Raw genomic sequence first — 41,340 nt, forward strand, 5'->3', positions numbered from 1 at the left:
AGCATGCGACCTCGGGAGAACGAGCGACGCGCGCCGCCCGGCGAACCGGACGACGCGCGTCGTGAGAGAGGGAGTGTCAGGAGACGAGCGAAGCGTGACCGGCGACGATCGTCAGCTCGTCGTCCGCCATCGACAGGAACCCGTCCTCGGCACTGGCGATGGTCTTGGTTCCATCGACGCCCGTGATGCGGACCTCGCCCTGGGCGAGGATGGCGAGCACGGGCTCGTGACCCTGCATGAAACCGATCTCGCCCTCGACCGTCTTGGCCACGACGAGCGTCGCCTCACCGGTCCAGACCTCGGCTTCGGCCGAGACGAGGTTCACGCGCAGCGGCATCTCAGCCGTTCTCCTTCTGGATCTGCGCCCACTTGGCCTCGACGTCCGCGATACCACCGACGTTGAAGAACGCCTGCTCGGCGACGTGGTCGAAGTCACCCTTGACGATGGCGTCGAACGACTCGATCGTCTCCTTGATCGGGACCGTGGAGCCCTCGACGCCGGTGAACTTCTTCGCCATGTAGGTGTTCTGCGAGAGGAACTGCTGGATGCGGCGCGCACGCGACACGACGATCTTGTCTTCCTCGGACAGCTCGTCGACACCGAGGATCGCGATGATCTCCTGCAGTTCCTTGTTCTTCTGGAGGATCTGCTTGACCGCCGTGGCCACGCGGTAGTGGTCGGCGCCGATGTACCGCGGGTCGAGGATGCGGCTCGTCGAGGTCAGCGGGTCGATGGCCGGGTACAGACCCTTCGACGCGATCTCACGCGAGAGCTCGGTCGTGGCATCCAGGTGCGCGAACGTGGTCGCGGGGGCCGGGTCGGTGTAGTCGTCGGCCGGGACGTAGATCGCCTGGAGCGACGTGATGGAGTGGCCGCGCGTCGACGTGATGCGCTCCTGGAGAACGCCCATCTCGTCGGCGAGGTTCGGCTGGTACCCCACGGCGGAGGGCATACGACCGAGCAGCGTCGACACCTCGGAACCGGCCTGCGTGAAGCGGAAGATGTTGTCGATGAACAACAGCACGTCCTGCTTCTGCACGTCGCGGAAGTACTCCGCCATCGTCAGCGCGGACAGCGCGACGCGCAGGCGCGTCCCCGGCGGCTCGTCCATCTGGCCGAAGACGAGCGCGGTCTTGTCGAAGACGCCCGCCTCCTCCATCTCACCGATGAGGTCGTTGCCCTCGCGGGTGCGCTCGCCGACACCGGCGAACACCGACACACCGCCGTGGTCCTGCGCGACGCGCTGGATCATCTCCTGGATGAGGACGGTCTTGCCGACACCGGCACCACCGAAGAGGCCGATCTTTCCACCCTGCACGTAGGGGGTCAGGAGGTCGATCGACTTGATGCCCGTCTCGAACATCTCGGTCTTCGACTCGAGCTGGTCGAAGCTCGGCGCCTTGCGGTGGATGCCCCAGCGCTCGGTGACCTCGATGGTCTCACCGGGAGCGGCGTTGAGCACCTCGCCGGTGACGTCGAACACCTTGCCCTTGGTGACGTCGCCGACCGGCACCGAGATGGGGCCGCGGGTGTCACGAACTTCCTGTCCGCGGACGATGCCGTCGGTGGGCTTCAGTGCGATGGCGCGCACGAGGTCGTCGCCGAGGTGCTGCGCGACCTCGAGCGTGATCTCGGTGGAGTCGTCACCGATGGTGATGGTGGTCTTCAGCGCGTTGTAGATCTCGGGGATCGCGTCGTGCGGGAACTCGATGTCGACGACGGGCCCGGTGACACGCGCGACGCGGCCGACGACAGCCGCGTCGGTCTTCTCGGCGGTGAGGCTCATGGCTTCTTCTCTCCTTGGGGACTTACTTGCCGGATGCCAGAGCATCGGCGCCGCCGACGATCTCGGCGATCTGCTGCGTGATCTCCGCCTGACGCGCGTTGTTGCGCAGGCGGGTGTAGTCGGTGATGAGCTTGTCGGCGTTGTCACTGGCCGACTTCATCGCCTTCTGCGTCGCGGCGTGCTTGGCGGCCGAGGACTGCAGAAGGGCATTGAAGATGCGGCTCTGGATGTAGACCGGCAGGAGCGCGTCGAGAACGGTCTCGGCGTCCGGCTCGAACTCGTAGAGCGGGTAGGTCTCCGACTGCGCCGGGGCCTCGTGCGCCTCCAGCACCTCGAGCGGCAGCAGCCGGACGGACTCCGGCGACTGCGTCATCATGCTGACGAAGCGGTTGTACACGAGGTGGATCTCGTCGACGCCCTCGTTCTCGCCGCCCGCGCGGTAGGCCTCCAGGACGGCATCCGAGATCGCCTCCGCCGTGGAGAACTGCGGGGTGTCGGTGTCGCCGACCCACTGCGCGACGCTCGGCATGCGCCGGAACTGGAAGTATCCGACGGCCTTTCGCCCCACGAGGTAGAAGACGACCTCTTTGCCCTGCGAGCGGAGGAGCTCGGCCAGCTCGAGACCCTCGCGGAGGATCTGCGAGTTGAATGCGCCGGCGAGGCCGCGGTCAGAGGTGAAGATCACCACGGCGGAGCGGCGGATGTTCTCGCGCTCGGTCGTCAACGGGTGGTCGATCGAGGAGTGCGTGGCCACCGCGGAGACAGCGCTCGTCACGGCTCGCGCGAAGGGCGACGCCGCGCGCACACGCGTCATCGCCTTCTGGATGCGCGAAGCCGCGATGAGCTCCATCGCCTTCGTGATCTTCTTGGTCGTCTGAGCAGAACTGATCTTCTGCTTGTAGACCCGCAGTTGTGCGCCCATGATTCCGTTCTCGTGTCGCCGCTATCAGCGACGGCCCTTGACGATCCGCTCCTGGTTGACGTCCTCGGCCTCGGCCGCCTCGACCTGTTCGGCGCCCACGACGCCCTGGTCGGTGCCCGGCTGGAACTCGAGGATGAACTCGTCGATCTTCTTCTCGAGCTCGGCGACCGTGTCGTCACCCAGCGCGTTGGTCTCGCGCAGCGTGTCGAGGACCGTCGAGTTACGACGCAGGTAGTCCAGCAGCTCGCTCTCGAAGCGCAGCACGTCGGACACCTCGATGGTGTCGAGCTTGCCGTTGGTTCCGGCCCAGATCGAGACGACCTGCTCCTCGACCGGGTACGGCGAGTACTGCGGCTGCTTCAGCAGCTCGGTCAGACGCGCACCACGAGCCAGCTGGCGACGCGAGGCCGCGTCGAGGTCGCTCGCGAACATCGCGAACGCCTCGAGCGAGCGGTACTGCGCCAACTCGAGCTTCAGCGTTCCGGAAACCTTCTTGATCGACTTCACCTGGGCGTCACCGCCGACGCGCGACACCGAGATGCCGACATCGACCGCGGGGCGCTGGTTCGCGTTGAAGAGGTCGGACTGAAGGAAGATCTGGCCGTCGGTGATCGAGATCACGTTGGTCGGAATGTACGCCGAGACGTCGTTGGCCTTGGTCTCGATGATGGGCAGACCCGTCATCGAACCCGCGCCGAGCTCGTCGGACAGCTTGGCGCAACGCTCGAGCAGACGCGAGTGCAGGTAGAACACGTCGCCGGGGTACGCCTCACGGCCCGGCGGGCGACGGAGGAGCAGCGAAACGGCACGGTAGGCCTCGGCCTGCTTCGACAGGTCGTCGAAGATGATGAGGACGTGCTTGCCGCCGTACATCCAGTGCTGCCCGATGGCAGAGCCCGTGTACGGAGCGAGGTACTTGAAGCCGGCGGGGTCGGACGCGGGGGCGGCGACGATGGTGGTGTACTCCATCGCTCCGGCGTCTTCGAGCGCTCCCTTGACGGAGGCGATCGTCGAACCCTTCTGACCGATGGCGACGTAGATGCAGCGGACCTGCTTGTTGACGTCGCCCGACTCCCAGTTGGCCTTCTGGTTGATGATCGTGTCGATCGCGATGGCCGTCTTGCCGGTCTGGCGGTCGCCGATGATGAGCTGGCGCTGGCCACGACCGACGGGGATCATCGCGTCGATCGCCTTGATGCCGGTCTGAAGGGGCTCGTGAACGCTCTTGCGCTGCATGACGCCCGGCGCCTGCAGCTCGAGGGCGCGGCGGCCCTCGGTCGCGATCTCGCCGAGACCGTCGATCGGGTTGCCCAGCGGGTCGACGACACGACCCAGGTAGCCGTCGCCGACGCCGACCGAGAGGACCTCGCCGGTGCGGGTGACGCTCTGGCCTTCCTCGATGCCGGAGAACTCGCCGAGGACGACGACACCGATCTCGTGCTCGTCCAGGTTCTGCGCGAGACCCAGCGTGCCGTCACCGAAGCGGATGAGTTCGTTCGCCATGACGCCGGGCAGTCCCTCGACGTGAGCGATGCCGTCGGCCGCGTCGACGACGGTGCCGACCTCGGTCGCACCCGCGCCCGTCGGCTCGTAGGCGTTGACGAAGTCCTTCAGCGCGTCACGGATGACGTCGGGGCTGATAGAGAGTTCTGCCATTGTCTTCCTTCGTTCGTGGGGCGCGAGCCCCCAGATCTCCACCCGCTCGGGCGGGAAAGTCTTAGCCGGCGATGCGCTGGCGAAGGTCGGCGAGTCGTGCGGACACGCTCGCGTCGATGACGTCGTCGGCGATCTGCACGCGCAGGCCGCCTACCACCGTCGGGTCGATCACAGTGTTCAGGCTGACCGCTGCGCCGTACCGCGCGCGCAACGCGTTCTGCAGACGGGTCTGCTGCTCAGCGCTCAGGGGGGCCGCAGCGGAGACCGTCGCGACGATGCTCGAGCGCTGATCGGCCACGATGGCCTCCGCGCGCCGCAGGAGCGCACGGATACGACGACCGCGGGCCTGCTGCACGAGGGACGAGACGATGAGGGTCGTCGCGGCGCTCGCGCGTCCCTCGAGGAGGGTCGACACGAGCGAGACCTTCGCCGAAGAGTCGCCCATACGACCACCCAGCGCGAGTTCGAGCTCGCCGTTCGACGACACCGTGCGGGAGAACTGGAAGAGCTCGCCCTCGATGTCGACGGACCGATCGGCCACCGCGGCCGCTCGGACGGCGAGTTCTTCCAACCCGTCCACGAACTCGGCGGCGTTCGACCACCGCTGCTCCGCAGCGCGACGCAGGAGCGAGACGGTCGGCTCGCGGAACGTCGAACCGAAGACCGCGGTCACCAGTCCCTCGCGAGCGGCAGCCGGTGCTGTCGGGTCGGACAGCGCGCCGCTCAACTGCGCCGACCCGCTCACGGCGCCGACGACCGCGAAGAGCTCGCGGGCGACGTCGAGGTCGACGCCCGGGGTCGCCGTCAGCGCCTCGGTGGTCGCGGTCCGCGCCTGAGTGGTCGCGCTGCCCATTACTGGGCCGCCTTCTCGGAGGCTTCGAGCTCGGCGAGGAAGCGGTCGACCACGGCCTGCGCACGGGCGTCGTCGGAGAGCGTCTCACCGATGACGTTTCCGGCGAGGTCGACGGCCAGCGTGCCCACCTCGGCGCGCAGCGAGACGAGGGTCGACTGACGCTCGGCTTCGATCTGCGCGTGCGCAGCAGCGGTGAGGCGTGCGGCCTCGCTGGACGCGGTTTCCTTCGCCTCGGCGACGATCTTCTTGCCGTCCTCACGGGCGGCCTCGCGGATCTCACCGGCTTCCTTGCGCGCCGCGGCGAGCTGAGCGGTGTACTGCTCGAGCGCGGCCTCGGCCTCGCGCTGCGCCTCATCGGCCTTGGCGATGTTGCCCTCGATGGCGGCGCTGCGCGCGTCGAGAACCTTCGCCATCCGCGGCAGCGCGATGCGCCAGACCACGAAGCCGATGATGACGAAGCAGACCAGCGACCAGGTGATGTCGTAGACCGCGGGCAGAAGCGGATTACCGCCGCTGTGACCCTCTTCGGCTGCGACCGTGACAAGAGCCTGAAGCATCCTGTCTCCTTACTCGTGGATCGGGCGGTCAGAGCGCGCCGAAGATGAAGGGCGTGGCGATGCCGATCAGCGCGAGGATCTCGATGAAGGCGACACCGATGAACATGGTGGTCTGCAGGCGACCGGCGAGCTCGGGCTGACGGGCGGTCGACTCGATGGTCTTGCCGATCATGATGCCGAGACCGATGGCCGGGCCGATGGCAGCGAGACCGTAGCCCACGGTCGCGATGTTGCCCGTGACCTGAGCGAGAATCGTCGTTGCGTCCACTGAGGGTTTCCTTTCGTAGGGCGATCAGCCAGGCGGCAGATCGTCAGTGCTCTTCCGCCACCGCGAGCTGGATGTAGACCGCGGTGAGGATCGTGAAGACGTAGGCCTGCAGGAGAGCCACGAACACCTCGAAGAGAGTGAACGCGAGCCCCAGCGTGAGCGTTCCTGCCGCCAGCGGGGTCAGCCAGTTGAAGCTGAAGAAGAAGAAGTTGGTCGCCGAGAAGAACAGCACCAGCATGAGGTGGCCGACGATCATGTTCAGCAGCAGTCGGAGGAAGAGCGAGACCGGCCGGGCGATGAACACCGAGATCAGCTCGACGACGGCGATGATCGGGATGAGCGCCTTCGGAACGCCGCTGGGCACGAGCGAGTTCTTCAGGAAGTGGCCCACGCCGTGACGGCGGATACCGGCGTAGACGAAGGCCACGTAGGCCGTGAGCGCGAACACCAACGGCGCACCGGCGACCGAGGTGCCAGGGATGTTCAGGAAGGGGATCACGCCGGTGAGGTTCAGCGCCATGATCGTGAAGAACATCGCGGTCAGAAGCGGCAGGAACCGCTTGCCGTCCTTCTCGCCGAGGACCTGGTAGGCGATCTGCTCGCGGATGAATCCGAAACCGAGCTCCATGACGCTCTGCAGGCGGCCGGGAACGACGCGCATGCGGCGCGTTCCCAGCACGATCAGGGCGACGATCAGCGCCGTCGCGAGCAGCTGCACCAGCGTGATGCGCGTGATCGCGAAGGGCGTGCCGGCGAACAGCAACTCGGGCGGGAAGAAGTCCGAGATGGAGGGCGGGGAGAAGTAAGGCGCGTCAGCAGCGTGCGCGATCGAATTCGCCTGAGTCAACGGGGTGGCTCCAGCTTCTCGAACCGGGTTGAAGTGGTTCGGGGAGGGTGGGAAACGGCTCTCCCCGGGGCCTCGGCGTCACCGCCGCACACCGGCCGAGGTGCGTAGGAACACAGTATCAAAGATCGCCGGATTTGCGGCATCCCGATGTGGTCAGACCTCATCGGGGTCGCTCCGCTGCGGCAGAACGGTCTCGGAAACCGCCGGAAGGCGCATGCGGGAGATGACCACGAGGTCGACCACGAGCGAACTCACGGCCGTCGCCAGGAGGGCGAAGAAGAACACCGGCGGCACGATCCATTCCACCCGGAGCAGGAGGAAGAACGCGACGATCACCAGGACGAACTTCAGGAGCCATCCGCCGAGGACGACGCCGAAGAAGATCTGCAACCAGGCGGGATGACCGTAGAAGCGGTTGGCGATGAGGATGCTCACCGCCGTCAGAGCCGGGAAGATCGCCCCGACTCCCGCTCCGATGCCGCCGCTCGCCGCCCCTGCCCCGCCGGCGACGAGGGTGCCGATGACGACGGCGAGGACGAGCACGACGCCGGTCACCACCGCCGACCACAACAGGGTGGCACGCAGGACGGGGGTGCTGGAGAGGGGGGCGGTCATCGAGACTCCTCACGGATGGGTCGGCGCGCGAGGCGCCCGGACGGGAGAACGGTGAGCACTGCGCAGGCGACGACGCCGACGAGCCCGAAGGCGATGCCGATGAGGTAGTCGCCGGGCCAGCTCTGCTGCGTGCCGATGTACATGAGCAGGAACGACAGGCTCACCACGGCGGTCCACGCGTAGAAGATCAGGACGGCATCACGGTCGCTGTGGCCCATGTCGAGCATGCGGTGGTGCAGGTGCTTGCGATCCGGCGAGAACGGCGAGCGGCCGGCCCACTGGCGTCGGATGACGGCGAGTCCGAAGTCCACCAGGGGCAGCAGCACGATGACCACCGGTAGCAGGATCGGGATGAAGGCACCGAGGAGCTGCGAGCGACCGAGCTGTTCGGGGTCGAGTACGGCGGGGTCGAGCTGCCCCGTGATCGCGACCGCCGAACTGGCCATCAGCAAGCCCAGCATGAGCGCCCCGGAGTCGCCCATGAACAGCTTCGCGGGCGTCCAGTTCATCGGCAGGAAGCCCAGGCACGCACCGATGAGGACGGCGGCGATGAAGGATGCCAGATTGAAGTACGTGCTCGCACCGGTGTCGCGCACGAGAAGGTACGAGTAGGCGAAGAACACGCCGTTGGCGATGAGGCAGACGCCCGCGACCAGACCGTTCAAGCCGTCGATGAAATTGACCGCGTTCATGACCACGACCAGAGCGAACACCGTCAGCAGGAAGCTCACCCAGCTCGACCCCACCGTCAGCGCCCCGATGGGGAGCGACAGGATCTGCAGCTGTCCGAACCAGGCGATGATGCCGGCCGCGACGAACTGCGCCCCGAGCTTGATCATCCAGTCGAGATCCCAGAGGTCGTCGGCCACGCCGACGAGCACGATGAGGAGCACCGCGCCCAACAGGGAGAGCACGGGAACCGGGTCGGTCCAGAAGATGGCGAAATAGGGGTTGCGGCTGGAGAGCGCGAACGCGGCGACGACGCCGAGGAACATCGCGACCCCGCCGAGTCGCGGCGTCGGCGTCGTGTGGACGTCACGATCCCGGATGCCGGGATACAGCTTGAAGCGCAGAGCGAGCTTCCACACCACCCACGACAGCGCCAGAGTCACCGCCGCCGTGAACAGGATGGTGAGGAGGTACTGGGTCACGGACCCGGCGCCTCGGAATCCGAGGCCGCTACCGGGTCGGAAGCCCCCGCGGTACCCGTCTCAGGGTCGGGCTCCAACAGGTCGCCGAGGACCTCGCGCAGCCGCGTCCGCGAGACGGTTCCCTCGCGGAGGACGCGGACCCGCGGCTCGGCACCGCCGACGAGGGTCGTGGCATCCACGATGGTCGAGGCGAAGCCCCACTCACTGGGACCGGCGTCGAGGTAGGCGGCGACGCTGTCACCGAGCATGTCGCGAGCCTCGTCGATGCTCACAGCCGCCGGCATGCCCGTGCGGTTGGCGCTCGACACCGCGAGCGGCCCCGTCTCTTCGAGCAGCTCCAGCGTCAGGTTCTGCGCGGGCATGCGGACGGCGACCGTCCCGTTGGTGTCGCCGAGGTCCCACGACAGCGACGGCTGCGCGGGCAGGACGATCGTCAGCCCACCCGGCCAGAAGGCGTGAACGAGATCGTCGACCGCGGCGGGCACGTCGGCGACGAGGGCGCGGAGCGTCCCGACACCGGGCACGAGGACGGGCGGCGGCTGCTGACGGCCGCGTCCCTTCGCCTCGAGCAGGCCCGCGACGGCGCGCGCGTTGAAGGCGTCTGCGGCGATTCCGTAGACGGTGTCGGTGGGGAGCACGACGAGTTCGCCTCGACCGATCGCCTGACGCGCGTGGCGCATCCCGGAGAGCAGCTGCGACTCGTCACGGCAGTCGTAGACGGGTGACATGTCGCGCACAGTCTACCGACGTGCAGCCGCGCGCGCGGTCAGGGGCGGATCGCCGTTGTGGCGCGGTCGCGCGTGGTCAGATCCGGGTGCGTCGCCGCCGCCAGCCACCCGTCGGCGGCGAGGATCGCGCGGATGGCCGCGCCCTGCCACTCGCCGTGCTCGATGACGATGGTGCCGCCGGCGTGCGCCAGCCGCAGGCCGACGCGGCTGAGCACGCGCACGGCATCCAGTCCGTCCGGGCCGCCGTACAGTGCCGCCGGAGGGTCGTACAGACGCACCTCGGGATCGCGCGGGATCGCGTCGTCGGGAACGTATGGAGGGTTGGATGCCACCACCGACACCGTTCCATCGAGGTCAGGGAAGGCCTCGGCGAGGTCGATGAACGCGAGCGTCACGTTCGTCGCGCCGATGCGGGCGACGTTCTCCCTCGTCCAGATGAAGGCGTCGACGGAGTTCTCGGCCGCGAACACGCGGGCATGCGGGACCTCGGTCGCCATCGCGAGCGCGATCGCGCCGCTTCCCGTGCCGAGATCGACCGCGATCGGGGAGGGGGATGCCGCAGACCGGAGCGCGTCGATCGCCAGCTGCGCCACCATCTCGGTCTCGGGGCGCGGGACGAACACCCCCGGCCCGACGGCCAGTTCCATCGAGCGGAAGGGCGCCACGCCGGTGAGGTGCTGCAGGGGTTCCCGGGCCGAGCGCCGATCCACGAGCGGCGCGAGCGCGGCCGCGGCGGTCTCGGGGAGCCGGTCACCGCGGATGGCAGCGGCCTGCACTCCCCCGCGCGAGGTCGAGAGGACATGGGCGAGGAGGAGTTCGGCATCCACCCGGGGGTCGGGGATGCCGGCCGACGCGAAGCGCGCGGCCGTGGCGTGGAGGACGTCACCGACGGACGGCGTGGAGGACGAGACGGTTTCGGGCATGACGGGTCCCGAGCCTAGTCGCGCGTCGTCACACACGGACCCGCGGCCGGCGCCTCACCTAGGATTGTCGCGATCCGACCGACGGCGAAAGGCGAGCCATGCCCGGCATCCACACCGACATCACCTCAGCGTTCGGCGACACCCCTCTGGTGCGCCTGAACCGTGTCGCGGAAGGCGCCGGGGGCCAGATCCTGGCCAAGCTCGAGTTCTACAACCCCGCCTCCAGCGTCAAGGACCGCCTGGGGATCGCGATCGTCGACGCGGCCGAAGCCTCCGGCGAGTTGAAGCCCGGCGGCACGCTCGTCGAGTCGACGAGCGGCAACACCGGCATCGCGCTGGCGATGGTCGGCGCCGCACGCGGGTACAAGGTCATCCTGACGATGCCGGCGTCCATGTCGAAGGAGCGTCGCGTCCTGCTCCGGGCGTTCGGCGCGGAGCTCGTGCTCACCGACCCCACCAAGGGGATGTCGTTCGCGGTCGAGGAGGCCAAGCGCATCGTCTCCGAGACCCCAGGTGCCGTGTGGGCGCGCCAGTTCGAGAACGAGGCGAACCCCGAGATCCACCGCAAGACCACTGCCGAGGAGATCCTCCGCGACACCGACGGCAAGGTCGACTACTTCGTCGCCGGGATCGGCACGGGCGGCACCATCACCGGCGTCGGCCAGGTGTTGAAGGAGCGCATCCCGGGCGTCAAGGTCGTCGCCGTGGAGCCCGCCGACTCGCCCATCCTCACGAAGGGACACCCCGGCCCGCACAAGATCCAGGGCATCGGGCCGAACTTCGTGCCGGCGATCCTCGACCGCGACATCATCGACGAGGTCATCGACGTCGAGTTCGACGACGCCATCCGCCTGGCGCGCGAGACCGCGGCCAAGGACGGCATCCTCGTCGGCATGTCCTCCGGCGCGGCGATCTGGGCCGCACTCGAGATCGCGCGACGCCCCGAGGCCGAGGGGAAGAACATCGTCGTCATCATCCCGTCGTACGGCGAGCGCTACCTCTCCACCGCCCTCTACGAAGACCTGCGCGACAACTGACGTGGGGGTTCTCTCCCGCATCCGCGAGGACGTCGCCGCGGCCAAACTGCGCGACCCCGCGGCGCGCGGTGGCGTCGAGATCGCGTTGTTGTACCCCGGCCTCCACGCCGTGTGGGCGTACCGGGTGGCGCACCGTTTGTGGCTGCGCGGCCTGCGCTTCCCCGCGCGAGCGCTGTCGCAGGTGGCGCGCTGGCTGACCGGAGTCGAGATCCACCCCGGCGCCGTCATCGGCCGGCGCTTCTTCATCGATCACGGCATGGGGGTCGTGATCGGAGAGACGGCCGAAGTGGGCGACGACGTCATGCTCTACCACGGCGTCACCCTCGGCGGCCGCCAGCGCGAGGGCGGCAAGCGGCACCCGACGCTGCACGATGGAGTCGCGGTCGGCGCCGGGGCGAAGATCCTCGGTCCGATCACGATCGGCGCGCACAGTCTGGTCGGCGCGAACGCCGTCGTCACCCGCGATGCGCCGGCCGAGAGCGTGCTCGTGGGCGTACCCGCCAAGCCGCGCGCGCGTCGTCCGAGCGAAGACACTCGGGCTCTGCTCACGGCACCCGAGTACTGGATCTGACCGGCGTTCAGCGCTTCGCCGTGACCGATGCCCGCGCGGGCCGGTCGATCAGAAGCACGGTCAGCACCCCCGTCACGACCGCCGATACGATCCAGACGACCAGCGGCGCCAAGAACCAGGCGCCGACCGTCGTGATCCGCACCCCCGCGGACGGCAGCAGCACGACGACCAGCAGCGACACGAACGTCGCGATGATGCCGATGCCGCCGAGGAGCAGCGGCGCGCGCTTGCGCGCGAGACGGGTCACGAGTGGCGTCGCAAGGCTCTGCACGACGGCGAAGACCACGATCGCCACCAGGAAGCCCCACACGTCGAGCCACGAGATGCGGAAGCCGTCGACGAACAGGTCGGCGAGGACGAGACCCGCCGCCGCCGAGGCGAGGTAGATCACGACGCGGAACAACCAGGTCTTCATGCTGTGAGGCTAGCGGAGCGTCGGCCGTAGGCTCGGAGGATGACGCGCCCGCACGATCTGTCGCTCGCCGCCCAGATCGCCGCCCTGCGAGCCGGGGAGATCGGACCGGTCGAACTGGCCGCGCACTACCTCGATCGCATCCGGCGCTTCGCCGACCTCGGTGCGTTCGCGGAGATCACCGGTGAGGCCGCCCTCGCGCGCGCTGCCGCCCTGGAGGAGATGTCCCCGGATGGCCCCCTCTGGGGCGTGCCCTCGGCCGAGAAGGACCTCGTCGCGCGCGCCGGCGTTCCCACCCGATACGGCTCCCGTTCCCGCCTCGCCCACGTCCCCTCGGTCTCGGACGCCCTCGCCGAGGCGATGGATGCCGCGGGCGCGGTGAGCCTCGGGAAGACCAGCACGTCGGAGTTCGGCCTCACCGGCTTCACCGAACCGCTCATCCATGCCCCGGCCCGGAATCCCTGGGCCCCCGATACCGGCGCCGGTGGATCCAGCGGCGGCGCGGCCGTCGCTGTCGCCGCGGGGCTCCTCCCCGCCGCGGTCGGTTCGGACGGCGGCGGATCGATCCGCATCCCGTCCGCTACCGTCGGAGTCGTCGGCCTGAAGCCCTCGCGCGGACGCCTCCCCATCGGTTCGGGATTCGACTCCCCCGACGGCCTCGCCGTGGCCGGGCCGATCGCGCGCGCCGTCGAGGACGCGGCACTCCTCCTGGACGCGCTGGTCGGGCTCGCGCCGTTCTCGTACGCGACCGCGGCTCCCGGGCGCGGTCCCTTCGTCGAGGCCGCTCGCCGCGCGACGCCCGGCCTTCGCATCGGCGTCACGACCGTCTCGCCGTGGGACGACGACGAGAACATCGTGCTCGACCCCGCCGCCCGCGCGGCGTTCGATACGGCCACCGCCTGGCTGAGCGACGCCGGTCATGCCGTGGCCGACGCGGACTGGCATCCGGTGGGCTATCCCGCCCTGTTCCGGGTGCTGTGGCGGGCGAGCGCCGCCCGTGTCCCGTTGAGCGACGACGACATGACCGCCGTCGAACCGCTCACCGCATGGCTCGTTCGCGAAGGACGGTCGCTGTCGGCTCCCGATCTCCTCGGCGGACTGACCGAGGCCCGCGCCTTCGAACGCCGGACGGTCGCCGACTTCGCGGCGTTCGACGCCGTGCTGACGCCTGCGCTGGCGCAGTCGCCACGGCCGGTCGGGTGGTACGCCGGGCACGACCCCGAGCGGACGTTCGCGATGCAGGTCGAGTACGCGCCGTACTCCAGCTTCGTCAACGTCGCGGGCCTTCCGGCCCTGACGCTGCCGGTGGCGACGGATGCCGCGGGACACCCCGTCTCGGTGCAGCTCATCGGCCGACCGGGCGGCGAGGCGGCACTGCTCGCGCTCGCGACGCAGCTCGAGGGACGCCGCGGCCCCCTCCCCCGCCCGCCCTTCTGGGACGCCTGAGGTTCCTCGGCCGAGGAGGACCGCCGCGCCCGGGTCGGGGCGGTGTACCGCACAACTCCTGCGGTCTGCGGGCTCTCGCGGCCGCAGCAGCGGCTCGCGGCTGATCTGCCGGAGTTGTGCGGCCGAGGCAGCCCGGAAGAAGCGAGCGGGCTCAGCCCTCGGAGAGGGCGGCGAGCCGGGCCTCTTCGTCGGCGGTGATCGCCGACTCGATGATCGGGCCGAGCGCGCCGTCCATGACCTGATCGAGGTTGTAGGACTTGTACCCCGTGCGGTGATCGGCGATCCGGTTCTCGGGGAAGTTGTAGGTGCGGATGCGCTCGGAACGGTCCATGCCGCGGATCTGCGAACGGCGGGCGTCGGCGGCCTGCGCGTCGCGCTCCTCCTGCTGCTTGGCGAGAAGGCGGGCGCGCAGCACGCGCATGCCGGCCTCGCGGTTCTGCAGCTGCGACTTCTCGTTCTGCATCGACACGACGATCCCGGTCGGGACGTGCGTGATGCGCACCGCGGAGTCGGTCGTGTTGACCGACTGACCGCCCGGACCCGACGAACGGAACACGTCGATCTTCAGGTCGTTGGGGTCGATCGCGACCTCTTCGGGCTCGTCGACCTCGGGGAAGACGAGTACGCCGGTCGTCGATGTGTGGATGCGCCCCTGCGACTCGGTCGCCGGCACGCGCTGCACCCGGTGCACGCCCCCCTCGTACTTGAGGTGCGCCCACACGCCCTGCGCGGGATCGCTCGACGAGCCCTTGATCGCGACCTGGACGTCCTTGTAGCCGCCGAGGTCGGACTCGTTGCGCTCGAGTAGTTCCGTCTTCCACCCCATGGATGCCGCGTACTGCAGGTACATCCGGAGGAGGTCGGCCGCGAACAGTGCGCTCTCCGCGCCACCCTCGCCCGCCTTGATCTCCATGATCACGTCACGGGCGTCGTCGGGGTCGCGCGGGATGAGGAGCCGCCGCAGCCGCTCCTGGCTCTCGTCCCGTCGCTGCTCGAGCGCGGGCACCTCCTCGGCGAAGGCCTCGTCCTCGCGGGCGAGTTCGCGCGCGGCATCCAGGTCGTCCGACGCGGACTGCCACGCCTCGTAGGCGTGAACGATCCGGTTCAGCTCGGCGTAGCGCCGATTGACCCGCTTCGAGCGCGCCGCGTCGGCGTGCACGGCCGGGTCGTTCAGCTCGAGCTCGACCTGCCGGTGCTCATCGAGCAGTCCGCGAACGGACTCGAGGATGCCGGAATCGGACACGGCTCAGCGGATGCCGTTGTCGTGCCCGTTGTCTCCACGCGCGGGAGCCGGGATCGACTTCTGCATCTGGACGAGGAACTCGACGTTGGACTGCGTCTCCTTGAGCTTGCCGAGCACGACCTCGAGGGCCTGCTGCGGGTCGAGACCCGCGAGCGCGCGACGCAGCTTCCAGGTGATCTTGACCTCGTCGGGCGACAGCAGCATCTCTTCGCGACGGGTCGAGGACGCGTTGACGTCGACCGCCGGGAAGATGCGCTTGTCGGCGAGCTGGCGGTTCAGGCGCAGTTCGCTGTTGCCGGTGCCCTTGAACTCCTCGAAGATCACGTCGTCCATCTTCGACCCGGTCTCGACCAGCGCCGTCGCCAGGATCGTGAGCGACCCGCCGTTCTCGATGTTGCGTGCGGCGCCGAAGAAACGCTTGGGCGGGTACAGCGCCGAGGCGTCCACGCCACCGGTCAGGACGCGACCCGAGGTCGGTGCCGACAGGTTGTAGGCCCGGCCGAGGCGGGTGATCGAGTCCAGCAGCACGACGACGTCGCGACCGAGCTCGACGAGACGCTTGGCCCGCTCGATGGCGAGTTCGGCGACCGTGGTGTGATCTTCGGCGGGACGGTCGAACGTCGAGGCGATGACCTCGCCCTTGACCGTGCGCTGCATGTCGGTGACCTCTTCGGGGCGCTCGTCCACGAGCACGACCATGAGGTGGACCTCGGGGTTGTTCTGCGCGATCGCGTTCGCGATCTGCTGCAGCACGATCGTCTTGCCCGCCTTGGGGGGCGCGACGATGAGACCGCGCTGGCCCTTGCCGACCGGTGCGACCAGGTCGATGAGGCGCTGCGTGAGCTTCTCGGGCGCGGTCTCCATGCGCAGACGCTCCTGCGGGTACAGCGGGGTGAGCTTGCCGAACTCGACGCGGGCGGCGGCATCCTCGACCGACAGACCGTTGATCGAGTCGACCTTCACGAGCGCGTTGTACTTCTGGCGGCTCGACTGCTCGTTCTCGCGCGGCTGCTTGATCGAACCGACCACCGCGTCGCCCTTGCGCAGGTTGTACTTCTTGACCTGACCGAGCGAGACGTAGACGTCGCTGGGGCCGGGCAGGTAGCCCGTGGTGCGTACGAACGCGTAGTTGTCGAGCACGTCGAGGACGCCCGCGATGGGGATCAGGACGTCGTCCTCGCCGACCTCGCTCTCGAACTCGTCACCGGTGGCGGCCTGTCCGCGACGCTTGTTGCGCTGACGGTTGCGACCGTTCGCCTGGTTCTGCTGCTGGGCCTGCTGACCGTTCTGCGCGGGGGCCTCGGCCTCGTCGGCGGCGGGCGCGGCGGCGTTCGCCGCGGGCGCGGGCGCGTCGGCGTTCTCGGCCTTGTTGCGGTTGCGGTTGCGCGACCGGCTGCGGCTGCGGCTGCGCGACGGCGTGTCGGCGGACTCCTCGGCGCTGTCGCCGTCGGTGGCGTCGGCCTGGGCGGTGTCGCCCTCGGTGGCGTCGGCCTGGGCGTCGACCGCGTCGGTCGGGGAGGCCACGGTCTCGGTGTTCGCGTCGGCCTCGGCGGACTGCCCCGCGGCCTCGGGAGCCTCGGCGGGGGTCTCGGTGGGGGTCTCGGTGACCTCGGCGGCGATGGGCGTTTCCGCCGGCGCCGCGTCGACGGGAGCCTCGGCCGCGGTCTCGTCCGCGGGCGCGCTCTTCGCTCGGCGCGGGGCGCGCTTGCGGGGCGCGCGGGCGGGCTTGGCGGGCGCCTCCCCGGCGGCGGGCTCCTCGGCCGAAGGAGCGGGCTCTTCGACCGGAGCACCCGGCTCCGCGGCGGGGGCTGCGACGGCCTCTTCGGCGGCCGGCTCCACGGCGGGGGCCACCTCGTCGGTGGCGGGCGCCGCGTCGGCGGGCGACTCCTCAGCGGCGGGCACCTCGACGGGGGCTTCTTCCCCCGCGGGCTCCTCGGCGGCGGCGGGCTCGGCCTGCTGCTCGTCGGCGGCCGGTGCCTCCTCCGCGGTCGGGTCCTCGGCCGCGGGGGCGTCGTCGCCCTCCGCATCGACGGGCGCGTCGAACAGCGTCTCGTCGGCGGGAGCGGCGGACTGCTCCTCGGTCGGGATGTCGGCACCCTCGGGCGCGTCAACGGGCTGGGTCTCGGAGATGGACTCCACGAGTGCTCCTCAGAAATGAAACATGGTCAGATCGCGGGGTATCGCTGCAGAGCGCAGACGAGAACTCACACCAGCGGTTCGGGAGACTGCAGCCGAGACCGGGTTCGCGATTTGTTGCGGATTTCGCAGGTGGTGCAGAGGCTCAGATTCGCGTGCTAAGCGGAACCCTCTGCGGGCTTCACTGTACCACCCTTGACGTCGACGGCGAGCATGAGCGCCTGCCACGGGGTGTCGACGACCGACGAGGTGAGCTCCGCCGCCGCCACACGCTGTCCGGGCCCGTCGGCGAGCACGAGCACGCTCGGACCCGCTCCGGAGACGACGGCCGCGTACCCCTCCGCCCGCAGCGCCCGGACGAGGCGGTCGGTCTCGGGCATGGCCTGGGCACGGTAGTTCTGGTGCAGTTTGTCCTCGGTCGCGGCCATCAGCAGCTCGGGGCTCTGGGTCATCGCCGCGATGAGCAGCGCCGAACGCGACACGTTGAACACCGCGTCCTCGCGCGGCACCTGCAGGGGCTGCAGGCTGCGCGCCACCGCCGTCGACATGGTGAAGCTCGGGACGAGCACGAGCGGCGCGACGCCGCGGTGCACGATGAGCTGCTTGTGCTGGGGACCGGTGGCATCCATCCACGCGATCGTGAGCCCGCCGAACAGGCCGGGAGCGACGTTGTCGGGGTGGCCCTCCATCTCGGTCGCGAGGCGCAGCAGCTCGACGTCAGAGAAATCGACCTCGCCCTCCAGCAGGCCTTTCGCGGCCAGGATGCCGGCGACCACCGCCGCACCGGAGGAGCCCATCCCGCGCCCGTGGGGGATGACGTTGTGCGCCACGAGACGCAGTCCCGGAAGCTCCCGTCCGACCGACGCGAACGTGTGCGCGATCGCGCGCACCACCAGGTGGGACGCGTCGCGGGGTACGTCGATCGTCCCCTCGCCGGTGATCTCGATCTCGAGCCGACCGGACTCGAGCGCCTCTACCGTCAGCTCGTCGTACACGCTCAGCGCGAGCCCGAGGGTGTCGAAGCCCGGGCCGAGGTTCGCGCTCGTCGCCGGGACGCGGACCGCGACGCGGCGCCCGAGGGCTGCGGTCACTCGGCCACCGGCTTCAGGTCGAGGACCGAGGCGACCTCCGACGTGGTGGCGTCGACGACCGTCGGCTTGACCTCGGAACCGTCGGACTTGCGGAGCGCCCACTGCGGGTCCTTCAGGCCGTGACCGGTGACGGTGAGCACGACCTTCGCGCCGGCGGGGACGACGCCGGCCTCGGCGCGGTCCAGCAGACCCGCGACACTGATCGCGGACGCGGGCTCGACGAAGACGCCCACCTCGCCGGCGAGGATCTTCTGCGCCGCGAGGATGCGGTCGTCGTCGATCGCGCCGAACCATCCGTCGGTGGCATCCCGAGCCTCGAGGGCGAGGTGCCACGAGGCGGGGTTTCCGATGCGGATCGCGCTGGCGATCGTCTCGGGGTTCTTCACGACCTCGCCGCGCACGAGCGGCGCGGAACCGGCGGCCTGGAAGCCGAACATCCGCGGCACGCGCGTCGAGACACCACGGTCGACCTCTTCGCGGTAGCCGCGCGAGTAGGCCGTGTAGTTGCCGGCGTTGCCGACGGGGATGAAGTGGAAGTCGGGGGCGTCGCCGAGCTGCTCGACGACCTCGTAAGCGGCGGTCTTCTGGCCCTCGATGCGGTCGGGGTTGACGGAGTTGACGAGGTGCACCGGGTAGTGGTCGGCGAGCTCGCGCGCGATCTCGAGGCAGTCGTCGAAGTTGCCGCGGATCTGGATCAGACGGCCGTTGTGCGCGACGGCCTGGCTGAGCTTGCCCATCGCGATCTTGCCCTCGGGGACGAGCACGGCAGCGGTGATGCCGGCGTGCGCGGCGTACGCGGCGGCCGAGGCGGAGGTGTTGCCCGTCGACGCGCAGATGACGGCCTTCGCTCCGTGCTCGACGGCGCGCGAGAGCGCCACCGTCATGCCGCGGTCCTTGAAGGAGCCGGTGGGGTTCATGCCCTCGAACTTGACGTAGACGTCCGCGCCCGTGCGCCGCGAGAGGGCGGGAGCGGGGATGAGGGGCGTCCCACCCTCCCCCAGCGTCACGACGGTCGAGGCGTCGGTGACGCCCAGGCGGTCGGCGTATTCACGGAGGACTCCGCGCCAGACGTGTGCCATGTCAGTTCCCTTCCACGCGCAGTACGGAGACCACGCGCTCGACGACGCCGCTCGCGGCGAGACGCTCGACGGTCTCGCTCAGGTCTTGCTCACGGGCCTGGTGTGTACCGATGACCAGACGCGCCGACCCACCGGCGGCAGGGTCGTCGGCGTCCGATTCGATGGTGGTCTGCTCCACGGTCGCGATCGACACGCGGCCCTCGCTCAGGATGCCGGCGACCGTGGCGAGCACGCCCGGCTGGTCGTCGACCTCCAGCGTGATCTGGTACCGCGTGATGACCCGGCCGATCGGCACGGTGGGGAGGTTCGCGCGCGTGGACTCGCCGACGCCCACTCCCCCGGCGATGTGGCGGCGCGCGGCGGAGACGACGTCGCCGAGAACGGCGGAGGCGGTCTGCACGCCCCCGGCGCCGGCGCCGTAGAACATCAGGTCGCCGGCCGCCTCGGCCTGGACGAAAACGGCGTTGTTCGCACCGTGGACGCTCGCGAGCGGGTGCGAGCGCTCGACGAGCGCGGGGTAGACGCGCACCGAGATGGACTCGCTCGCCTCGCCCGCACCGGCCGCGAGGCGCTCGCACACCGCGAGGAGCTTGATGACGTAGCCCGCGTGACGCGCGGACTCGATCATCGCGGCATCGATCCGGGTGATGCCCTCGCGGTGAACGGCATCCAGCGGCACGGTCGTGTGGAACGCCAGGCTCGCGAGGATCGCCGCCTTCTGGGCGGCGTCGTAGCCCTCGACGTCGGCGGTCGGGTCGGCCTCGGCGTAACCGAGCGCCTGCGCCTGCGCGAGGACATCGGCGAAGTCGGCCCCCTCGGTGTCCATCCGGTCGAGGATGTAGTTCGTCGTGCCATTGACGATGCCCATGATGCGAACGACCCGGTCGCCGGCGAGCGAGTCGCGCAGCGGACGGATGATCGGGATGGCACCGGCCGCGGCGGCCTCGTAGTAGACCTCCGCCCCGACCTGATCGGCGGCCTCGAAGATCTCGGATCCGTGGGTGGCGAGCAGCGCCTTGTTGGCCGTGACGACGTCGGCTCCGGAGTTGATGGCCTGCAGCACCTGCGTGCGGGCCGGCTCGATCCCACCCATGAGCTCGATGACGATGTCGGAGCCGACGATGAGGCTCTCGGCATCCGTCGTGAACAGCTCGCGCGGCAGGTCGGTATCGCGCTTGCCGTCGAGGTTGCGGACGGCGATGCCCGCGAGTTCGAGGGTGGCGCCGGCGCGGTCGGCCAGTTCGGCGCGGTGCTTGAGCAGCAGGTCGGCGACCTGCGAGCCGACGGCACCGGCGCCCAGCAGCGCGACGCGCAGCGTGCGGTAGTCGGTCATTCGGTGTCTCCGTGGGATGGGGCGGCCGCGCCGCGGAACGACGAGGGCGGGGATGCCGCGACACCGACGTCGCGGGAGAGGAGGTCGTCGACGGTCTCGCCGCGGACGATGACGCGCGCCCGTCCGTCGCGTACGGCGACGACCGGCGGACGCGGCGTGTAGTTGTAGTTGTTCGCGAGCGAGAAGCAGTACGCACCGGTGGCCGGCACCGCGAGCAGATCGCCCGGCGTGACGTCGTCCGGGAGGTACTCGGCATCCACCACGATGTCTCCGGACTCGCAGTGATGCCCCACGACGCGGGAGAGCGCGGGGTCCGCGGCGCTGACGCGCGACACGAGCCGGGCCGAGAAGTCGGCGCCGTAGAGGGCCGGGCGGGCGTTGTCGCTCATGCCGCCGTCGACGCTCACGTACGTGCGCTCGAGACCCTCGCCGATCGATACCTTCTTGACCGTGCCGACCTCGTAGAGGGTGACACCGGCCTGTCCGACGATGACGCGTCCGGGCTCGCACGCGACGTCGGGCATCGGGATGCCACGGACCGCGCACTCGTCGGCGATGGCGTCGAGGATGCCGTCGGCGATCTCCTCGATGGGGCGCGGGTCGTCGACCGAGGTGTAGGAGATGCCGAATCCGCCACCGACGTTGAGGAGCGGGATGTCTCCCCCGGCGAGAAGGTCGGCGTGGAGGTCGACGAGGCGCGCCGCGGACTCGCGGAAGCCGGCCGAGTCGAAGATCTGCGAGCCGATGTGAGCGTGCAGGCCCACGAAGCGGAGGCTCGCCAACTCGCGGATGCGCTCCACGGCCGCCGTCGCTGCGTCGAGCGAGAAGCCGAACTTCTGGTCTTCGTGAGCGGTTGCGAGGAACGCGTGGGTCTCGGCGTGCACACCGGTGCGCACGCGCACGAGCACCGGTTGGACGACACCGCGACGATCGGCGATCGCGGCAAGGCGTTCGATCTCGATCGGGCTGTCGACGACGACCGAGCCGATCCCCACCTCGACCGCGCGCTCGAGCTCGCCGACGCTCTTGTTGTTGCCGTGGAACCCCAGGCGCGCGGGGTCGGCACCGCCGGCCAGGGCGACCTCGAGCTCCCCGCGCGTGCACACATCGACCGCCAGACCTTCGTCGGTGACCCAGCGCACGACCTCGGTCGACAGGAATGCCTTACCGGCGTAGTACACACGGGCGTGGACGCCGTGGCGCTCGGCGGCAGCGGTGAACGCGGCACGGGCGCGGCGGGCGTGCGCGCGCACCTCGTCCTCGTCGAGGACGTACAGGGGCGTGCCGAAGCGCTCGCGGAGGTCGAACACCGACACCCCGCCGATCTCGACGGAGCCGTCGTCGACGCGGTGCGCGGACGAGGGCCAGACGGAGGCGACGAGCTCGTTCGCTTCCGCCGGGGCGGTGAGCCACTCGGGCACGAGCGCGGAGTGCGAGGCGGACACGGAGGAACCAATCGGGTTTTGCGGCGACGCGACGGCCGCGGATCACGGCTCCTGCCCGCGCGGGGCGTCACGCGACAGGCAGTCCTTGCAGTCTAGGGCACGGCATATGCCGCCCCCGTCCCACGCCTCGCCGCCCGAGGTCGTCGACCGGTACCCACGGGTGAGCCGGCGGGCGATCCGTCGCGGTGAGCGCCCGCCGTTGCCGGAAGAGCGAGGGATGCCACCCTCCCCCGACCGTAGCGTGGGGCCGTGTCGAGCCCGTCCCCCGTCGTCGTCGAGGCGCTCGGCATCACCCTCGGCATCGACGTCGCCGCCCTGGACCCTCCCCGGCGCGCGGCGGTGCGGGCCGCGTGGAGCGGCGCCCGGGCACCGCGCGGAACCCCGACGCGGGCGATCGTGACGCCCACGGCATCCCTCGATCCGGGCGCGATGCTCGCCGCGCTCTCGAGCGCCGTCACGACGCGCGCGATCGAGGAACGGCGGGGCGAGCTGTGGATGCTGCACGCCGCCGGGGTCGCCGGCGCCGACGGCGGCGTCGTGGTGCTCGTCGGCGCCTCGGGCGCGGGCAAGACCACGGCGATCCGGGTGCTCGCGTCGGCCGCGGGATATGTCTCGGATGAAGCGGTCGGGGTGGCCGTGACCGGTGAGGTGCAGCCGTACCGCAAGCCGCTGTCGCTGATCACCGCGGGGGTCGCGCACAAGGTGCAGCGCTCGCCGGACGAGTTGGGACTCGGCCCCCTGCCCCGCGGGGGTCTCCGGTTGGCGCGGATCGTCCTGCTGGATCGTCGCACCGGGGGCGATGCCGCGCGACTCGTTCCCGTGCCCGTCTCGGAGGCGATCGCCGCGCTCGCCGCGCAGTCGAGCGGACTGGTGCAGCTGCCGCGGCCGGTCGCGACCATGGCGGAGCTCATCGAGCGGACCGGCGGGGTCCTCCGCGCCGAGTACACCGAGGCGCGCGAACTCGCCGTCCTCATGCGAGAGGTGCTCGACGCGGAGGCTCCGCCGCCGACGACCGCCGGGATCGAGGCCGCTCCCCCTCCCGAGACCACCCGCGCGCGCGGCGCCGCGCCCGTGTACGACCGCGCCGACGCCGTCGACGCGTACGGGCTCTCCGACGACACGGTCGCGGTGCTCACGGCCAACCCCGACGGGAGCGGCATGCTGCGCGTCCTCGCGGGCGTCGGACCGACGCTGTGGGACGCCGCTCGCGGAGCGACGCACGACGATCTCGTCGCCGCGGTCGACGCGCGGTTCGACTGCCCCGACCCGTGGGGCGTCACCGATGCGGCGGTAGCGTCACTCGTGGATGCCGGGCTGCTCCGGATCACGGGAGCCTAGGGTCAGCCGCAGGTGCCGTTCTGCTGCAGCGCCGGGTCGTTGAGCAGGCGCCCGTCGATGGCGAACGTGGCCACCACGTCCTCCCCCTGGACGCTCACCCCGTCGAGCGTCAGCCCGGCCGGAAGACGGTCGGCGATGCACAGTCGCCACGTCTGCACCGCGCGATCGGCGACACCGCCGAGCTGACCCCGCAGTGTGTCGGCGTCGACCCGGTTGCCGCCGAGGTCGAAGGCCGTGGGGGTCAGCGTCAGGTCGCCGTCCGCCGCCCCGGGTGTGGCAGAGATTCCTACGGGAATCGAGATGCCGAACACCGAGAACTCCGTCGACAGCGTCACGTCGGGGGCCGCGGTGCCGACGGTGTCGGCCGGGAAGTCCGGGATCTGCGCGAGCAGGGCCCGCAGCTGATCGGGGTCGAGGCGCACGGATGCCGACCCTCCCGCGGCCGGCGCGTCGCCCGCGACGGGGACGTCCTGCAGATCGACGCGGACGTCGCCGTTCAGCGGACCGAGCACCACGTCGGGCGCGGACACCGCGACCTGGTCGAGACGTCCCTTCACCAGCTGCGGAAGCACGATGCCGGGCACCTCGACGTCCACCTGCTGATCAGCGGGCAGACCGACCTGCTGCACGACGAGCGAGCGCACGGTGTTCGCGACCGCCGAGCGGGCGATGACCTCGGCCGCCACGAGCACCCCCGCGATCACGACGAGGACGATCACGACGATCGCGATCATCCGCCCGGTTCGACGACGGGGGTGCGTGGCATCCGTCATGACTACATGCGCTCCGGAGCGCTTACGCCCAGCAGTGCGAGGCCGTTGCGCAACACCTGACCGGTCGCGTCGTTGAGCCACCGGCGGGTGCGGTGCACCGGCTCGACCGCGGCGTCGCCGAGCGGGATGACGCGGCAGTTGTCGTACCAGCGGTGGTAGAGACCCGCCAGTTCTTCGAGGTAGCGGGCGACCCGGTGGGGTTCGCGCACCTCCGCGGCGTACGCGACGATCCGCGGGTACTCCTGCAGCGCACCGAGCAGCGCCGACTCGGTCTCGTGGTCGAGCAGTTCGGGAGCGAACTCGGACCGGTCGACACCCGAATCGGCGGCGTTGCGCGCGACGTTGTGCGTGCGCGCGTGGGCGTACTGCACGTAGAACACGGGGTTGTCGTTCGTGCGCTTCTGCAGGATCTCGGGGTCGAGCGTCAGCGGCGAGTCGGCCGGGTACCGCGCCAGCGAATACCGCAACGCGTCGGTGCCGAGCCACTCCTGCAGGTCGTCGAGCTCGATGATGTTGCCCGCGCGCTTGGACAGCTTCGCGCCGTTGATCGACACGAGCTGCCCGATGAGCACTTCGATGTCCTTCTCGGGGTCGTCGCCCGCCGCACCGGCGAGCGCCTTCAGCCGGTGGACGTAGCCGTGATGATCGGCGCCCAGCAGGTAGATCTTGTGCGCGAAGCCGCGGTCACCCTTGTTGAGGTAGTAGGCGGCATCCGCGGCGAAGTAGGTGTACTCGCCGTTCGAGCGGCGGATCACGCGGTCCTTGTCATCGCCGAAGTCGGTGGTGCGCACCCACACCGCGCCCTCGTCGTCGAAGACGTGGCCCTGTTCGCGCAGGCGGTCGACCGCCTCGTCGACGAGGCTCGGCTGCCCGTCGACGTGGGCGTGGAGCGCCCGCTCCGAGAACCAGACGTCGAAGTGGACGTTGAAGCGCTCGAGCGAGGCCTGGATCTCGCCGAGCTGGAACCCGTAGGCGAGTTCGGTCGCGACCGAGATCTGCTCGGCCCGGTCGAGTTCGCGGATATCGGCGCGCTCGGCGGCGACCCGCTCCGCCAGCGAGGCGATGTAGGCACCGCCGTATCCGTCGTCGGGGGTGGGCTCGCCGTGCAGCGCCGCGACGACCGAGCGGCCGAAGCGCTCCATCTGGGCCCCGGCGTCGTTGATGTAGAACTCGCGCACGAGCGTCGCGCCGCTGGCCAGCAGTACGCGGGCGATCGCGTCGCCCAGCGCCGCCCAGCGGGTGTGACCGATGTGCAGCGGACCGGTCGGGTTCGCGCTGACGAACTCGAGGTTGATGGTGTTCCCGCGCTGGGAGTCGTTCGTCCCGAACGCTGCGCCCTGCTCGACGATGGTCTTCGCGAGGGCGCCGGCGGCGGCGGCATCCAGTCGGATGTTGATGAACCCGGGGCCGGCCACCTCGACGCTCGCGATGCCGTCGACGCTCTCGAGGCCCGCGGCGATCTCTGCCGCGAACTCCCGCGGGTTCGCCCCGACGACCTTCGACAGCTTCAGCGCCGCGTTGGACGCCCAGTCGCCATGGTCGCGGTTCTTCGGCCGTTCGAGCGGCAGGTCCGCGACGGTGACCCCCGCCGATGAACCCTCGCGTCGCGCCTCAGCGAGCGGGGCGATGACGGCGAGCAGGGCGGCGGAGAGGGCTGCGGGATCCATAACCCTGCAATTCTAGGTGAGGCGCTCGCGGCCCCCGGCTCAGCCGATCTGCACCAAGGCCTCGTGGTCGTCGGGGACCGTGGCATCCGGAGTGCCGTCGAACACGGCGTCGACGTACATCCGCTCGAGGCCGACATACCCGCCGTGGTAGCTGAGGAACGCGCAGTCGGCGGCGTCGCGACCCGTGGCGATCCGCACGAGTGAGCGGCGGTCGGACAGGCGCGTCGCGTCGATGACGTACCAGGCGCCGTCGAGATACGCCTCGGCGACCGCGTGGAAGTCCATGGGCTCGAGCCCGGGCGCATAGCAGGCGGCGTACCGGGCCGGCATGTCCATCGCCCGCAGCAACGCGATCACGACGTGCGCGTAATCGCGGCACACCCCCTGTCCCGTCATGAGGGTCGTCACGGCGCTGTCGGTGCCGAGGCTCAGCCCGGGGGTATAGGTGACACTGGATGCCACGAACGACGACACCGCGGCGATGAGTTCGGCCCCGGTCAGTCCGCGGAACTGCCGGCGCGCCTGAGCGAACACCTCGTCCGACTGGCAGTACCGACTGGGCCGGAGGTAGCTGATCGTCTCGAGGTCGCTCGTGTGAACCGTAGGAGACGCACCCGACACGACCGCCTCGTACCGCACGCTGAGGGGCCCGGGCTCGCCCGCGAGCCGGTGCAGACGGCTGCCGGACTGATCGACGATCTCGGTCGGCGTGTACACCCGGTCACCGCGCGAGAACGTCAATTGCTCGCTCGTGAGCGGCACGCCCTGGGCGGCGGTGATCTGGAAGATGAGGTCGACGGACGCCCCCAGATCGAGGTCGAGTTCAGCGGTCACTCGGCGCGGCACCGGGCAATCCTCGCACGGCGGCGGAGGGGTGGGATGCGCCGTGCTCATCCGTCTTTCTTACCCGGACCGCCACGGCCCGGGGACTCGTCGCTCTTGCCCCGGCCCTCGTCTCCCTTTCCGGGTTTTCCCTGGTCCTCGTTTCCGGGACGGGACTGCTCCTCCGGCTGGTCGTCGGGCGTGGCGGGCGGTTCGTCCTCATCGGCGTCATCGTCGCTGACGGTGCTCTCGGTCGGCTCGGAGCCGACGTCCACGGCGGTGTCCTGGCTCGGCTCGGGGGTGGGCTCGGTGGTCGGCTCGGGGGCGGGAGCGAGCGACGCGAGATCGGCGCGGACCGCCGCGATCCGGGAGAGGATCGCTTCGGCCTCGGTCGCCGGGATCGCGCCCGCGTCGCGTTGCGCGATGACCTCGGCCTCGAGTCGATCCAGCGTTGCGGAGGCCGAGGCATAGTCGCCACCGGATGCCTGGCTGGCGAGCGTCTGCACGACTCCCTGCCACGCCGTCGGTTCGGCGGGCGGTGAGGTGCAGCCCGCGAGCGCGATCGCGGTGGCGAGCGCGAGAGCGGGAGGGGCGAGGAGCCGGCGTATCACGGTCCGACCTCCTTCCACAGGTCATCGACGTGCTGATCCAGGGGCGCCGGAAGCGACGGCAGCGCGGGGTCGGAGGCGGGAGCCGGTGAAGTGAGCGCAACCGCGGCGGCGACGCCGCCGACGGCGAGGACGACGGCGATTACGGATGCCACGACGATCGCGCTCCGCCGGCCCCAGCGCCGCGAGTCCGCGACGGGGGCGAGAACACGCGTGCGGGTCAGTTCGTCGGGCTCCGAAGCACCGGACGGGACCGAACGGTCGAGCGGGACGGGCGGCTCCGACTCGCGCGGAATCGCGCGGAACTCGGCGCCGAGGGCAGCGGCATCCGGCCTCTGCGCCGGATCGATCGCCGTCATGCGTGACAGGAGGTCACGCCAGGACGCCGGGAGGTCCTCGGGGATGTCGGGCGGGGACACCAGGCGCGCCGCGAGCGCTTCGTGCGGGGTCCGCCCGCCGAACGGGCGTCGCCCGGTGAGGGCTTCCAGCAGCACGAGCCCGAGCGCGTACACATCGCTCGCCGGGGCCGCCGGCATGCCCCGCGCCTGCTCGGGGCTGAGATACGCGGCGGTGCCGATCACCGTGTCGGCCCGCGTGACTCGTGTCGCGCCCACGAGCGCAGCGATGCCGAAGTCGGCGAGCGTCGCCCGCGCCCGTTCGCCCGTGTGAGCGGGCGGACGCAGGAGGATGTTCGACGGCTTGACGTCGCGGTGCACGATGCCACGGGAGTGCACCACCGACAGGGCCTCGGCGATCTCGCGACCGTAGCGCGCGACATCCGCAGCCGGGAGGGGACCGCGGCCGATGAGATCCGTGAGCGTGGGACCGGCGATGAGTTCCATCGCGAGATACGTCGGCGTCGACGAGAGCCGAGCGTCGTACAGCGTGACCAACGACGGATGCGACAGCGAGGCGAGGAGGCGGATCTCCGACCGCACGCGTGCGGCATCCGCGGGATCCGCCCCGTCACCGATCATGATCTTCAGCGCGACGGTGCGACCCAGCGCGGTGTCGACCGCCTCGTAGACGCGCGAGTATCCGCCGGTGCCGAGAACGCGGCCGAGACGGTAACGCCCGTCGAAGAGGCTGTCGGCCGCAGGGTCGGCGGGCTGGGTCGTATCGGTGTCGGTCATGCGTGTCCTCGGGGCGGCCGCCCCCGGCGGGATGTCAGACGAGGTCGTCGTTCGACGACCGCGTGGTCGAACGGGTGACCTGTGCGCCACCGGCCCCCTCGGTGCGGGTCACGGTGTCGGTCTGCCGACGACGAGCCAGCAGGACCACGCCGATGATCGCCACGATCACGCCGGCGCCGATCATGATGTAGCCGATGGTCGTGAAGTCGACGAACTCGTTGGGAAGATCCACGGCGAACGCGAGGATGGCGCCGATGACGATCAGCGCGATTCCAGCTCCGATGCTCATGACAGGTCCTTTCGGGAGGGCGATGGAGCCAGGATGGCATCCGCCCCGCGAACGGGCGGAAGGTCTTGACAACGGGGGCGTGGGGCGGGTTGCGGCGCTCCCCGACGTGCGGAGGCTGCGAGAACAGGGTCTGGCGCCGGAACAGGCCGATGCGGCCGGGATCACCCTGTTGTCGGCGCGAAGCCTGTTCTCGCGGCGTGCGCGAGCGCGCAGACGACGAAGGCTCCGATCCTCGCGGACGAGTGATCGGAGCCTTCGCGGTGGTGCCCCCGACAGGAATCGAACCTGCGACCTTTGGTACCGGAAACCAACGCTCTATCCCCTGAGCTACGGAGGCGGACCGGTCAAGATTAGCATCGCGGCGGATGCGCGCCCGACCGGCGTGAGGCGGTCACTCCTCGCCGATGACCCCGATGCCGGTGGCCTGATGGTCGGCGTTCGGGTCGTCGCCGGACGGCGCCTTCGACTGCTCGTCGACGTCGTTCGTCTGGCTGGGGGCCACCGTCTCGTCGTCGCCGAGGTCTTCGGCGCCGTCGGCGGGGGCGGTGTTCTGCGAATCGCTCATGGGTCGTCCTTCCTACGCGAACCCCCAGCGTCGCAGGGCAGGCCCGACGATCGCAGAGGCTTGACCCGCGGGCCGCCACCCGTTCAGCGGCGGTCGCGCATCCATCCACGCAGGCGTCCGACGAACGGGCGGGTGAGCGCGACACGGCGACCCGCAGCGGTGACGATCAGCCGAGCGTCCTCCGCGACGGCCTCACCCCGCACGTAGGCCGCACCGATGGCGACGTAGGTGTGCAGCAGCATCGCCGCCTCCGCGCGGGTGGACGTCGCATCGTCCAGGCGGGCGCGATGGCCCGAGTCGACCCGCACCGAGAACCACCGGGTGCCGGGCGTGGAGACGACCGCCCACCGCTCCCCCACCGAGAACCGCACGAACGCGTCGCCGTCGGAGACGCCGGTCGCGGGCGCCAGGTCGGCGTACGCGTCGACGAGGCCCTCGAGCGTGGCCAACGCCTCCGCGGCGGTGACGAAGTCGGCCCGGCCCGCGCTGAGTCCGCCCCACTCGAATCTCCGGTCGGAGGTCATGGCATCCCGGCGCGGAAAACGATCGACATGACGCGAGCGTAGCGGCCACCGCACTGACCGACCCGCATCCGGTGCGGTCGTGCCCCTACGATGAGCGGCATGCTGACCTCCTCGCCGAACACCATCTTCGACCAGACGTCGATCTTCGCACTGAACACCACCAACTCATTGATCGGGTTCGCGGTCTACGTCCTCATGGTCGTCGCCCTGTGGCGCATCTTCTCGAAGGCCGGATACCCGGGCTGGCTCGCCATCATCCCGATCGTGAACGCCATCTTCCTCGTGAAGGTCGCCGGGTTCTCGGGGTGGATGTCGCTGCTCTACCTCATCCCGATCGTGAACATCGTCTTCCACATCATCGTCGCGATCCGCCTCGGCCGAGCCTTCGGTCACGGCGGGGTCTTCTCGTTCTTCCTGCTGGTGGTGTTCTGGATCATCGGGTACCTCATCGTCGGGTTCAGCGACGACCAGTACCGTTCCGAGCGCATCTGAGACGCGGGACGACTCAGGACGAGCGGAAGATCTCGACGCTCTGAGGACGGTCGGTCGCTGCGGCGATCAGGGCGACGATGCCGAGGCCCAGCGTGGGGGCGAGGGGCCCGATCCAGCCGATCATCCCGGCCGCCACGAGCACCGACTGGTCGGCTCCCGCGGCGCCGAGGGCCACCCACACGATCTGGACGAGGACGGCGCTGCCGACGCTGATCGCCAGCGCCCACAGGGGGGCCCAGCGCCACTGCGCGGGCACAGCACCCAGTCGCGCGATCTGCGTCGCAGCGATCACCCCCGCCGCGATCGACACGACCGAGCCCGTCCAGCTGACGGCGAACGCCATCCATGCGGTGGACGGCGCGGAGGACACGACCTGGACCGGCGTGAGGACGTACGAGATGTTCACGACGAGGGGCGCGAGCGCGACGACGATCAGCGCCGTCAGACCGAGGGGTCGTCGGGCCACGACGCTTCCCTCGGGTCGCAGGCCGATCGCGAAGACCAGGATGCCGAGACCCCACAGGACATCGATGAGGGTCTGGGTCGCCATCGCCGACCCGGCCATCTGCGCCACCCCGAGCCGGACGATCCCGCACACCGCGAGCAGGATGCCGCCGACGCGCCACGTTGTTCTGCGCTTGCCCATGGCCTCACCCTACGGGGGCGACAGCGGGCTGAGAGGCGGTGTCAGGCCTGCGTGGGCTGATCGAAATCCCAGTCGACCGGCTCGTCGTCGTCGTCCGCGGCTACCGGCTCGACGACGCGGAGCCCGGACCGCGGGAACAGGCGGTGGTTGCGCAGATCCTCCGACCACGCGCTGAAATCCGGCTCCTCGCCGTCCCAGTCCATCGGAGCGGAGAGCACGTCATTGCCGACGCCGATGACGAGCTCGGCCTGCCCGACCTTGTGGTCCTCCGTCACGATCGGGATGCTGACGGCCTCCGCCTGGCCCTCTTTCGCCACAGCGGCGGTCAACTCGACGAGCGACTTCGCGACGTCATCGGTCGTCATCACCGTTTCTCCGGCGTACGTCACACATCTCATGCGCCTAGCCTGACGTCCGCGGGCCGGGGCCGAAGCCGGGTTGCGCGTGATCCGGTGGGTGGGATACGCGTCAGTCCCGCCGCTGGGCGGAGCGGAACATCGCGGCATCCAATTCGAACCAGACCGCGCGCACGGTGTCGAACTCGGCGAACCGCTCGGGAGCAGGTTCGTCGAGAATGAGGCGGTAACCGCGCGGGAGGTCGTCCACGTGCTGTCCGTCGCGCGGGCCGCCGACGAGCACGTAGATCACGGCGACGCGGCGGTTCCGGCGTCGACGGCCACTCCGTCGACCGCGTCGCTCATTCGGTGGAGGAAGCTCACGACCACGGCGGATTCTTCCGGCGACATGTCGATCACCGCGGCGAGCATGCGGTCGTGCATGTTGCCGAGGGTCTCGCGCACCTCGGCGTGCGCGCGTTCCGTCGCGTGCACGAAGATGCTGCGACGGTCGTCGGGGTTGGCCGTTCGCGCGATGTGGCCGGAGCGCTCCAGCCGGTCGAGGATGGCCGTCGTGGACGCCGTCGACAGACCCAGGTACCTCGTCAACTCGCCGGGGCGCACGTTCCGCCCCGGTTCGCGCAGAAGGTAGCGCAGAACCAGGAGTTCGTTCTCCCCCATCGACATGGACTCGCGGGTCCGCCGACGCATCGCGAGTTCGGCGGCGCGGTAGACGCGCAGGGCCTCGAGAACCGCCTTGGTGCGCACCCGTCGATCGGCCGGCTCTTCGCCGTACCAGTAGGTGCGCGAGTCATGGTCTCCGTCGGGAGAGAGGCTCGGCGACACCGCACGCACGTCCGTCATGGTGTTCGCCCCTTGCTGTCGATCCTGCGATCATACAGTGAAACAAATAGTTCGACAAACTAGTTACTAAGCGAGTATGTTCTTCATACAGCTAAACCAACGAAGGGAGTTCCTCATGGGCCACCTCTACTACGCCACGTCGGCGGAGCCCATCCGTGTTCCGGACCGTCTCCTCTCGCACCTCAAGGTGGTCGTGGCGACCAAGCTCCGTCGCAGCGAGAGCTTCACCCTGAGCTGGACCCACGTCGACGGCGCCCCCGGTCGTTCCACCCTTTGGCTCCAGCCCGCCATTCCCCTCCGCTTCGTCTTCGACAGCGCCGAGCCGGAGCAGCTCGACGCTCGAACGCTCAAGGACATGGCCGATATGGCCAACTCGTCGGCCGGCCTCATCATCGCTCTCGACGCCGAGATCCCCGCCGCGACGACTCCGACCCGTACATCCGCCCCCGCGGCGCACCGCACGGCGCTGCGAAAGGCGGCCTGAGATGTCCACGACCATCGCGGCATCCCTCGCGCCCCTGTCCGCCGCACGCGTGACGTGGGCCAAGGTCGACTCCGGGTTCTGGGTCGCTCATCGCGGCGGCGAGTACTACGGCTGCGTCGACAGTGTGTCGGGCGGCTTCGTCTCCCGCGACGCGCACGGCATTCCCATCGGGCGCTACGACGCTCTCGATGCGGCGAAGGCCTCCCTGCGGACGACCGCCGACCCGATCAACACCGCGCGTCGCCGTCGCGCCGAACGGGCGACCGCCGTCCTGGCCACCACCGCCGGTACCGCCGCACTCGCCTTCGCACTCACCGCCGGCGCACTCGCGCCGTACCTGTGAGCGCCGCGATGCTCGTCGACCTGCGCGACGAGGCGGACGACGTCGAGGATGCCGCTCGAGCCGAGTTCGCACAGCGCTACGGCGTGTCGCCGCTCTGATGGCGCACCCCGCGAGACGCCACCCCCTGGACAGCACATCGGCCGTGTGGGACCGTTCCCCGGACGCCGCATCTCGGCGTTCGACGAAGGGATAGCCCCGTGACAGATCACGCTTCCACCGACCGCCCCGACGACGCGGACGCGCCCGACCCCGGCTCCAACGGCGCAGGTTCCGAGTCGCCGGAAGAAGGTGCCGCCGCTCAGCGCGACGCCGACGAGGCTGCCGACACGAACGCATCGCCCGGGGGCGAGATCAACTGATCCTCCCGCCGCCCCGGTCAGGCCTCAGCGAGCTGATCGGGGCGCGGGGCGAGGTCGGGACGCAGACGCGTACCGAACTCGTGGCGCAGCGCGCTGAGCGCGGCCTGCCAGCCGGCGAGTCCGTGCACGCCAGGACCCGGGCTCGTCGAGGACGAGCACAGATAGACGCCCGGCACCGGGGTGCGCCACGGGTCGGGGCGGTAGACGGGTCGCCCGATCAGCTGTGTCAGCGACGGCGCACCGGCCGAGATATCGCCTCCCGGGAAGTTCGGGTTCCAGGCGGCGATATCCACCGCCGTTCGTGACGCCGACGCCAGGATGGTGTCGCGGAAGCCGGGAGCGAACCGTTCGATCTGGGCGATGATCGCCTCCTCGCGGTCGGCTGTGCTCCCCGCCGGCACGTGCGTGTAGGCCCACAGCACGTGGCGACCCTCCGGGGCTCGGGTGGCGTCGAAGAGCGACGGCTGCGCGACGAGCACGTAGGGGGCCTCCGACAGTTCGCCGCGCTCCACGGCGTTCTCCGCCGCGGCGATCTCCGCCCGGGTCCCGCCGACGTGCACGGTGCCGGCGGATGCCACAGCGGGATCGGCCCAGGGCACCGGGCCCGACAGCGCGAAATCGACCTTGGCCACCCCGCCCCCGTAGCGGAAGCGCTCGAGCGCGCGGCGGTAGCCGAACGGCATCCGGTCTTTCATGAGTCGGAGCAGAGTCCGCGGGGTGACGTCGAGGAGGACGGCCCGCGCGGGGGGAAGCTGACGGAGATCGGTGACATCGACGCCGGTGTGTACGACACCACCGTGCGCACGGAGATCCGCGATCATGGCGTCGGCGATGGACTGGCTCCCGCCGACCGGGATCGGCCACCCGCGCCCGTGCGCGTACGTCGCGAGGACGAGTCCGGCTCCGCCCGCCGCGATGCTCGGCTGGTGGAGGATCGAGTGCGCCGACACCCCGGTGATCATGGCGGGCGCGGTCTCTTCGCGGAACCGCGCGTTCCACCAGGGACCCCCCTGTTCGAGGGAACGGAAGCCGAAGAAGAACGCCGCAAGAGGATCGCCGGGAATACGCAGCAGAGCGTTGCCGGTGAAATCCGCCACGCCGCGCAGGTGCGAGACGAGCGGGCCCATCAGCCGTGCGTACGCCCCGCCGTCGCGGCCGATCGACTCCGCCGTACGGTCGAGATCGCGGTAGGCGAGTCCCGCGCGGGCGCCGTCCAGCGGATGGGCGAACGACGCATCCGGGACGACGAACGGCACGCGACGTTCCAGGCCGAATTCGCGGAAGAACCAGGACTCCAGGGCGAGCGGATGAACCGCGGAGCCCAGGTCGTGACGGAAGCCGGGGAGAGTGAGCTCGCCCGTCGATGCCGCGCCGCCGAGCGAGGTCTGCCGCTCGTACACGGCGACGGACAGTCCGGAGCGGGCGAGGGTCACCGCGGCGGCGAGCCCATTGGGTCCCGATCCGACCACGATCGCGTCGTAGCTCTCGCTCATCGTTCGATCGGCTCCTTCTCGGCCGTGGACGCCCGCCCGATGGCCGACGACCCCCCGCTGGTACCGGGCGCGCCACCCTCCGCGAGATAAGCCAGGCGGTGCAGGGTCTCGGCGTTGCGCCACCTTGTGATCGCGTCGAACACCACATCGGGCAGCAGCCGGGTGGGGCCGGTCACCGGCTCTTCCTGCAGCCGGACGACGCACACGTCTCCGCGCCGCTTGACGTCGATCGACACGCGCGCGATACCGATCGGGCCGCCGTGCGGTTCGAGCACCGCCCGGTACGGCGGGTCCCAGACCCGCATCACCGTCGTGTCGTTGACGAGGAGCGGCCACGATCCGAACGAGTGGTGCAGCTCCGCCCCCTCGCGCGGCCAGGCATCGGACACGTCGCGCATCCGCGACGCTCCCACCACCCACAGCGGGTACAGCCAACCGTTGGCGAGAACGCGGAAGACATCGTCGGGCGAGCACTGCAGCAATCGCACGTTGCGAGCCATGCGGGGCCCCTTCCTCGTCAGCGGTGCAGACGACCTACGCTACGGGTCGGCACGTTCGCGGGTCACGGTGGTTGCGCCCGCGCACAGCGCCCGTTACGTGCTCACGCGGCGGCGGGGAGGACCACCCATGCCCGGGTGCCACCCGCGGGCGACTCCTCCAGGCCGATATGCCCGCCATGGGCCTGGGCTATACGTCGGCAGGTCGCCAACCCGATGCCGAGCCCGGGAACCTCTCCGTCGTGTCCTCGCTGCATGGGCTCGAACATCCGGTCGCGCACCGCCGGGTCGACCGTGTCGCCGTTGTCGTCCACCGTGAGGCGCCAGCCGTCGGGGAGCTCCTGAACGTTCACGACGACGCGCGGTACGCGGCCGGCCGCCACCGTGAACTTCACCGCGTTCGCGATGAGGTTCTGCAGCAGTACCCGCAAGAGGGTGTCGTCCGCGCGGACGAAGGCCGAGGCATCGACGACGACCTCGGCGCCGGCGCCCACCACGGCACCGTCCAGGTCCTCGAGCACCTCGTCCACGATCTCACCGACGTCGACCGTGGTGATCCGCGGGCGCGCGCCACCCATCCGGGCGAAATCGAGCAGATCGGTCACCATCGACGTCATGCGGGCGGCCGCCGACTCCGCGCGGGCGAGCGAGCGTGCCGCCCGCGGGGCGTCGATCATCTCGGGACTGTCGGCGGCGAGCTCGAGGAACCCCGCAAGGGCGGTCAGCGGGTTGCGCAAGTCGTGGCTCACCTGCGTGGCGAACTGCTCCAGCTGCGCGTTGGACTCCGCGAGGTCGCGGGTCAGTCGCCGCAGCTCGAGGACGTCGATCACCTGGTGCGCGAGGAGATCGAGGGCGTGTGCACTGGCATCCGTCAACTGCCCGACCTCGTCGTCGAAGACGCACAGGGTGCCGATCGCCACACCCGCGGGGGTGACGAGAGGGCTGGACGCGTAGAACCGGACGGAAGCGATCGCCCCGGTGACGAAGGCGTTGTCGCGGAACCGCGGGTCTTCGCGCGCGTCGGACACGACCACTCGACGCGGGTCGACGAGCGCAGCCGCACACATCGAGTCCTCGATGGAGCAGGATGCCGCCTGGACGCCGACGGCGGCGACCTGGTGCTGGGCGCGATCGTCGATGATGTTGATGACGGCGGTCGACACGTTGCAGACCGTCGCCGCCAGTTCCACCAGGCCCTGCAGGTCAGGCTCCGGAAGTGCCCCGACGATCCGGTACTGGTCGATGGCTTCGCGGCGCGTCACCTCATGAGCTGTGGACACGGCATCCCCTTGCGATTCGTCCTTGCTTCGACCCTAGCCCGACGGGTACACCCTGCGGCGGCCGATCGGTAGCCCCTCGTGCCGGTGTCGTCGGCGGCGCACCGTGGACTCATGACGTCCACGACCCCCGCTCCCCTGGATCCACCCACCGCCCCCGACGGCCTTCCCGCCCCCGCCGAGACACCCCCGACGATCCCCGCCGAGCCGACGGCGCCGACGCCCGCCGAACCGACCGTTCCGCTCCCCCCGGAGCCCGCGCCCGACCCGTCCGGGACGGACATGGGCGGCTCGGCGACGGGCAGCGCCCAGCCGGACGCGGACAACGCCGTGGAGGAAGACGTGCTCGACGCCGTCGACCCGGGCGGGCAACCGGACTGACCCCGAGTCAGACGCCGAAGGGGCGAGCACCGATGTGCTCGCCCCTTCGGCGTTCGTGGTCGGCGTCCCCGTGCGTCACGGGTTGCCGCGCGTCCAGAGCAGCAGGATCGCCACGAGCTGGAGGACGAGGCACCCGACGAGGATCGCGGTGCGGCGCCGCGGCGTCGACGACCACCGGTCGTCGCCCAGGATCGGCGCCATCGGCATGAGCAGACGGAACGTGCTCTGCTGGGGAAGGAACACCGCGAGGATGTACACGCCGTAGCTGAAGATGTACGCGACCACCATGAGGCCCAGGCGACGGACGGGGCGCGACCACAGGAGCGCCGCGAACGCCACGATGAGCGCGACCACGAGGATGATGCCCACGACGCCGAGGTGCGTGCCGGCCTGCCGGAACCAGGGAGTGAACGGCGTGAACTCGTCGTTGCCGACGTAGTCCAGCCACCATCCCAGCTCGGTGCGGATGTACGCGTTGTGCGTGCCGGTCGCCCACTGGGCGATGTGGTTCCACGACAGACCCGCGATCGCCATCGTGAAGCCCGTCGCCATGAGCGACGCCCATTCGCGGAACGGGAACGGGTCGACGCGGCGACGGAAGAAACGCACCAGGAAGACGATGCCGAGCGCCAGGGCGAGCGCCAGGACACCCGGACGCGTGTACGCCGCGATGAGCCCGATCGGCAGGATCCAGAGGTACTGCCGCTTGATCGCCAGCAGCATGCCGCTGAACACCAGCAGCATGAACAGGCCCTCGCTGTAGCCGAGCGCGAAGAGGAAGGACATCGGCGCGAACGAGAAGAAGACGACGGCCCACCACGCGGCGTGCGGCTTGGTCACGGTGCGGAGGAGACGGAACAGCACCCACGTCGCGCCGAGGCTCGCCGCGAGGCTGATGAGGACCGCCACCGGCTGCCAGCCGAGCCCGGTCGCGCCCGAGATCGCGCGGACCAGAGAAGGGAAGACGGGGAGGAACGCCCAGTTGTTGGGCAGGATGTCGCCCGAGACGTTCATGGGCAGCGACATCGGATAACCCTGTGCCGCGATCTGACCGTAGCGGTCGGCATCCCACCCGGTGAGGTAGTCGAAGAACGTGCCGAGGCGCTCGCTGTCGGGACCGAAGCCCCACCGTGCCGACTTCGCGATGGAGTAGAACCCCCACAGGAACCCGAAGTTGACGGCCCGCGCGACGGCCCACAGCAGCAGCACACGCGTGAACGCACCGCGCTCGATGGGCTCCACGCCCTGGGGCGCACGCAGGACATCCCGTCCGTACTGGCGGAGGGCCTGCCCGAAACGGGAGTCCAGCAGTCGTCGTCCGCGCTCGCGCAGCGGCGCGACGCGATCGTCGGTCGGGGCCGGTCGTACCGTGGGGACCAGCTCGCTCGGCGGTGCGCTCACTCGGAACCTTTCACACAGGGAGGAAGTGGGCTGCTGACGACGGTGTCCGGCCCGGACAAGTGCATTCGGGCAGATCGTACCGGATGCACCCGCCGCGTCTTCCCGGTTGACTTTCAGGAAATGTCCTGGTCAGTGGACGTCGCTGACGATCTTCAAACCCACGACGCATCCCACCAGACCCAGGATGAGGAGGATTTTCACCACCGAAACGGGTTCGGCTCCCCCGACCATCGCGATGACGACGGTGAGCGCGGCCCCGATCCCCACCCAGACGGCGTACGCCGTCCCCGTCGGGATCTCGCGCATGGCCCAGGCGAGACCGCCCATGCTGGCCACCAGAGTGACGGCGAAGATCACGGTCGGCCACAGCTTGGTGAAGCCCTCCGAGCGCCCCAGCGCGGTGGCCCATACCGCTTCCAGTACGCCCGAGACGGCGAGGATGATCCACGACATGACAGTGCTCCTTGGCCAGTCTTGTCGCTGTCCGGGTACTGATCCCTCGTCCGGTCGTGCGGTGCGCACGCTCCGATCACGCTAGCAAGCCCCCCTGTGCACAACCCGTGCACGGCATCCTCCGTCGGATCAGACGAGGAAGAGAGGTACGAGGCCGGGGTTGTGGGCGTGCACCAGGACGCCGAAGACGACCGCATCGAACAACAGGTGCACCGTCACCACGTACCAGAGCGAGCGCGTGCGCAGGAACAGGAAGCCCTGCACGAGTGCGAACGGGATGGTCAGCACGGGCCCCCACGCCTGATAGCCCAGTTCCCAGAGGAACGACACGAACACGATCGCCTGCAGCAGGTTGGCGGTGAGGTCGGGGAAGTGCCGACGCAGGAGCACGAAGACGGTGCAGACGAAGAAGAGTTCGTCCCAGATACCGACGGCGCCCACGCCGATGAAGAGACGTCCGATGAGCTCGGGGGTGTCCACGACGGGCCAGTTCGTGTACACGCCGGACGTGACGAAGTAGAACGGCAGGATCAGCCACCCCAGGACGATGACCCCGACCAGCCAGGCCCACTGCCACCACGTCCAGCGGCCGCCGCCGCGCCACGGGAAACCGATCGCCCGGTCGCGGAAGACGAACCGGGAGATCACATACGGCAGGACGACGGCCCCGCCGAGCGCGAGGGTGAACCGCACGAAGGCGGCGTTGTCGAGTTCGGCCTTGAGCGGGATCAGGCTGACGACGAACTGCCCGAGCGCGATGAGGAACACGTCGCGGGCGATGCTGGGCACGGACCGGTCCCCCGGCGGCGGCGGCACGATCGGGGTGCCCGCGATCCGGTCGGCGACGACGGCGGATGCCACCGCCAGCGCCAGCACGATCCACCCCAGCCACACGATCTGCGCGACGAAGAGGACCGGTGCGGCCAGGCACACCAACGCGGCGGGAAGGAGCGCCGGAGTCCAGGTGCGGCGGTCGCGTTCGGGTGCGGCGGCGTGGGTGCTCATGTGGCGAGACGGGTATAGGTGAGGTCGCGGATGTCACGGCCGACGCGGATGCCCTTGCGCTCGAACGCGGTGAGAACACGTCCATCGAACCGATCCGCCCACTCGCCGGCGAACGCCCGCTCGAACGCGGGAGCCGCATCCAGGACGGCGCGCATCTGGTCGGCGTAGTCCTGCCAGTCGGTCGCGAGCCGCAGCGTGCCGCCGGGGCGGAGCGCCTGGGCGGCGATGCGGGCGAACTCGGGCGCGACGAGCCGGCGCTTCGTGTGCTTCTTCTTGTGCCAGGGGTCGGGGAAGAAGACCCATAGCTCATCGACGGATGCCGCGGGCAGGAGGTGCTCGAGCACTTCGGGGGCGTTCGCCTCGACGAGCCGCAGGTTGCGGATGCCAGCGCGGTCCGCGTCGAGCATCGTCCGAGCCAAGCCCGCGGAGAACACCTCGACGGCGAGGAAGTCGGTGTCGGCCCGCGCCGAGGCCGCCGCGACGATCTGGTGCCCCTGGCCGGAGCCGATCTCGACGATCAGGGGCGCACGACGTCCGTACACCTCGGCGGGATCGATCGCCGCCCCGGGCCGGACACTCGTCGCCGCCGCATCGCGCTGAACCGGCAGCAGGTAGAACGGCGACAAGTCGACCCACGCACGATCCTGGGCCTCCGACATCCGGCCGCTGCGCCGAACGAACGACACCGGGCGATCGCGATAGACGGGGGACTCCATGGCATCCAGGGTAGGCGAGGCGTCCCCCGGCGACTCCTGGGTGTCACGCGACTGCTCGCGCGGCTTCCGGCCGCTCATGGCACCGTCACGAAGTCGATGAGCTCCTCGACGCGACCGAGGAGCGCGGGCTCGAGGTCGCGGAACGTCGTCACCCGCGACAGGATGTGCTGCCACGCGCGGGCGAGATCCGCCTGCTCCTCGGCAGGCCAGCCCAGGGCACGGCACACCCCGACCTTCCACTCGATCCCGCGCGGCACCTCGGGCCAGGCGGCGATGCCGACGGCTCGCGGGGTGACGCATTGCCAGACGTCGACGAAGGGGTGCCCGACGATGCGCACGTGGGCGCCGTGGCGTCCCCGCGCGATCTTCTCGGCGATGCGCGATTCCTTCGACCCCGGCACGAGGTGGTCGACGAGCACGCCGTACCGGCGCTCGGCCGTCGGCGCCTCGGCATCCAGGGTCTGTTCGAGCAGGTCGACGCCCTCGAGGAACTCCACCACGACGCCTTCGGCGCGGAGGTCGGCTCCCCACACCTTCTCGACGAGCTCCGCGTCGTGCTTGCCCTCGACGAAGATGCGGCTCGCGCGGGCTGTCCGTGCGCGCTGGTCGGAGGCCGCGAACGATCCCGACGCCGTTCGCGTGCGTGGCTTCGGGGCCGCCGCGGGGGCGACCAGCACCACGGGATCGCCATCGAGGAGGAACCCGCCGCCGAGCGGGAACAGGCGGCGCTTACCCACCCGATCCTCGAGCTCGACGTGCATGCCCTCGAGGCGGG

Annotated in this window: 49 protein-coding genes, 1 tRNA gene and 1 riboswitch (1 of these 51 cut by a window edge); of the genes, 9 read left to right on the top strand and 41 right to left on the bottom strand. The window is 70.1% G+C overall.

What is annotated here, in order from left to right; translation table 11 throughout:
- From yaaA to prmC, 13 genes are all read right to left on the bottom strand, one after another.
- A protein-coding gene (gene yaaA, locus D8Y23_RS01790) for a peroxide stress protein YaaA (RefSeq protein WP_128216459.1) crosses the window boundary here: on the bottom strand, nucleotides 1-5 show its 5' portion. 745 nt of this gene lie to the left of the window's left edge; 5 of the gene's 750 nt are visible here — the first part of the coding sequence; its start codon is at nucleotides 3-5; the stop codon falls past the left edge of the window.
- 71 nt (nucleotides 6-76) lie between these two features.
- Nucleotides 77-337 (bottom strand): F0F1 ATP synthase subunit epsilon, encoded by a 261-nt coding sequence (locus D8Y23_RS01795; protein WP_128216460.1) that lies wholly within the window; start codon nucleotides 335-337, stop codon nucleotides 77-79.
- 1 nt (nucleotide 338) lies between these two features.
- Nucleotides 339-1,787 (bottom strand): F0F1 ATP synthase subunit beta, encoded by a 1,449-nt coding sequence (gene atpD, locus D8Y23_RS01800; RefSeq protein WP_128216461.1) that lies wholly within the window; start codon nucleotides 1,785-1,787, stop codon nucleotides 339-341.
- 22 nt (nucleotides 1,788-1,809) lie between these two features.
- Complete coding sequence (locus tag D8Y23_RS01805; protein ID WP_128216462.1) at nucleotides 1,810-2,709, bottom strand: F0F1 ATP synthase subunit gamma; 900 nt, start codon at nucleotides 2,707-2,709, stop codon at nucleotides 1,810-1,812.
- 24 nt (nucleotides 2,710-2,733) lie between these two features.
- On the bottom strand, nucleotides 2,734-4,365 hold the full coding sequence (gene atpA / locus D8Y23_RS01810) for a F0F1 ATP synthase subunit alpha (RefSeq protein WP_128216463.1): 1,632 nt from the start codon (nucleotides 4,363-4,365) through the stop codon (nucleotides 2,734-2,736).
- Nucleotides 4,366-4,426: 61 nt separating this feature from the next.
- Nucleotides 4,427-5,218, bottom strand: a complete 792-nt coding sequence (locus D8Y23_RS01815) for a F0F1 ATP synthase subunit delta (protein ID WP_128216464.1) — start codon at nucleotides 5,216-5,218, stop codon at nucleotides 4,427-4,429.
- Nucleotides 5,218-5,775, bottom strand: a complete 558-nt coding sequence (locus D8Y23_RS01820) for a F0F1 ATP synthase subunit B (protein WP_128216465.1) — start codon at nucleotides 5,773-5,775, stop codon at nucleotides 5,218-5,220. Before D8Y23_RS01820 ends, D8Y23_RS01815 begins: the two co-directional genes overlap by 1 nt.
- 28 nt (nucleotides 5,776-5,803) lie before the next feature.
- Nucleotides 5,804-6,043 (bottom strand): F0F1 ATP synthase subunit C, encoded by a 240-nt coding sequence (atpE, locus tag D8Y23_RS01825; protein ID WP_055834851.1) that lies wholly within the window; start codon nucleotides 6,041-6,043, stop codon nucleotides 5,804-5,806.
- Nucleotides 6,044-6,086: 43 nt separating this feature from the next.
- Entirely contained in the window at nucleotides 6,087-6,890 is an 804-nt protein-coding gene (gene atpB, locus D8Y23_RS01830; protein ID WP_240663724.1) for a F0F1 ATP synthase subunit A, read from the bottom strand.
- A 153-nt stretch (nucleotides 6,891-7,043) separates the two neighbouring features.
- The gene (locus D8Y23_RS01835) at nucleotides 7,044-7,505 is read right to left on the bottom strand and encodes a hypothetical protein (RefSeq protein ID WP_128216466.1); all 462 of its coding nucleotides are present in this window, start codon (nucleotides 7,503-7,505) and stop codon (nucleotides 7,044-7,046) included.
- Nucleotides 7,502-8,656 (bottom strand): MraY family glycosyltransferase, encoded by a 1,155-nt coding sequence (locus D8Y23_RS01840; RefSeq protein WP_128216467.1) that lies wholly within the window; start codon nucleotides 8,654-8,656, stop codon nucleotides 7,502-7,504. Before D8Y23_RS01840 ends, D8Y23_RS01835 begins: the two co-directional genes overlap by 4 nt.
- A complete protein-coding gene (locus tag D8Y23_RS01845; RefSeq protein ID WP_128216468.1) occupies nucleotides 8,653-9,384 on the bottom strand; it encodes an L-threonylcarbamoyladenylate synthase in 732 nt (243 codons plus the stop codon). The genes D8Y23_RS01840 and D8Y23_RS01845 overlap by 4 nt, the downstream gene beginning before the upstream one ends.
- 38 nt (nucleotides 9,385-9,422) lie before the next feature.
- A complete protein-coding gene (gene prmC / locus D8Y23_RS01850) occupies nucleotides 9,423-10,307 on the bottom strand; it encodes a peptide chain release factor N(5)-glutamine methyltransferase (RefSeq protein ID WP_128216469.1) in 885 nt (294 codons plus the stop codon).
- A 98-nt stretch (nucleotides 10,308-10,405) separates the two neighbouring features.
- On the opposite strand from prmC, the gene cysK reads away from it, so the two are divergent.
- Both cysK and epsC read left to right on the top strand, forming a co-directional pair.
- Entirely contained in the window at nucleotides 10,406-11,344 is a 939-nt protein-coding gene (gene cysK, locus D8Y23_RS01855; protein ID WP_128216470.1) for a cysteine synthase A, read from the top strand.
- Between the two features lies 1 nt (nucleotide 11,345).
- Nucleotides 11,346-11,915, top strand: coding sequence for a serine O-acetyltransferase EpsC (gene epsC, locus D8Y23_RS01860; protein WP_128216471.1), 570 nt, complete (start codon nucleotides 11,346-11,348; stop codon nucleotides 11,913-11,915).
- A 7-nt stretch (nucleotides 11,916-11,922) separates the two neighbouring features.
- Here epsC and D8Y23_RS01865 read toward each other — a convergent pair whose 3' ends face one another.
- Nucleotides 11,923-12,330, bottom strand: a complete 408-nt coding sequence (locus D8Y23_RS01865; protein ID WP_128216472.1) for a phage holin family protein — start codon at nucleotides 12,328-12,330, stop codon at nucleotides 11,923-11,925.
- A gap of 39 nt (nucleotides 12,331-12,369) precedes the next feature.
- Between D8Y23_RS01865 and D8Y23_RS01870 the strand changes: the two genes are divergently transcribed.
- Complete coding sequence (locus D8Y23_RS01870; RefSeq protein WP_128216473.1) at nucleotides 12,370-13,773, top strand: amidase; 1,404 nt, start codon at nucleotides 12,370-12,372, stop codon at nucleotides 13,771-13,773.
- A 151-nt stretch (nucleotides 13,774-13,924) separates the two neighbouring features.
- Here D8Y23_RS01870 and prfA read toward each other — a convergent pair whose 3' ends face one another.
- From prfA to lysA, 6 genes are all read right to left on the bottom strand, one after another.
- Entirely contained in the window at nucleotides 13,925-15,001 is a 1,077-nt protein-coding gene (gene prfA, locus D8Y23_RS01875) for a peptide chain release factor 1 (RefSeq protein WP_128216505.1), read from the bottom strand.
- Nucleotides 15,002-15,019: 18 nt separating this feature from the next.
- On the bottom strand, nucleotides 15,020-17,155 hold the full coding sequence (gene rho / locus D8Y23_RS01880) for a transcription termination factor Rho (RefSeq protein WP_240663725.1): 2,136 nt from the start codon (nucleotides 17,153-17,155) through the stop codon (nucleotides 15,020-15,022).
- A gap of 155 nt (nucleotides 17,156-17,310) precedes the next feature.
- Nucleotides 17,311-18,243 carry a homoserine kinase gene (thrB, locus tag D8Y23_RS01885; RefSeq protein ID WP_128216474.1) on the bottom strand — a complete coding sequence of 311 codons (933 nt, stop codon included), beginning with the start codon at nucleotides 18,241-18,243 and terminating at the stop codon, nucleotides 17,311-17,313.
- A complete protein-coding gene (gene thrC / locus D8Y23_RS01890; protein ID WP_128216475.1) occupies nucleotides 18,240-19,322 on the bottom strand; it encodes a threonine synthase in 1,083 nt (360 codons plus the stop codon). Before thrC ends, thrB begins: the two co-directional genes overlap by 4 nt.
- Nucleotide 19,323: 1 nt before the next feature.
- Nucleotides 19,324-20,655, bottom strand: coding sequence for a homoserine dehydrogenase (locus D8Y23_RS01895; RefSeq protein ID WP_128216476.1), 1,332 nt, complete (start codon nucleotides 20,653-20,655; stop codon nucleotides 19,324-19,326).
- Nucleotides 20,652-22,100 carry a diaminopimelate decarboxylase gene (gene lysA, locus D8Y23_RS01900; protein ID WP_205796727.1) on the bottom strand — a complete coding sequence of 483 codons (1,449 nt, stop codon included), beginning with the start codon at nucleotides 22,098-22,100 and terminating at the stop codon, nucleotides 20,652-20,654. The genes D8Y23_RS01895 and lysA overlap by 4 nt, the downstream gene beginning before the upstream one ends.
- A 249-nt stretch (nucleotides 22,101-22,349) precedes the next feature.
- Between lysA and D8Y23_RS01905 the strand changes: the two genes are divergently transcribed.
- Nucleotides 22,350-23,438, top strand: coding sequence for a hypothetical protein (locus D8Y23_RS01905; protein WP_128216478.1), 1,089 nt, complete (start codon nucleotides 22,350-22,352; stop codon nucleotides 23,436-23,438).
- Between the two features lie 2 nt (nucleotides 23,439-23,440).
- Here the strand turns inward: D8Y23_RS01905 and D8Y23_RS01910 are convergent, their stop codons facing one another.
- The 9 genes from D8Y23_RS01910 to D8Y23_RS01945 form a co-directional block, all read right to left on the bottom strand.
- Nucleotides 23,441-24,211 (bottom strand): LmeA family phospholipid-binding protein, encoded by a 771-nt coding sequence (locus D8Y23_RS01910; protein ID WP_128216479.1) that lies wholly within the window; start codon nucleotides 24,209-24,211, stop codon nucleotides 23,441-23,443.
- A 2-nt stretch (nucleotides 24,212-24,213) separates the two neighbouring features.
- Nucleotides 24,214-25,878, bottom strand: coding sequence for an arginine--tRNA ligase (locus tag D8Y23_RS01915; RefSeq protein WP_128216480.1), 1,665 nt, complete (start codon nucleotides 25,876-25,878; stop codon nucleotides 24,214-24,216).
- Between the two features lie 39 nt (nucleotides 25,879-25,917).
- Complete coding sequence (locus tag D8Y23_RS01920) at nucleotides 25,918-26,724, bottom strand: transglutaminase-like domain-containing protein (RefSeq protein ID WP_128216481.1); 807 nt, start codon at nucleotides 26,722-26,724, stop codon at nucleotides 25,918-25,920.
- Nucleotides 26,725-26,768: 44 nt separating this feature from the next.
- Complete coding sequence (locus D8Y23_RS01925; RefSeq protein ID WP_128216482.1) at nucleotides 26,769-27,311, bottom strand: hypothetical protein; 543 nt, start codon at nucleotides 27,309-27,311, stop codon at nucleotides 26,769-26,771.
- Nucleotides 27,308-28,441 (bottom strand): serine/threonine-protein kinase, encoded by a 1,134-nt coding sequence (locus tag D8Y23_RS01930; RefSeq protein WP_128216483.1) that lies wholly within the window; start codon nucleotides 28,439-28,441, stop codon nucleotides 27,308-27,310. Before D8Y23_RS01930 ends, D8Y23_RS01925 begins: the two co-directional genes overlap by 4 nt.
- A 34-nt stretch (nucleotides 28,442-28,475) precedes the next feature.
- Nucleotides 28,476-28,730 (bottom strand): DUF6458 family protein, encoded by a 255-nt coding sequence (locus tag D8Y23_RS01935; protein WP_128216484.1) that lies wholly within the window; start codon nucleotides 28,728-28,730, stop codon nucleotides 28,476-28,478.
- Between the two features lie 261 nt (nucleotides 28,731-28,991).
- Nucleotides 28,992-29,067, bottom strand: a tRNA-Arg gene (locus D8Y23_RS01940).
- A gap of 54 nt (nucleotides 29,068-29,121) precedes the next feature.
- Entirely contained in the window at nucleotides 29,122-29,295 is a 174-nt protein-coding gene (locus D8Y23_RS16675) for a hypothetical protein (protein WP_164878102.1), read from the bottom strand.
- Nucleotides 29,296-29,378: 83 nt separating this feature from the next.
- On the bottom strand, nucleotides 29,379-29,819 hold the full coding sequence (locus tag D8Y23_RS01945; protein ID WP_128216485.1) for a hypothetical protein: 441 nt from the start codon (nucleotides 29,817-29,819) through the stop codon (nucleotides 29,379-29,381).
- Nucleotides 29,820-29,918: 99 nt separating this feature from the next.
- On the opposite strand from D8Y23_RS01945, the gene D8Y23_RS01950 reads away from it, so the two are divergent.
- Nucleotides 29,919-30,311: a DUF5684 domain-containing protein gene (locus D8Y23_RS01950; RefSeq protein WP_205796731.1), complete on the top strand. Its 393-nt coding sequence runs from the start codon at nucleotides 29,919-29,921 to the stop codon at nucleotides 30,309-30,311.
- Between the two features lie 13 nt (nucleotides 30,312-30,324).
- Here the strand turns inward: D8Y23_RS01950 and D8Y23_RS01955 are convergent, their stop codons facing one another.
- The 4 genes from D8Y23_RS01955 to D8Y23_RS01970 all read right to left on the bottom strand — a co-directional run bounded on the left by D8Y23_RS01955 (nucleotide 30,325) and on the right by D8Y23_RS01970 (nucleotide 32,156).
- A complete protein-coding gene (locus D8Y23_RS01955) occupies nucleotides 30,325-30,957 on the bottom strand; it encodes a hypothetical protein (RefSeq protein WP_128216486.1) in 633 nt (210 codons plus the stop codon).
- A 41-nt stretch (nucleotides 30,958-30,998) separates the two neighbouring features.
- A complete protein-coding gene (locus D8Y23_RS01960) occupies nucleotides 30,999-31,322 on the bottom strand; it encodes a hypothetical protein (protein WP_240663726.1) in 324 nt (107 codons plus the stop codon).
- Nucleotides 31,323-31,425: 103 nt separating this feature from the next.
- Nucleotides 31,426-31,605 (bottom strand): hypothetical protein, encoded by a 180-nt coding sequence (locus D8Y23_RS01965; protein WP_128216487.1) that lies wholly within the window; start codon nucleotides 31,603-31,605, stop codon nucleotides 31,426-31,428.
- The gene (locus D8Y23_RS01970; RefSeq protein ID WP_128216488.1) at nucleotides 31,602-32,156 is read right to left on the bottom strand and encodes a MarR family winged helix-turn-helix transcriptional regulator; all 555 of its coding nucleotides are present in this window, start codon (nucleotides 32,154-32,156) and stop codon (nucleotides 31,602-31,604) included. Before D8Y23_RS01970 ends, D8Y23_RS01965 begins: the two co-directional genes overlap by 4 nt.
- A 115-nt stretch (nucleotides 32,157-32,271) precedes the next feature.
- Between D8Y23_RS01970 and D8Y23_RS01975 the strand changes: the two genes are divergently transcribed.
- From D8Y23_RS01975 to D8Y23_RS16680, 3 genes are all read left to right on the top strand, one after another.
- The gene (locus tag D8Y23_RS01975) at nucleotides 32,272-32,640 is read left to right on the top strand and encodes a hypothetical protein (RefSeq protein ID WP_128216489.1); all 369 of its coding nucleotides are present in this window, start codon (nucleotides 32,272-32,274) and stop codon (nucleotides 32,638-32,640) included.
- Nucleotide 32,641: 1 nt separating this feature from the next.
- Nucleotides 32,642-32,983 carry a hypothetical protein gene (locus D8Y23_RS01980; protein ID WP_128216490.1) on the top strand — a complete coding sequence of 114 codons (342 nt, stop codon included), beginning with the start codon at nucleotides 32,642-32,644 and terminating at the stop codon, nucleotides 32,981-32,983.
- 197 nt (nucleotides 32,984-33,180) lie between these two features.
- A complete protein-coding gene (locus tag D8Y23_RS16680; protein ID WP_164878103.1) occupies nucleotides 33,181-33,342 on the top strand; it encodes a hypothetical protein in 162 nt (53 codons plus the stop codon).
- A 17-nt stretch (nucleotides 33,343-33,359) separates the two neighbouring features.
- Here the strand turns inward: D8Y23_RS16680 and D8Y23_RS01985 are convergent, their stop codons facing one another.
- The 3 genes from D8Y23_RS01985 to D8Y23_RS01995 form a co-directional block, all read right to left on the bottom strand.
- Complete coding sequence (locus D8Y23_RS01985) at nucleotides 33,360-34,835, bottom strand: phytoene desaturase family protein (RefSeq protein WP_128216491.1); 1,476 nt, start codon at nucleotides 34,833-34,835, stop codon at nucleotides 33,360-33,362.
- Complete coding sequence (locus tag D8Y23_RS01990) at nucleotides 34,832-35,335, bottom strand: SRPBCC family protein (protein ID WP_128216492.1); 504 nt, start codon at nucleotides 35,333-35,335, stop codon at nucleotides 34,832-34,834. Before D8Y23_RS01990 ends, D8Y23_RS01985 begins: the two co-directional genes overlap by 4 nt.
- 101 nt (nucleotides 35,336-35,436) lie before the next feature.
- Complete coding sequence (locus D8Y23_RS01995) at nucleotides 35,437-36,612, bottom strand: sensor histidine kinase (RefSeq protein ID WP_128216493.1); 1,176 nt, start codon at nucleotides 36,610-36,612, stop codon at nucleotides 35,437-35,439.
- 111 nt (nucleotides 36,613-36,723) lie between these two features.
- Between D8Y23_RS01995 and D8Y23_RS02000 the strand changes: the two genes are divergently transcribed.
- Complete coding sequence (locus tag D8Y23_RS02000; protein ID WP_128216494.1) at nucleotides 36,724-36,990, top strand: hypothetical protein; 267 nt, start codon at nucleotides 36,724-36,726, stop codon at nucleotides 36,988-36,990.
- Nucleotides 36,991-37,065: 75 nt separating this feature from the next.
- Here the strand turns inward: D8Y23_RS02000 and D8Y23_RS02005 are convergent, their stop codons facing one another.
- The 5 genes from D8Y23_RS02005 to D8Y23_RS02025 all read right to left on the bottom strand — a co-directional run.
- A complete protein-coding gene (locus tag D8Y23_RS02005) occupies nucleotides 37,066-38,391 on the bottom strand; it encodes a mannosyltransferase family protein (RefSeq protein WP_164878104.1) in 1,326 nt (441 codons plus the stop codon).
- 129 nt (nucleotides 38,392-38,520) lie between these two features.
- A complete protein-coding gene (locus D8Y23_RS02010) occupies nucleotides 38,521-38,844 on the bottom strand; it encodes a DMT family transporter (protein ID WP_128216496.1) in 324 nt (107 codons plus the stop codon).
- 10 nt (nucleotides 38,845-38,854) lie between these two features.
- Nucleotides 38,855-38,918: riboswitch (guanidine-III (ykkC-III) riboswitch) on the bottom strand.
- A gap of 55 nt (nucleotides 38,919-38,973) precedes the next feature.
- Nucleotides 38,974-39,849 carry a CPBP family intramembrane glutamic endopeptidase gene (locus tag D8Y23_RS02015; protein WP_128216497.1) on the bottom strand — a complete coding sequence of 292 codons (876 nt, stop codon included), beginning with the start codon at nucleotides 39,847-39,849 and terminating at the stop codon, nucleotides 38,974-38,976.
- A complete protein-coding gene (gene trmB / locus D8Y23_RS02020; protein ID WP_164878105.1) occupies nucleotides 39,846-40,565 on the bottom strand; it encodes a tRNA (guanosine(46)-N7)-methyltransferase TrmB in 720 nt (239 codons plus the stop codon). The genes D8Y23_RS02015 and trmB overlap by 4 nt, the downstream gene beginning before the upstream one ends.
- Before the next feature lie 74 nt (nucleotides 40,566-40,639).
- Nucleotides 40,640-41,340 (bottom strand): DUF3097 family protein (locus D8Y23_RS02025; RefSeq protein ID WP_128216499.1); only part of this gene is annotated, 701 nt, incomplete at its 5' end.

It is taken from the genome of Microbacterium enclense (assembly GCF_004022425.1).
Taxonomy (GTDB): Bacteria; Actinomycetota; Actinomycetes; order Actinomycetales; family Microbacteriaceae; genus Microbacterium; species Microbacterium enclense_A.

Excerpts from the sequence above, each read along its gene's own strand:
- D8Y23_RS01910 (WP_128216479.1), bottom strand. The coding sequence starts at position 24,211 with ATGACGGATGCCACGCACCCCCGTCGTCGAACCGGGCGGATGATCGCG.
- D8Y23_RS01945 (WP_128216485.1), bottom strand. The coding sequence starts at position 29,819 with ATGACCTCCGACCGGAGATTCGAGTGGGGCGGACTCAGCGCGGGCCGG.
- D8Y23_RS02000 (WP_128216494.1), top strand. The coding sequence starts at position 36,724 with ATGACGTCCACGACCCCCGCTCCCCTGGATCCACCCACCGCCCCCGAC.
- D8Y23_RS01870 (WP_128216473.1), top strand. The coding sequence starts at position 12,370 with ATGACGCGCCCGCACGATCTGTCGCTCGCCGCCCAGATCGCCGCCCTG.
- D8Y23_RS01935 (WP_128216484.1), bottom strand. The coding sequence starts at position 28,730 with ATGAGCATCGGAGCTGGAATCGCGCTGATCGTCATCGGCGCCATCCTC.
- D8Y23_RS01980 (WP_128216490.1), top strand. The coding sequence starts at position 32,642 with ATGTCCACGACCATCGCGGCATCCCTCGCGCCCCTGTCCGCCGCACGC.
- D8Y23_RS01865 (WP_128216472.1), bottom strand. The coding sequence starts at position 12,330 with ATGAAGACCTGGTTGTTCCGCGTCGTGATCTACCTCGCCTCGGCGGCG.
- thrC (WP_128216475.1), bottom strand. The coding sequence starts at position 19,322 with ATGGCACACGTCTGGCGCGGAGTCCTCCGTGAATACGCCGACCGCCTG.
- atpD (WP_128216461.1), bottom strand. The coding sequence starts at position 1,787 with ATGAGCCTCACCGCCGAGAAGACCGACGCGGCTGTCGTCGGCCGCGTC.
- D8Y23_RS01845 (WP_128216468.1), bottom strand. The coding sequence starts at position 9,384 with ATGTCACCCGTCTACGACTGCCGTGACGAGTCGCAGCTGCTCTCCGGG.
- D8Y23_RS01975 (WP_128216489.1), top strand. The coding sequence starts at position 32,272 with ATGGGCCACCTCTACTACGCCACGTCGGCGGAGCCCATCCGTGTTCCG.
- D8Y23_RS01805 (WP_128216462.1), bottom strand. The coding sequence starts at position 2,709 with ATGGGCGCACAACTGCGGGTCTACAAGCAGAAGATCAGTTCTGCTCAG.
- D8Y23_RS01915 (WP_128216480.1), bottom strand. The coding sequence starts at position 25,878 with ATGGATCCCGCAGCCCTCTCCGCCGCCCTGCTCGCCGTCATCGCCCCG.
- D8Y23_RS01815 (WP_128216464.1), bottom strand. The coding sequence starts at position 5,218 with ATGGGCAGCGCGACCACTCAGGCGCGGACCGCGACCACCGAGGCGCTG.
- D8Y23_RS01820 (WP_128216465.1), bottom strand. The coding sequence starts at position 5,775 with ATGCTTCAGGCTCTTGTCACGGTCGCAGCCGAAGAGGGTCACAGCGGC.
- D8Y23_RS01955 (WP_128216486.1), bottom strand. The coding sequence starts at position 30,957 with ATGGGCAAGCGCAGAACAACGTGGCGCGTCGGCGGCATCCTGCTCGCG.
- cysK (WP_128216470.1), top strand. The coding sequence starts at position 10,406 with ATGCCCGGCATCCACACCGACATCACCTCAGCGTTCGGCGACACCCCT.
- D8Y23_RS01960 (WP_240663726.1), bottom strand. The coding sequence starts at position 31,322 with ATGACGACCGATGACGTCGCGAAGTCGCTCGTCGAGTTGACCGCCGCT.
- D8Y23_RS01835 (WP_128216466.1), bottom strand. The coding sequence starts at position 7,505 with ATGACCGCCCCCCTCTCCAGCACCCCCGTCCTGCGTGCCACCCTGTTG.
- D8Y23_RS02015 (WP_128216497.1), bottom strand. The coding sequence starts at position 39,849 with ATGAGCACCCACGCCGCCGCACCCGAACGCGACCGCCGCACCTGGACT.
- D8Y23_RS01795 (WP_128216460.1), bottom strand. The coding sequence starts at position 337 with ATGCCGCTGCGCGTGAACCTCGTCTCGGCCGAAGCCGAGGTCTGGACC.
- D8Y23_RS01970 (WP_128216488.1), bottom strand. The coding sequence starts at position 32,156 with ATGACGGACGTGCGTGCGGTGTCGCCGAGCCTCTCTCCCGACGGAGAC.
- D8Y23_RS02010 (WP_128216496.1), bottom strand. The coding sequence starts at position 38,844 with ATGTCGTGGATCATCCTCGCCGTCTCGGGCGTACTGGAAGCGGTATGG.
- D8Y23_RS01990 (WP_128216492.1), bottom strand. The coding sequence starts at position 35,335 with ATGGCTCGCAACGTGCGATTGCTGCAGTGCTCGCCCGACGATGTCTTC.
- D8Y23_RS01895 (WP_128216476.1), bottom strand. The coding sequence starts at position 20,655 with ATGACCGACTACCGCACGCTGCGCGTCGCGCTGCTGGGCGCCGGTGCC.
- D8Y23_RS01930 (WP_128216483.1), bottom strand. The coding sequence starts at position 28,441 with ATGACCGACACCGATACGACCCAGCCCGCCGACCCTGCGGCCGACAGC.
- prmC (WP_128216469.1), bottom strand. The coding sequence starts at position 10,307 with ATGCCCGAAACCGTCTCGTCCTCCACGCCGTCCGTCGGTGACGTCCTC.
- atpA (WP_128216463.1), bottom strand. The coding sequence starts at position 4,365 with ATGGCAGAACTCTCTATCAGCCCCGACGTCATCCGTGACGCGCTGAAG.
- D8Y23_RS01985 (WP_128216491.1), bottom strand. The coding sequence starts at position 34,835 with ATGAGCGAGAGCTACGACGCGATCGTGGTCGGATCGGGACCCAATGGG.
- D8Y23_RS01950 (WP_205796731.1), top strand. The coding sequence starts at position 29,919 with ATGCTGACCTCCTCGCCGAACACCATCTTCGACCAGACGTCGATCTTC.
- trmB (WP_164878105.1), bottom strand. The coding sequence starts at position 40,565 with ATGGAGTCCCCCGTCTATCGCGATCGCCCGGTGTCGTTCGTTCGGCGC.
- D8Y23_RS16675 (WP_164878102.1), bottom strand. The coding sequence starts at position 29,295 with ATGAGCGATTCGCAGAACACCGCCCCCGCCGACGGCGCCGAAGACCTC.